Genomic DNA, 57671 nt, shown 5'->3' with positions numbered 1-57671 from the left:
TGCACGAATTGCTGATACACAGTTTGATATTGAATGCAGTAAAGCGCTATTAACGGCGCAGTTTGCCAAGGAGAGTGTGTGATAAAAGTCATTGTTAGCGTGCTGTTATTAGCATTGCTATGTTGTGGTATTGGCTATCAACAGCTTCAATCAGCATTAAAAATGCCGTTAAAAGTTGAAAACAGTACTTTATTTAAAGTAGAACGTGGCACCGGTTTTAATCAACTTTGCCAAGCATGGCAAACAAAGCAGTGGGTTGATAGCTGTTTTAAATTTCAGGTACTTGCTAAATTAGATCCTACGCTTACCGATTTAAAAGCGGGTCTTTATGAACTGGATACAAGCGCTGTTATTGATAATATTCGCCGTATTAATCAAGGTGCACAAGTAAGCTTTAGCTTCACTATTATTGAAGGTCAGCCACTTCGAGACGTTGTTGCTAATATTCAAAAGCAAGCGCATTTAACTCAAGATTTAGATACAGAAAATTTAGCGTCGCAGATAAGTAACACGCAAGAGAATTTAGAAGGCTGGTTGTTCCCTGACACCTATCACTACCATAGCGAAGATAGTGCCAGCGGCTTATTAAAACGTGCATACAATAAAATGCAGCAGGAATTAGACGCTGCATGGCAAACTAGAGCGCCGGATTTAGTATTAAGCTCACCGTATGAAGCGTTAATACTGGCATCAATTATTGAAAAAGAAACGGGCCTCGCTTCTGAGCGACCATTAATTTCTGCGGTATTTACCAATCGTTTAAAAACCAATATGCGCTTACAAACCGATCCAACGGTTATTTATGGCATTGGTGCTGATTTTGATGGCGATATAAAACGAAAAGATTTAACAACCTATACACCGTATAACACGTATAAGATAAAAGGCTTGCCGCCAACACCCATAGCCATGCCTTCGCAAGCGGCGATTTTGGCCGCGGTTAATCCACCTGAGTCTGAATATGTGTATTTTGTTGCGAAAGGGGATGGCAGCCATCAATTTTCGAAAACATTGCAAGAACATAATCGTGCGGTAAAGCAGTACCAATTAAACTAACAACCAGAATTGAGTCATATGACAGCGAAATTTATAGTGATTGAAGGCCTAGAAGGGGCCGGAAAATCAACGGCCATTGCCGTATGCCAAGCTTATTTAGAAAACAAGCAAGTCGATTTTATTAATGTACGTGAGCCTGGCGGTACAGCTATGGCTGAAGAGCTGCGTAATATCGTCAAACAGGCTCACCAAGAAAAAGTGACGGGTGAAACAGAGCTGTTAATCATGTACGCAGCACGCTCGCAATTAGTTGCTAATGTTATTAATCCGGCACTTGAAAATGGCACTTGGGTTTTAGGTGATCGCCATGATCTTTCATCACAAGCATATCAAGGTGGTGGTCGTGGTATTGAACAGACTAAACTCTCTTTTTTAGCTGATATGGTGCTAAATGGTTTAAAACCTGATTTAACCATTTATTTAGATATTGACCCTGCAGTTGGGCTTGCTCGTGCAAAAGGCCGTGGTGAACTTGATCGTATCGAACAAGAAGCATTAGGGTTTTTTGAGCGCACTCGCGCACGCTACCTTGAAATAGCTAAAACTGATAGCAGTATCAAAACAGTGGATGCAAACCAAACAATGCCAGAAGTACATGCGGCAATCACAACCGTGCTTGATAACTTTTTTGCAGGTTTAAATTAATATGCCTTTGCCATGGCTTGAAGGGCTTTATCAGCAACTAGCGCAAAGTTATGCACAGCAACGCTTTCATCATGCTCAGCTATTTAACGGTGATAAAGGTGTTGGCAAACAACGTTTAGTCGATTCGCTCGCTGATGGCTTACTTTGCGCGTCACCTGTAAACTTAAAAGCCTGTGGCAATTGTAAAAGCTGTCAACTTAATCAAGCGGGTACTCACCCTGATAAACGCGTTGTAAAGGTGGAAGGCCAAACAATAGGCGTTGATGAAATTCGTGAGATCAGTGATTTTATCAACCATTCAGCGGCGCAAAATGGTAACAAAGTTGTGGTACTTGAACAGTGTCATAAAATGACCACTGCTGCGGCTAATGCTTTATTAAAAACCCTTGAAGAGCCAAGTTTGCGCCGTTATTTATTGTTAACGTGCGAGCAAACAGCATTATTACCTGCAACAATTTTAAGTCGCTGTGCGGTACACGAAATAAAAGTTAACCCTGAATATACGAAAAAATGGTTAGCATCATTAAGTGTTGCTAATTATTCATGGTTAGAGTTGTTCGCTAGGCAGCCACTTCTTGTTCAGCAGTGGCAAAATGACAACCAACTTGAAGCTGTCGATTCCCTTTATAAATTTGCAACTGAGATAAAAGACAGCCATAATTTCAGTGCGTTAGTCGACATATTAAATAAAGATCATAGCTTGGTTAATGTATTTGCTTTGTTTTTAACAGAGCATCTTAAAACGCAATTGGTTTTAGGAATGGACTTTTTCAATTATCAGAAAGCACAATCTGCAATTTCAGAGTTTCTTTATAACAGTTCACATGTGCTTGGTTTAAACTTGGAACTAGCCATTTCACAATTAGCGTTTACTTTACGTGAAAGCCAAAATTAGGAAGTATCGTGCAAGAATTATTAGTAGATATTGAAGACTTAGAAGAATTATATCGCTGTTATATGCCTTATCTAAAAAATGGTGGTTTGTTTGTTCGCACTAATATGCGCTTTGAAATGGGTCATTCATTGGCTTTAAAGGTCACATTACCAGATGCACTAGAAGACGATGTAGTAACGGGTAAAGTTGCTTGGATAACACCGCAAGGTGCGCAAAGCTCAAACCCGCCAGGCATTGGTGTTAATTTTATCGATGATAAAACCAATTTGAATGCGAAAATCGAAAAACTACTCGGTACTATGTTAAACTCAGGCAATCCGACCTATACCATGTAATAAAAGTAGTACCATGATTGTAGATTCTCATTGTCATTTAGACCGCCTTGATTTCGATAAGCTTGACCTAAACTTAGACCAAGTACTAGATAATGCTCGCACTAAAAAGGTTGAACACTTTTTATGTGTAAGTGTAACTTTAGATCAATTCCCAAGTATGCTGGATAAAATTAAGAACTATCCAGATGTTTCTGCATCTTGTGGTGTGCATCCACTCGATCAAAAAGACGCACTCGATAAGCAAAAGCTTATTTCACTTGCAAGCCACGACAAAGTGGTAGCTATTGGCGAAACGGGTCTTGATTACTATTACTCAAAAGACACCCATATTGTTCAGCAAGAGAGTTTCGTTGGTCATATCGACGTTGCCAATGAGCTAAATAAGCCGCTTATTATTCATACACGAGATGCAAGAGAAGACACCATTAACTTAATGCGCGCTCACAATGCCGAGAATTGTGGTGGTGTATTGCATTGCTTTACAGAAAACTGGGAAATGGCTAAAAAAGCCATTGATATGGGTTTTTATATTTCGATTTCGGGCATTGTTACGTTTAAAAATGCCGTTGAGTTAAAAGACGTTGTAAAGCAAATTCCGCTAGATCGCTTACTAATCGAAACAGACTCACCGTATTTAGCGCCTGTGCCATATCGTGGTAAAACAAATCAACCAGCCTATGTTGAAGATGTCGCCTATTACATCGCTGAGTTAAAAGGGCTTACTTTTAACGAGTTAGCTGAAGCAACAACCAACAACTTTTATTCGTTGTTCAATCAAGCTAAAAGGGCGTAATAGTGCACGGCGTATCGAATTTACCTCAGTTAGTAATGGGGCCAATGGTACGCCGAGCAGATGCAGGGCGAGTGTGCTTTCAATTTGTTACAACTAGGCCTTGCCAATACCGAATTGAGTTTAAAGGTGTCGAGACATACTCGAACTTAGAGTCAATCCAATTAGGGCAACACCTTTACTTAAATTTCATTAATGTCATGCCAGTCAGTGGCCAGTTTGCAGTTGATTCACTGATCTATTATTCATTACATGATGAAAGTAAAAGCCTTGATTTGTCGTCTTATTGCTATGAACGTGCCGAATCTCCGGCATTTGTGATCCCAAATCGGCTCGATAGAATTCTTCATGGCTCGTGTCGTAATCCTCATCACCCAGCAAAAGATAGCCTTGTGGCTGCAGATAATTGGCAAAATGATCAGCGCCAATCGCTTAATGCAGGTGCTGACCTATTATTGTTATCTGGCGACCAAATATATGCTGATGATGTCGCAGGGCCTATGCTGCTCGCAATTGAAAAAGTGATTAGCCTATTTGGTGTGTTTCAAGAGCCAGCGCTTGATTTAGATTTGCCAGAAGAGTTTGAGCAGCAACTTTATCAGCGCCATTTACACTTACCCAAAGTGCCTTGGCAGAAACGAAGCAAATTTGGTGTTGGTTATTGGCTTAAAAAAGATGAGCCACACTTCTCAAGCTTAAAAGCTGAAAACCATTTAATTCATTTTCAAGAATTTATAGCGCTTTATTTATTAAACTTCAGCGCGGTTACTTGGCAGCTGATTGATTTTGAATCAATTGAATGCCCAGCATTAGCCCCTAAATACGCTAACCTATTTAAACTTGAAAAGGACGCACTGCTTGGCTTTGCAAAGGGTCTTCAAAGCGTTGAAAGGTTATTCGCCAATGTGTCGACATTAATGATGTTCGACGATCATGATGTCACCGATGATTGGAACCTAACCGCAGGGTGGGAGCAAGCTATTTATCAGCACCCAGCTAGCCGTCGTATTGTAAATAATGGCCTGATTAGTTATTGGTTAATGCAGGGGATTGGTAATGATGCAGGTGATAACTCGCTGTCTTTATTAGCCAGCTTTAAACAAAGCCTGCAGCAACAGAGCTGGCATTTTAAAGACTTTGATAAGTTAATACTCAATTTTAACTATTGGCATTACGAGCTTAATACCATCCCAAAGGTTGTGGTACTTGATACCCGAACTCACCGCTGGCGCAATGAACAAAACTTCAATGAACCATCTGGTTTACTTGATTGGGAAAGGCTCACCGAATTAGAAGAAAGTTTATTGTCTCACGATAAAGTGATTATTGTATCTCCAGCACCGGTGTTTGGTGTTAAATCGATTGAAGCAATCCAAGCGATTTTTAATTTTTGCGGACAACCCTTGTTAGTTGATGTTGAAAACTGGATGGCCCATGAAGGTTCTGCTAAAAAGCTGCTAGATACTTTTCGCCGTGAAGATACACCAAAAGAAACTTTGATCCTCTCTGGAGATGTTCATTATTCATTTTGTTTTTCAGTGCAAAAGCGCTTTGGTAAACATAAAAACCGAATTTGGCAATTGACTGCCAGTGGCATTAAAAATGAGTTCCCACGCAAACTTATTAATGTTCTCGATAAACTCGACTCAATTTTATATGCGCCAAAAAGCCCACTTAATTTTTTCACTAAGCGTTGGCAAATGGAAGTTGATAAACACCAAACCATAGGCGAAGGACAAAAGTATTTGGTCAGTAATGCGGCTATCAGCTTAATTGAGCTCAATGACGGTTTGCTTGCTAAATATGAACTTATTCACGCTGATAACCAAATAACTGAATTCGATTTAAACGATAATTAATCGAATACTTTGCGATTCGCCTCAACGTAGTCAGCAACATTACTTACAGTATTTAACCAAAAACCATTTTTAGGATCTTGTAGATAAACTATGAGCTGTTCTAGGGCTTCGCTGCCGGTAGTGTACTGATCTCGTTTGCCAATATCGTGGCCTGCCAGAATGATCCAACTATTGTTAGTTCGGTGCTGTTCTATGGCTTTTTTGATCTCTTCGAAAGTAAGCCCATCGATGGGTAAGCTAGTTAACTGAGAAAAGTCTGTAAAGTTGGGGTCATACCAATCCGCAATAATACTTAATCATTTTGAGGGATTAAACCTGTCGCTACCTGCGTTAAAAATTTCTGATTTAGAACAACTAAATAACGAAATTTTTGCCTTGTTATCAACGAGGTTTTATTGCCTCAAAATAGACCACTTAATTAAGCGAATTGGTATTATTCGCCGTTTCGTCGAGCCAAGTTCTACCTGTTTTAAAGTGCTTGGCTATTAACGGTACATAACTTTTAGTATTTGCACCACGGCCAACAAAGGTGTTACCGCAAGGGTAGGCAAAAGCGGTTGGTGTCACGTTGAGTGTGGCTTTTATATAGTCTTGCCCCTTTAAGATATCTTGCTCTATTTCTTTTAACGTAAATTGTTCAAGCGACACCCCAAGTTCACGAAGCCATTCAAAGTTGCCGGTACACAAGTGGCTTTCCGTATGATTAGCAATTTCGTGACCTGTTTTTACAGCCATTTGCCACTTTTCAACACGTTCTTTTACGTTAAAAGGGGATACATAAAATGTCGCTTTTATTTGGTATTTGTTTAAAAGCGCTAAACCGGTATCAACTTGGCTATGTCTTGCATCATCAAAAGTGATACTGACAGCATTTTTAGCCTTATTAGGGTAGTCAAAGCCTAGGTAGTCACTGCTTTTTGCCTGAGTTTGGCTGCTGATTAAAAGTGGTAGTACGACGCACAAGGGTTTAAGCATAATCAATCCTTTATCATTGTTTTTACAATGAAATCAAAAAGGCTAATGCTTTGCTATGCGACTTTTGAATAAAAAAACGCCCAGAACGAATCCGCATTGTTCTGGGCTTAGGGGGTGGCTCGTGTGAGCCTGCGCTAACTATAAAAAAACACCTTCTAAATTCAGTAGGGAGAAGTAGAAAGTACTTTTAAGTGTAGTTAATCAGCAGGAAATTGCACGGTAAATGTACAAATTTTATACTAGTTTAAAATCAGTCTGTTACAGCTTTTTACCTAAATTAGCGCCTTATTTATACAGTCTTTATGCGCAACTTATACCCAAGTTATCAACTGGGCATTTTGGACCAAATCACGAGGTAATGAGTTCTTAATTTTATTCTTTTGCCACTTACCTAGGCCTACCGGGCAACCACATAACATTAAAACTACTTCACCATTATCTTGCGTTGGTTTTTCGAGCCTAATATCTTTACCGTTAAAGTAATCGTTTGCTTGGCAAGCAGACATCTCAAAGGTATTTTTATCGCAATCTTGGCCAAAGACGGTGGCAAACTCATGCGCCAAGCGAACACCGCCTTTGTGGATCACACCAAGTTGAATACCTAAACGTGAGTATTTAATTTTATCTTGCAGTTCATCAAAGCCATCTGGAAACAACCAAAGCTCTTTATCACGCTGCATTAACGTGCCTTTGAGTGATTTTAGACCGAACTGTTTTTTAATTGTTTGCATAAACGCTTGGCTTTGCTTTTTATCAAACTCTGCAAACGGAAATGCGCCTTTTTTAACTTTTTGATTAGGGTTATCGCTTGACGCTATTTTTTTAAATTTAGCTATGAAGAAACCTTCACTGTCGTAAGTTTGCGGCCAAACATGCAAATAACCTTCGCTGGTTGTCGCTTTGTCTGCGCCATCAAACAGGGTATCGAGCGATTGTACTTCAATGCAATCAGGGAACTCTGCTAATAGATACTCACACACTTGTTGGTTCTCAAGCGGTGTTAAAGTACAGGTCGAATAAACTAATATACCACCTGGTTTTAGGGCATAAAAGGCACTTTTGATAAGGGCTTTTTGCACAGCAGCAATATCAATATTAGATTCGATTGACCAATTCTTTAGGGCGTCTGCATCTTTACGAACCGTGCCTTCACCTGAACACGGGGCGTCTAGCAAAATACTGTCGAAGCACTCATACATATAATCCCCGAATATCACACCGTCAAAATGTGATAATGCGCAATTACCTACGCCCATACGTTTGAGGGTTGCTGCTAATACTTTTAAGCGTGACGAAGACAACTCATTGGCAACTAACACGCCATTATTATTCATCATGGCGGCGATTTGTGATGTTTTTGAACCAGGTGCCGATGCCATATCAAGCACTGCGTCGCTTTGCTTAACTTCGGCTCTCAGTGCTACCGGCGGTAACATTGAGCTGGCTTCTTGCACATACATAGCGCCACTTAAATGTAAATCGGTATTACCGATTGCAAGGGCCGCTTCTTCGTCGCTTGGTCGTGTTAGCCAGAATCCTTCTTCGCACCATGGAATTGCTGTTAACTCCCATCCTTTTTTGGCGCATTGACGCTGAAATTCAGCGACTGACATTTTTAAAGTATTTACGCGAACAGATCGTCTTAGTGGGCGTCGACAGGCTGCTATAAAGTCGTCTAATAATAAATGTTCAGGAAGGTAGCTTTTTACATCATCAATAAATGAGTCAGGAATATATGTATTAGCGTCCACTAAATGGCTCTCACATCACGTAGTAATAGCCGGATCATACCATTTATAGCGCTATCAGGGGATATTTTTAGCTTTTTAACGGTGAGATTAAAGTGTCGACAAATTGCCAATATAAATGTTCTTTATAGCCATTATTTTTGATAAATATCAATTTATGTCGACATTTTGTTGGTTTTTTAGCCTGTTTTTCCGAACTCAAGGTTGACAGTTTCAATGATAGGGCGCATAGTGAACTCACAAATTGTCGACAATCTTAATTTAGTACTTTGATAGACCTATTATGACAGAGCAAAAAGCAAACGATAACTACAACGATATCACGATAACAACAGCATCAGACCAAGTGTTTGTCGACATGCGCCGTGAAATCGTCCAGGGCACCATCGAGCAGGGTAGCAAAATTTCTGAGCCAGAACTTGCTAAACGCTATGGTGTAAGCCGTGCCACCTTACGTGAGGCGCTAAATCGTTTAGAAAGCTGTTATTTGGTAGAGCGTAAAGCCAATGTTGGTTGCCGTGTAGTTGCACTGACCGCTGAGCGTTTAATCGAAGTCTATCAGGTGCGTAGTGCCCTAGAAGGGCTGGCTTGTCGGTTAGCTGCGGACAACATGGAACCTGAAGAAGTGCAGGGTTTAAAGCAGTTATTGAATCAGCACTTACAAACACAGCGTGTAAAAGAAGGTGAATCATACTACCAAGAAGCGGGCGACCTTGATTTTCATTATCGCATTATTAAAGGGTCGAAAAACGCACACTTAATTCATCTTTTATGTAATGAGTTGTACCAGTTAATTCGTATGTACCGTGTCCAAATGGGTATGGTTGGGCCGCGTGTATCAAAAGCGTTTGATGAACACTTGGCTATTATTAATGCCATTGAAAACCATGACGGTGAATTAGCCGAAATGCTTATGAAACGCCATATTAGTGCGTCTCAGGCAAATATTCAGACTAAGTTTGACTTACTCGCAGCAAAAAATCAGTAGCGCCTTAGTTAAACAGTCACAATTTAGATTTAAAAAATAGAGTCAGCCAAAGAGCTGAAACCGTTCAAAGATAGGAGTTATCCAATGTCAGCAGGATTAAAATTCAAACAGGCAATCGCCAACAACAAGCCATTGCAAGTGGTTGGCACCGTCAACGCGTACTGCGCAATGATGGCAGAAAAAACCGGTCACCAAGCACTTTACCTCTCAGGTGCGGGTGTTGCTAACGCGTCATACGGCATGCCAGATTTAGGTATGACTAGCCTAGATAACGTACTTGAAGATATTCGTCGAATCACCAGCGCTACCGACTTACCGCTTCTTGTTGATGCTGACACAGGGTGGGGCGGTGCATTTAATATTGCTCGTACCGTTAAAGAAATGACCAAGGCAGGCGCAGCGGGCTTCCATATTGAAGACCAAGTAGCACAAAAACGTTGTGGTCACCGTCCTAATAAAGAGATCGTGTCTAAAGATGAAATGGTTGACCGTATTAAAGCTGCGGTTGATGCCAAAACAGACAGTGATTTTTATATTATGGCGCGTACTGATGCATTCCAAAAAGAAGGCTTAAATGCCGCGATTGACCGCGCAGCAGCGTGTGTTGAAGCTGGTGCAGACGCTATTTTTGCAGAAGCTGTACATGATTTAGCAGATTACCAAGCATTTGCAAAGGCGTTAAATGTACCAATTCTTGCGAATATCACTGAGTTTGGTCAAACACCGCTCTATACAAAAGAGCAATTAAGCGAAGTGGGTGTTGAGATTGTACTTTATCCACTTAGTGCATTTAGAGCGATGAATAAAGCCGCACTTAATGTTTATTCGTCTATTCTTAGCGAAGGCTCGCAACAAAGCCAAGTAGACAATATGCAAACACGTGCGGAATTATATGAGTTTTTAGATTATCACTCATATGAAAACACACTCGATAACCTTTTCTCAGCTAAAAAATCATAACGACAACATATAAGGAGAACACTCATGGTAGATAAAGCATTAGGCGGCGCAGGTTTACGTGGTCAAGTAGCAGGTGAAACAGCACTGTGTACAGTAGGTCAATCAGGTTCAGGTTTAACTTATTGTGGTTATGATATTAGTGAATTAGCAGATAAAGCGCAGTTTGAAGAAGTGTCTTTTTTACTGTCGCGCGGTGAATTACCAACAGAGTCTGAGCTAACTGAATATAAAGCAAAGCTAAAATCACTACGTGGCTTACCAGATGCACTAAAAACAGTGCTTGAGAACATTCCTAAAGACGCGCATCCAATGGATGTAATGCGTACGGGTTGTTCAATGCTAGGTAACCTAGAAATGGAGCAAGATTTCTCACAAGCGAATGATGCGATTGACCGCCTAGTTGCCGTATTCCCAAGCATTATTTGTTACTGGTATCGTTTTAGCCATGACGGCGTTCGTATTGAAACTGAAACAGATGATGATTCGGTAGGTGCACACTTCTTACGTTTATTACATGACGAAGCACCATCAGCACTGTTTGAGCAAGTAATGAATGTGTCTTTAATTCTTTATGCAGAGCATGAGTTTAATGCATCAACATTTACTGCGCGTGTGTGTGCATCAACATTGTCTGATATTCACTCTTGTGTAACGGGTGCTATCGGTAGTTTACGTGGTCCATTACATGGTGGTGCGAACGAAGCGGCTATGGATATGATTGAAGGCTTTACAAGTGCAGACCAAGCTGAAGATGCGCTGATGGGTATGCTTGAGCGTAAAGACAAGATCATGGGCTTTGGTCACGCCATTTACCGTGAATCAGATCCACGTAACGTTATCATCAAAAAATGGTCAGAAAAACTGGCTGCAGAAGTGGGTGACGATGTTTTATATCCTGTGTCTGTTCGCTGTGAAGAAGTAATGTGGCGTGAAAAGAAATTATTCTGTAATGCTGATTTCTTCCATGCATCTGCGTATCACTTCATGGGTATCCCAACTAAGTTATTCACGCCAATTTTCGTGATGAGCCGTGTAACAGGTTGGACAGCGCACGTGAAAGAGCAACGTGCTAATAACCGTATTATTCGCCCAAGTGCAGATTATACGGGCCCAGAAGCGCGTAGCTACACGCCAATTTCTGAGCGTTAATCGTAATTAAATCAGTGATAGGGGTAGCTTGGCTGCCCCTTTATGAAGGGGCGAAATAAATACAAAAACAATCAGCCCACCTTTGTTCTCCGTCACCAAGTACAAGTAGAATCATCATGAATACAAATTTTAGAAAACCATTAGCAGGCACCGGAGTCGATTACTTTGATACTCGCGCTGCTGTTGATGCAATTAAACCGGGCAGCTATGCCACACTTCCTTACACATCGCGAGTACTTGCCGAAAACTTAGTTCGTCGCTGTGAACCTGAAATGCTAAATGATGCACTGTCGCAGTTAATTGACCGCAAGCGTGATTTAGATTTTCCATGGTTTCCTGCGCGTGTTGTTTGTCACGATATCTTAGGTCAAACAGCGTTAGTTGATTTAGCAGGTCTGCGTGATGCTATTGCTGCAAAAGGCGGCGATCCTGCAAAAGTAAACCCTGTGGTACCTACACAGTTAATTGTTGACCACTCATTAGCGGTTGAACACGCAGGTTTTGAACCTGACGCATTTGAAAAAAACCGTGCTATTGAAGACCGTCGTAACGATGACCGTTTCCACTTTATCAATTGGACAAAAACAGCATTCAAAAATATAGATGTGATCCCGCCGGGTAACGGCATTATGCATCAGATTAATTTAGAGAAAATGTCGCCGGTGATCCAAAAACGTGATGGCGTGGCATTCCCAGATACATTAGTTGGTACAGATAGCCACACACCTATGGTCGATGCGTTAGGGGTAATTGCCGTCGGTGTAGGTGGTCTTGAAGCTGAAAGCGTGATGCTTGGCCGTGCATCTTACATGCGTTTACCTGACATTGTGGGTGTTGAACTAAAAGGCAAGCCACAACCGGGTATTACTGCAACCGATATCGTATTAGCGATCACCGAATTTTTACGTAATGAAAGAGTTGTGTCGACCTACCTTGAATTTTATGGTGAAGGTGCCGATGCACTTACCCTAGGTGATAGAGCAACTATTTCTAATATGACGCCAGAGTTTGGCGCAACAGCTGCGATGTTCTACATCGATGACAACACACTTGACTATCTACGTTTAACAGGCCGTGAAGAAGAGCAAGTTAAACTAGTTGAAACTTATGCAAAAGAAACTGGCCTTTGGAGTGATAGCCTTAAAACGGCCGAATATGAGCGTGTGTTAACCTTTGATCTATCATCAGTTGGTCGCAATATTGCGGGCCCTTCGAATCCACATCGCCGTGTTGCAACAAGCGAACTTGATAAAGCGGGTATCACTGGCGTTGTTGAGAATGAAGAAGGCTTAATGCCAGATGGTGCCTGTATCATTGCTGCAATCACAAGTTGTACGAATACAAGTAACCCACGCAACGTTATTGCTGCAGGTTTACTTGCGCGTAATGCCAACGCTAAAGGGTTAACTCGTAAGCCATGGGTTAAAACATCACTGGCACCGGGTTCTAAAGCGGTTAAGTCTTACTTAGAAGAAGCCAATTTATTACCTGAGCTTGAACAACTTGGCTTTGGTATTGTTGCCTTTGCTTGTACAACCTGTAACGGCATGAGTGGTGCGCTTGATCCTAAAATTCAACAAGAAGTGATTGACCGTGATTTATACGCAACGGCTGTATTGTCGGGTAACCGTAACTTCGATGGTCGTATTCACCCTTATGCTAAACAAGCATTCTTAGCTTCACCACCACTGGTTGTTGCTTATGCTATTGCCGGTACTATTCGTTTTGATATCGAAAAAGATGTATTAGGGCATGATCAACAAGGCAACGAAATTCGCCTTATGGATTTATGGCCATCAGACGAAGAAATTGATGCAGTGATCAAACAAAGTGTTAAACCTGAGCAGTTTAAAAAGGTTTACGAGCCAATGTTCGACTTAAGTGTAGATTACGGTGAAGACAACGATCCACTTTACCAATGGCGCCCACAAAGTACTTATATTCGCCGCCCACCTTATTGGGAAGGCGCATTAGCGGGTGAGCGTTCTCTTAGTGATATGCGTGCATTAGCCGTACTGGGTGACAACATCACTACTGATCACTTATCGCCTTCGAATGCGATTTTAGCGTCAAGTGCCGCTGGTGAGTACCTAGCTAAAATGGGTCTGCCGGAAGAAGATTTTAACTCGTATGCTACTCACCGAGGCGACCATTTAACTGCACAACGTGCAACATTCGCTAACCCTAAGTTATTGAATGAAATGGTTAAAGAAAATGGTGAAGTGAAGCAAGGTTCATACGCTCGTATTGAACCAGAAGGCAAAGTGACACGTATGTGGGAAGCTATTGAAACCTACATGCAGCGCAAGCAGCCGCTTATTATTGTGGCAGGTGCCGATTATGGTCAAGGTTCATCACGTGACTGGGCTGCAAAAGGTGTACGCTTAGCTGGTGTTCAAGTGATTGCAGCCGAGGGCTTTGAGCGTATTCACCGTACCAACTTAATTGGTATGGGCGTATTACCGCTTGAGTTTAAAGCAGGCACGACACGAACTACGCTAGGTATTGATGGTAGTGAAAGTTTTAGTGTCAAAGGTGAGCCAACACCAGGCGCAACACTGACACTAGTGATTACCCGTGCCAATGGTGAAATCGTTGAAGTACCAATGACGTGTCGTTTAGATACTGCTGAAGAAGTGTCAATTTATTCAGCGGGTGGTGTACTGCAACGTTTCGCGCAAGATTTCTTAGAATCTGAGGAGCACTAAGCGATGGCGTTTAAACCACAAATTAAGGTGCCCGCGACCTATATGCGTGGCGGCACCAGTAAAGGGGTGTTTTTTAACTTAACTGACTTACCTGAGCCTGCCCAAGTGGCAGGTGAGGCGCGTGATAATCTGTTATTACGTGTGATTGGCAGCCCCGATCCTTACCAAAAACAAACTGACGGTATGGGCGGTGCAACCTCAAGCACCAGTAAAACCGTGATTTTATCGAAAAGCGCTAAAGCTGATCACGATGTTGATTATCTGTTCGGTCAAGTAGCTATCGATAAAGCGTTTGTTGATTGGAGTGGCAACTGCGGAAATTTAACTTCAGCAGTCGGAGCCTTTGCTGTGTCGAACGGACTTGTTGATGCCAGCAAAATACCAGACAACGGCGTTGTCGAAGTTAAAGTTTGGCAAGTAAACATAAGTAAAACCATCATAGTACATGTGCCAATTACTAACGGTGAAGTGCAAGAAACTGGTGATTTTGAGCTTGATGGCGTGACCTTTCCAGCCGCTGAAGTAAAACTTGAATTTATGGACCCTGCAGATGGAGAAGGGGCCTTATTTCCAACAGGTAACTTAGTCGATGAACTAGAAGTACCGGGTATTGGTATGTTGTCTGCAACGATGATCAATGCGGGTATTCCTACAGTTTTCATTAACGCCAGTGAAGTTGGCTACGATGGTACAGAGCTGCAAGAAGCCATTAACGGTGATGCATCGGCACTAGAAAAATTAGAAACGATTCGTGCCTACGGGGCGTTGAAAATGGGGCTGATTTCTCATATTGATGAAGCAAAAGCACGTCAACATACGCCAAAGGTAGCTTGGGTAGCACCAGCTAAAACTTATCATGCATCAAGCGGTAAAATTGTAAATGAAACCGATATTGATTTAGTAGTACGTGCTATGTCGATGGGTAAATTGCACCATGCCATGATGGGCACGGCTGCGGTTGCAATAGGTACTGCAGCTGCTATTCCTGGTACCTTGGTAAACTTTGCTGCAGGTGGTGGTGAGCGTCAGGAGGTAAACTTTGGTCATCCTTCTGGCACTTTAAAAGTGGGCGCTGCTGCAACACTTGTTGATGGTAATTGGCAAGTCACAAAAGCAAGTATGAGCCGAAGTGCACGTGTATTAATGGAAGGCTGGGTTCGAGTGCCTCAGTAGCAGTACATATAATCAAAATAAAGCGGCGTTTACGCCGCTTTGTCTAATCCGTAGCATTGTTGCTTCATGCCTTCAATAAACTCATCAAACTTGCCGCTTTGTTGCATTAGTTCTATTTCGTCATTTAAGTCTTCTAAAACTTTTTGCCAGTGCGGCGTTGATTTGCTGACAGAAAAATATAGCGGTTTGTATTCAAGTTTAGGTGCCAATGCAACCAGTGATTCTAGTATTTGTCGTTTGCCGCTAATTGATAATTCAGACTTGTAAACGCTTGCTTTTAACACTTCAAGATCTGCCACAATCAGGCTTACGCGGTTACTAAGTAAGAGGTGAATTAGTTGGTACTCATTATTAGCGACGATTGTATCGATTTCTTTATTATCAATCATGGCATCGAGCTCTTTGGTGTTTTTATATGAGCGAACTACACCAATAGGCAAGTCTTTTACAGAGTTTAAATCCCCATTAAATGGAATTTGAGTTCCCTTTAACGCCACGAAAGAAAGATCCCCACCTGGAATGGCATGGCTTAAAGCGAGTAAATCGTTGCGGGTTTTATCAAGGAAGTTATCTGAAATAACATCATCTTCAATGAAATATTCAGGAAAGAGAATATCAGCGCGACCTAATTCAGCTTCTCTTACGGCGCGTGCCCAAGGATAAAAGCTAATGTGCACGCCATAGCCTTTTTCAAGTAAGGAGCTTACAGCAAATTGGTAAAGCCAGCCTTTGTTGCATAAGTTTTCGTCTATATAAGGAGGCCAATCTAAAGTAACGAGCTTTAAAACATGTTTGGCATCTAAGTTATAACCATATCCGCCGTTGAAACGCTCCGCTTCTTCAGTGATGATTTCGCCATTTTTTTCAAAGCTAACAGGCGTAAGGCCCGCAAGAGCTTGATATGAGGCGAATAAAAAAAATACGGTTAGTAGTTTCATAAATTGTTTAAGTTTTTGTTATTTATCTAAAGCTTAGCCTTTTGCTGTAAATATACAACCTAGCAACTGTAACAATATCTAACGGGTGGAGTACATTTTACGATCACTACGAATATTAATAGGCTTGGGTGACAAAAACTTTATATTTGTATTATGATATCACTTAATGCTTTTACAGCTTAAGGATAACAATAATGATAAAACCAAGTCTCTATATATCACTTCTCATAAGCTCTATGCTTGCTCACGCACAATTACCGCTTAGCGTTACAAGCCCAGATGGACAAATAACTGTAAAACTCGAAAAACAACAAAATCAGCTTGTTTATAGCGTAAATTATGGCAACCAAGAGTTTTTGCAGCAATCACAGCTTGGTTTAAATACCAACCTAGGTGATTTTTCACAAAGCCTAAAATATAAAAGCCATACAACAGCTTCAGTCAATGAAAGATATCAGCTGCATAATGCAAAGGTGAGTGAAGTAAACTACACGGCGAATACCTTAAAAGCGCAATTTGAAAACCAAGAGGGCAAAGTACTAGGAGTCGAGTTTAACGTGTCTGATAGCGATGTTGCATTTCGTTATCAGATATCGGGAGCTGAAACAGATACCCGTATTAAGGTGTTAGCTGAATATAGTGCTTTTAATTTACCAGATAATGCAACCACGTTTATAAGCCCTCAAGCCTTACCTGAAACGGGCTGGATGCAAACAAAACCAAGTTACGAAGAGCCTTACACCTTTAACGAAGCCCTTGGAACACCGTCAGCGAACGGCGTGGGCTATACCTTTCCTGCATTATTTAAAAATAGCGATAAAGGTTGGTTACTAATTTCTGAAACCGGTGTTGATAGCCATTATGTTGGCTCAAAATTAAGCGAAGGCACGAAAGACGGTGTATATCGCATTTCATTTCCTCAGGCCGGTGAAAACAATGGTATTGGTGCAACTTATGCGGCTATGGCAATACCTGCAACTACACCTTGGCGTACCATTACGTTAGGAACAAGTTTAAAACCAATTGTTGAATCAACTGTGGCATTTGATTTGGTTAAACCGCTTTATCAAGCAAGCCAAGAATATAAAATGGGTCGTTCAACATGGAGCTGGATTGTTTGGCAAGACCCAAGTATCAACTACGATGATCAAATCAAATTTATTGATTTAGCTGCATCATTAAATTTTGAATATGTATTAATCGATAACTGGTGGGATAAAAACATTGGCCGCGAGAGAATGGCTGAATTGGTTAAATACGCCAATGGTAAGGGCGTTGATGTTATTTTGTGGTACAACTCAAATGGCTGGTGGAATGATGCACCACAGACCCCGCAAAATAGAATGAACAGTGCACCTGCACGTCGAAACGAAATGGCGTGGTTGCAAAGCATTGGTGTTAAAGGGCTTAAAGTAGATTTTTTTGGTGGTGATAAACAAGAAACCATTAAACTGTATGAAGATATTCTTACAGATGCAAATCAGTATGGTTTAGTGATCACCTTTCATGGCAGCACCATACCGCGTGGCTGGGAAAGAATGTATCCTAACTTCGTCACATCTGAAGCGGTACTGGCATCGGAAAACCTTGTTTTTCATCAAAACTCGTTAGACTTACATGCCTATAACGCGACTATTCTACCGTTCACTCGTAATGCTATTGGCGCTATGGATTTTGCCCCAGTGTTTTTAAACAAACGCTTATCTCAAGATCAAACAGTCGGCACTATTCGCAAAACCACAGATACATTTGAACTGGCAACAGGTGTGCTTTATCAATCACCAGTGCAACATTTTGGCCTGACGCCAAATAACCTTGAAGAGCAACCTCAATTTGTTATTGATACTTTAAAGGTGATGCCAACTGTATGGGATGAAACACGCTATATTGCTGGTCAGCCGGGTCAAGATGCAACGATAGCAAGGCGTCATCAGCAAACATGGTGGGTAGCAGCCGTGAATGGTGAAAATAAAGCCAAAACATTCGATATTGATTTACCTATGTTAGCGGGCAAAAAAGTCACCCTGTTGTTTGATAACAAAGATGGTAGCGCTGGTACTAAGAAAGTCACAGTAAGTAGTAGTGGTAAGTTAACCTTAAACTTATTAGCTCAAGGTGGCGCATTGATTATTGGTCGCTAAATGTGAGTTAATAGGCGATAAACAAAACCAAGTAGAGAAAAGCGAGTAGATTGCTCGCTTTTTTGGCTATAGTTGCCTTACTAACTTGGGCGTGCTAAGTTTCGTCGGGTGTGGTGATGTACTGCACCGCTTTAAGGACGACCTTAAAGTTGTAATTTAAATTCGGGGACGACCCCTTAAAGAGGTCGACCATGAATTGGATCCTACTTATTACTGCTGGCTTACTTGAAGTCGCTTGGGCTTATGGCCTAAAACAATCAAACGGTTTTACAAAACCACTCATTTCATTCTTTACAATCTTAACCATGGCTGCGAGCTTTTATTGCTTAAGCGTAGCGCTGAAATCATTACCACTTAGTTTGGCTTATGCGGTTTGGGTAGGTATCGGCGTAATTGGCTCTGCAATTATTGGCATGACGTTATTATCAGAAGGCGTAAACCTATTAAAAATAGCAAGCCTACTGCTGATTGCCCTTGGCATTATTGGTTTGAAACTCGCCAATTAGTTAAATAATACCAATCCGCAATAATACTTAATCATTTTGAAGGATTAAACCTGTCGCTATCTGCGTTAAAAATTTCTGATTTAGAACAACTAAATAACGAAATTTTTGCCTTGCTATCAACGAGGTTTTATTGCTTCAAAATAGATCACTTAATTAAGCGAATTAGTATAAAAATCCGATAGGCTGTTGCTCTATCGGATTTTGGGTCTAGATCAAATGTAATTTGGGATTTATTACTTAGTGTAATTTTTTATAATCAACGACGATTTGCTGTTGTACACCAAGGCCTTCAATGCCTAGAGTGATGGTGTCGCCATCTTTTAGATAAACCGGTGGCGTTTGCCCTAAACCAACACCCGGTGGCGTTCCGGTAGAGATAACATCACCTGGCTGTAAACTCATGAATTGGCTGAGATAACTAACGATATACGCTGGGTCAAACACCATGGTTTTGGTGTTGCCGTTTTGGTATTGGGTATCGTTCACCTTTAACCACATATCTAAATTAAGTGGATCAGAAATTTCATCTTTGGTTACTAACCATGGGCCAAGTGGGCCAAACGTGTCACAGCCTTTACCTTTGTCCCACTGTGAGCCACGTTCTAATTGGAAGTTTCGTTCAGACACATCGTTACATACACAATAACCGGCAATGTAATCATAAGCGTTTTCTACATCGATATAAGAGGCGTGTTTACCAATGACAATGGCAAGTTCAACTTCCCAGTCTAGCTTTTCGCTATTTTTAGGCTTGATTATATTATCGTTAGGGCCACTAATAGAACTGGTGGCCTTGCTAAATACTTCAGGCTCTTTTGGGATTGCCATACCAGATTCTGCGGCATGATCAGCGTAATTTAAGCCAATACAAATAAACTTACCTACATCAGCAATACACGAACCGATACGTACAGGCTCTTCGATAAGCGGTAAAGAACTTAAATCAAGCTGATTAATAGTAAGGAGTGTATCTGCTGACAGGGTGTTGCCGTTAATATCACTTATAACACCACTTAAACAACGAAGTTTGCCTTCGCTGTCTATGATGCCTGGTTTTTCTTGGCCATGTGGGCCATATCTTAGTAGTTTCATGATGATTCTCTTTACTTCTATTAATTATTTAAGGTGACGAAACCGCCATCAATAGGGAAATTGCTGCCGGTAATGAAGGCTGCATCATCTGAGCAGAGGTAATCGACAAGGCCTGCAATTTCTTCTGGTTTACCCATGCGGCCTATAGGCTGACTTTTAGATAGCTTTTCAAACATTTCAGCCTGATTATCTGGGTAACTTTTGGCTAAAAAGTTATCGACAAAAGGGGTGTGCACGCGACCAGGAGCAATACAGTTACACCGTATGCCATCATTTATGTAGTCTTTTGCAACTGAATAGGTCATGGTTAATACCGCACCTTTAGTCATTGAATACGCGAATCTATCGGCAATACCGACTGAAGATGCGACAGAAGCTAGGTTAATAATGACGCCTGTTTTTCTCGATTTCATGCTATTAATGGCACCATGAATACAGTTATAAACGCCTTTAACATTAATGTTATAGAGTCTGTCTAAATCAGCTTCTGTGGTGTTTTCGATATTGCCGATGTGCGCAATACCCGCGTTGTTAACCAAAATATCAATGGGGTAGTGCTTCGTAATCGTATTGAATAAATCATGAACTTGCTGGTGGTTTGCAACATCAACGGCATACGCATCGGCACTGCCTGTTTCGTGAATAATTTCATCTTTCACTAAGTTTGCAGCCTCAAGATTTAAATCAACAACGATGATATGCATGTCACGTTTTGCTAAGCGTAAACAGATGCTGCGCCCGATGCCGCTTCCGCCACCGGTTACTAGGGCAATTTTTTTAGTATTTTGCTGGGTCATAAAATGTCCTTAACTGGGGAAATTAAAATAATCGGTATAGTCTTTTGGCATTATCGGACCAAATCTTTCGTTGCTCAGAGACTGGTAGAACACTTATCAGTACATCGCTGATGTAATGCCAGTCGGTATAACAGCCATTCATGTTAACTACAGGCCAGTCGCTGCCCCATAATATTCGGTTGGCCCCAAATAACTGATAAATGAGCTCGAAGTAGGGCCGATATGTGTCGATGTCTACACAATTTGCTTTAGCTTGTGACATGAGCCCAGAAAACTTAATTGCAACATTGTTTAAGCATGCTAGTTGGTAGAGTGAGTCTTCCCATTGCTCACACTTTGGCTTTGTTAAATCTGGTTTAGCTAAGTGATTAATAACAATGTTTAAATCAGGATGCCGCTTTGCAATAGTAACGATATGCGGCAAATGGCACTCATGAACTAGTGCATCAAAACAAAGGTTATGCGCCGCTAAAAACTGAAAAATTGGCGTAAACTCTGGGTTTAAGATCCAATCAATTTGCTCAATGTCTTGTAGCATTGGGCGTACACCTTTGAATTTAGGATCTGCTGCAAATAAGGTTAACTGCCTTAGAGCGTTTGTATCGGTAAAGTCGACCCAACCAACAACACCAGCAATAAAACTGTATGACTTAGCAAGTTGCAGTAAAAAACGCGTTTCATCATGTGAGTCGGCCGCTTGCACCACTATGGTGTTAGCAATGTCATTAATAGCAAGGGTCGTAGTGAGCCTTTCAGGCAAGTAATCTTGATAAAGCACGGTTAAATCTTCAGTTAACCAGCGATAGTCGCCACGGCTCAATTGCCAAAAATGTTGATGGCTATCTATCTTCTTAATTGGATTGAGTGTGCTGACAGTGCTCATAATGCGTCTCCGCTTTCTGGAGTAGGCGCATGCTGTGCAATAAGCCCAGCTGTTTTTAAATCTTGCCAAAACAGTTTTGGGATAGCTTGATTAAATAACTCGACAGTTTTGTTGACCCGCTTTTCGTTACCAAGCCCTGGTATAACAGAGGCAACAGCAGGATGCGCAAGTGGAAACTGTAAAGCCGCAGCCGCTAAAGTGACATTATGATCAAAACAAATATCTTCAATTTTGGCGACTTTCTCGATGATTTCTTGAGGAGCTGGTTGATAGTTGTAGTACGGGTTTTGAAAGTTGCGAACGCCCGTTGCTAATATACCCGAGTTATAGGGGCCACCTAAGATAATAGACGCACCATGATCTATGCATGCAGGTAAAAAATCATCGAGAGGTTGTTGCTCTAATAACGAATAACGACCGGCTAATAAAAAGCAATCGAACTGGCCAATTGCCATCACTCGTTGGCATACCTCTACTTCATTAACCCCTAAACCGATTGCTTTAATTTGCCCACTCGCTTTGAGCTCTTCTAACGCTCGGTAACCACCTTGCTCAAATTGCATAAAATAAAAAGCATCTTGCTCGGCGTGTGTATCAATCCCTAGGTCATGGACGAGTAAAATATCAATTTCAGCTAAGCCTAAACGTTGTTGGCTATCTTCAAAAGATCGCATAATGCCATCGTAGCTATAGTCATATTGAGCATCAAAAGGCATTGGCGTAGCAAAACCATGACGAAGTTGTGTTACATCAGCATGAGGATCGGGTTTGATCAATCTGCCAACCTTGGTTGATAAGATATACTCTTTTTTATCAAGGCCTCTTAGGGCATCACCAACACGACGTTCACTTAAGCCCGCACCATAGCGAGGAGCGGTATCGAATAATGAAATGCCTACATCAATTGCTGCTGTTAAGGTGTTTTTAGCTTCTTCATCGCTCACTGCTTGATATAGGTTACCCATAGAGGCCGCGCCAAAGCCGAGGGTTGAAACCTCAATGTCGGTTTTTCCAAGCGGGCGCGTTTTAAATGTGTTTTTCATAACATACCTCTTATGTTTTCCTTACTTCACCAAAAATTCAGGCAATTCTGACACTGAGGCGCAGCCTAGCTGATTCATGATCTGTGTAATTTGCATCATCAAGGCATTGATGGTGTGAATGCCGCCTTTATCGCCTAGGGCACCAACGCCATACACAAAGGGCCTGCCTAAAAATGTAAAATCGGCGCCGCTTGCAAGTGCACTCACTATATTTGTTCCGCTACGAAGCCCGCTATCCATAAAAATTTTGATGTCTTTTGAATACTTGGCAGCGACTGTTTGCAGTGGTTTGACTGGAGATTCACCGGCATCTAGCTGACGTGCACCATGGTTTGACATAACAACCCCATCGGCGCCGAGCGCAATGGCTGCTTGTACATCAGACTCATTAATTAACCCTTTGATGATCAAAGGCCCTTGCCATAAATCGCGAATTGGCTTTAAACCTTCCAGATCAACGCGGCCCATGACTGTTTTATTCATAAAGGCTGCCAGCTCATCGGTGGGCATATTTTTTGGCATATAAGGCTTTAGGGTTTCCATTTCTGGCTTGCCAGCAAGGGCGGTTTCATAAAGCCAGCGAGGTCTTGTCAGCATTTGCATAATATTAGACAAGGTCATTTTCGGTGGCATAGCGAGACCATTTCTAATATCTCGCGGCCTGTAGCCAAAGGTAGGCACATCAACGGTTACCACAAGAACAGGGTAGTGGGCTGCTTTGATGCGATTGAGTAAATCAAGCCTAATTTTTTCATCGGTTGGGTTATAAAGCTGAAACCACGCATGGCCTTGTGATACTTCTGCGATTCGCTCAAGGCTAGATGACGAAACGGTGCTTAATACATAAGGAATGTTTTTTTCAGCGGCGGCTTTTGCAAGAATTTCTGGGGCTTTTGGCCACATTAATCCTTGTAAACCAACCGGCGCAATACCAAATGGGGCAGCGTAAGTATGCCCAAATAACTCGACTGTTTGGCTGCTACCTGCAAATGGCTTTAATAGCTCACTGCGTAATTGCACACTATTGATGTCATCTCTATTTCGCTTTACACCATGCTCTTGCATACAGCCGCCTTCAAGGTAATCGAAGGCAAAGCGAGGAATGCGTTGCTTGGCTTTTTTCTTAAGGTCTGCAACGTCAGGGTAAAGGTGGTTAAAGTAATTGCTCATGATGAATTCCTCAGCCTTATTTCAAGCACGCTGGCCCAATGCTGTCGAAGGTTTTATAAGTTAATAAAAACTCTTGATGGCCCATTTGCTCAGATTTGGTTTGTTCACCATTCCCGACTCGAACAATCAAGTCAAAAATCTCATCACCCACTTGCTTAACGGTTTTACTTCCTTCAATGACAGCGCCGGCATTGATATCCATATCATCACTGAGGTTTGCATAGGTTTCTGGATTGGCGCAGATTTTAATAACCGGTGAAATGGCTGAACCAACAACAGAGCCGCGGCCTGTGGTAAATAAGGTGATATGGGCACCTGAGGCTATCATTTCGACAATCTCTTGGTTGTCAGAAATATTCGGAAAACCAAACATTGGTTCGCCATCGGGCACCACATCCATTAAGAACAAGCCTTTTTTATTTGGCTTTTCTCCTGGTTTAATAATGCCGTTTATTTGCGATGCGCCAGACTTGGCATAGGCACCCATTGATTTTTCTTCTTGGGTTGTTAAACCGCCTTCAGCATTGCCTGGGGCAAAACTGCCATAGCCCATTTTAGTGTAGTAATTTTCTGCTTTGACGACACAATTAATGAGCTGCTTGGCTAGTTCAGGACTTTCTGCTCTATGAGCCATAATCTGCTCACAACCGACAAGTTCGCCGGTTTCTTCAAAAATACAGGTTGCATCAGCTTTAATTAATCGGTCAAAACATTTACCAACTGCCGGGTTTGCGCTAATGCCACTGGTGCCGTCTGAGCCGCCGCAAATAGTGCCAATGACTAGTTCATCGACGCTCATGTCTACAACAGGGCATGATGAAATTTGATCTAAGATAGTAGTAGCTTCTTGCACCCCTTTTGCAATTGTATTTTTAGTACCCCCATTATTTTGGATAACAAGCGTGCTTACAGGACGGCCAGACTGACTAATTGCTTCACTTAGTTGCTCTCGGTTAAATCCTTCACAACCTAAAGATACGAGCAAAACACCGCCAACATTAGGGTGGGTACATAGTTGAGTCATCATCGAAAGAGCATAGCTGTTTGGATAACAGCCCGGAAAACCAATAAGCTGAATATCTTGATTGTTCGACTTATTAACTATTGTCCTAGCGACATGGTGAGCACACTCAACCAAATAGGCAACAACTACAGTGTTACGAATACCTTTTTTACCATTACTTCTTAAATAGCCCTGCATATTAATCTCCACTAACTGAGTGCCTAGTGTGGCTTGCTATATAGTCACTCTTCATATTGTGAAGGTGCACATGCTGTCCTTTTTTAATATCGTCAGTGGCAGATCCGATAGGCACACCGTATTTTAAAATTTGTTCACCTTTTTGAATTGCACGGCAGGCAACTTTATGACCAACAGTGACATCTGTATTAAGCGTTAGCTCATCATTTGCAATGGTGATCGCTTCACCATGGTACGCAGCCTGACAACAAACAATAACGTTATCTTGCTCATGCAGTAACACAAATTTTTTTTCAGACATTTCACTCTCTCATTAAAAGTTAGCAGCCAATAAAAGATTAGCAATATAATTTCATGTTTGAATTTAATTTTCATATATAAAATATGTTTAATGAATATCCAAGTCAATACCTTTCCTTACATATTAAGGCGCTAATTTTTTGACCTGATCAGTTTTTTTAAAAAGAGAAATTTTAAACATCTGTTTTTAAAGATTAATTTTAAATTGTTACTTTTCTTATATGAAATTAAATTGCATATATAAATTTTACGTGCAATCTTCTATTGATAGGTAGTACTTAAAAGACCGAATTAAAAACAATTGACAAAGAGCATGACAAACGATGAACACACTTAATTTAAGAACAAGAGAGGGAAAAGTAACAGCACCCCTAATTGCAAAGGACATGCTTATACCTTTTATTTTAGTTGCAGCACTTTTTCCACTTTGGGGGTTTGCAAATGACATTACTAACCCCTTGGTAAAAGCTTTTAAAGATATATTTCTGATCTCAAATGCACAGAGTAGTCTTGTGCAATTTGCATTTTATTTTGGTTATGGGGTAATGGCGATTCCGGCAGCACTATTTATTCGTCATTATTCGTACAAATCTGGAATATTACTTGGATTAGGCCTATATGCTTTTGGTGCATTACTTTTTATACCTGCTAGTTATTATATGGAATTTAACTACTTTTTGGCCGCACTATGTATATTAACCTGTGGGTTAGCATTATTGGAGACAACAGCAAACCCCTATATCTTATCAATGGGGGATGAACAAACTGCAACAAAACGCTTGAATTTAGCGCAAGCATTTAATCCGATAGGATCTTTGGTGGGGATGTTTGTAGCTTCAACTTTGATTCTCGATAAGCTTCAACTCGAACAGTTTAGAGCTGAAGAAAAACTACAGCATCCTGAATATGCGAAGCTCCTTCCAGCCATCGTTGATGGAAAGCTAACAGAGGCACTTCATACGCTCTCTATAGAACAACCATTAAAACATCAAGCAATGCAAGCTGCTGACTTAGTAACTGTACGTGGCCCTTATGTAGTCATCGCGATCATCGTTATTGTGCTATTTTTTATCTATTTATTTTATCGCTTACCAAATACACAGGTTAATAAAGTAACTAAAAGTAACAGTGACTTGAAACAGGTGTTTATCCGACTTTTGAAGAATAAACGGTATATTGAGGGAGTAATAGCACAAGTATTTTATGTGGGCGCACAAATTATGTGTTGGACATTTATTATTCATTATGGAATGACTGAAGTGGGTTTAACTGCATCCCAAGCGCAGAACTTTAATATTGTTGCTATGTGCATTTTTCTGGTAAGTCGTTTTGTCTGTACGTATTTACTTAATTGGTTTAATGCAGCAATTTTGCTCATCGTTTTTGCAATTTGTGCTGCGTGCTTAATGATTGCGGTTATATTTACAGGGGGAATGACAGGACTTTATTGCCTTATTGCTGTTTCGGGTTGTATGTCTTTGATGTTCCCTACTATTTATGGCATCACACTAAGCGGTTTAAAAGATGATGCAAGTATTGCGTCAGCGGGTCTTGTTATGGCAATTGTAGGGGGCGCACTTATGCCACCTTTACAAGGATTTATGATTGATTCTGAGCCGCTGATAAAGTCGTTAAGTTCTGTACAAACGTCATTTGTTCTTCCTTTTATATGTTTTATATTCATAACTGTCTTTGCCTATCGAGTAATCTGTGTACACACTAACGAAGAGGAAAAATAGTATGCAATTTTGCTTAACTTTAGAACTTCAAAATAATAGTGATTTAATTGCAGAATATGAGAAGTATCATGCACCGGGCAATGTATGGCCGGAGGTTGTAGCCGCTATACAAGAGGCTGGTATAACTAATATGGTGATCCATCGATTAGACACGCAATTAATTATGATACTGGAGACATCAGATGGATTTAGCTTTGAAGAAAAAGCAAAACTTGATTCAAAAAATAGTAAAGTTCAGGAGTGGGAAACATTAATGGAAAAGTTTCAAAAGATTGATGAGACAGGTAGTAAACTTGGTAAGTGGCGGCTTGTTAAACGGATTTTTTCTCTTGATGAACAAATAGCAGCTTTTTAAACAGTTACTGCGCTTTTTCTTATAAATGAAACTAAGGTATACTTTAAATCTGAGGAAAATTTATAGCTAGCCAAAGAGTTAGTAAGTAATATTAAGGTCTAAATCAGTGGAAAACGAAAAGGATTCTAAAGCACGGAAAAAAGTGTATTCTGCCCCAGCGCTTGAAAAAGGATTGGATTTACTTGAGTTACTTTCAAGTGAAGTAGACGGTCTCAATATCACGGAAATCACAACGAGACTAGATCGCTCGGTCGGCGAGTTGTTTAGAATGCTGGCGGTATTAGAGCAACGTGGTTATATCGAAACACCTGTGGGTAGCGATAGACATAGAATGACCTTAAAACTTTTTGGTTTAGCGAATCAATTCCCACCTATTAAGCGTTTAACATCATTAGCTAACCCTTTAATGCACAAGTTATCTTATACCATTGAGCAGTCATGTCATTTAGTAATCTACTATGAAGGAAAAGGTCATGTTGTGGTTCAGCAAGACTCGCCTTCAGCCCGTATCTTTAGCGTTAGGCTTGGGGCTGAAGCCCCTTTAGTAAATACTTGCTCAGGGCATTTATTGTTGGCGTTTTCTGAACAAGAAAAGCGTGAATTGATGCTCAGTCGAATTCCTAGTGACCACCCTCAGTCAAATACCGTAGCACTTGAGGATATTATAAGTCGTGTTCAAACTCAGGGGTATGAAAGTGTGATCAGTGCACAAGCTCATGGAGTAAATGATATTGGTTATCCGGTGTTTGATGCAACAGGTCAAATCGCAGCAGCGTTAGTTGTGCCATTTATTGATTTCACTGACGGCTCTCATTCAACTGGTATGAATGTGATCCACGAAAATATGAAAGCAACAGCCTTAGAAATGTCGAAGCTATTAGGGTATGAGTGATCCCAATTATTAAATTAGACAAATTTAGAATTGGTACGACCGAGTGGATTCGAACCACCGACCTTTGGACCGGGCCGTTAAGAGTGGTAGTGCTCTTTCCTTTGTCTATACTATACCTAAATCATGGTACAACCGAGTGGGTTCGAAGCACCGATTTTGGCGTGGGTCATAGAGAGCGGTAGTGCTCTAACCAACTGAGCTAAGGAATATTTTAAATTTGGAAAATTAAGTATTGGTACGACCGAGTGGATTCGAACCACCGACCTCTACCATGTCAAGGTAGCGCTCTAACCAACTGAGCTACGGTCGTACAGGCATTTAATTCTGAAGTAGATTAAATGTTTTGGTACAACCGAGTGGATTCGAACCACCGACCTTTGGACCGGGCCGTTAAGAGTGGTAGTGCTCTTTCCTTTGGTTATACCTAAATCATGGTACAACCGAGTGGATTCGAACCACCGACCCCTACCATGTCAAGGTAGTGCTCTAACCAACTGAGCTACGGTTGTATTTTGATTTTAAACAGTTGTTAGTGTGGCTAAACAACGGAGGCTAATATATAGCGACTGGTTGTGTGAATCAAGCAGCTTTAGCTATTTTTATGCTAAGTGCTGTTTTTTTATTCATAACGGACTAATTTCGCACCTTCTATAAAAACCTTGCCACCAAGTGACATGGCTTTTAGCAGAGCGCTTAAGACTTTGTAAAATTGCGTCATTACTTTCGCTATTTACAAACTGGGCCAATTCGGTGTCATGCCATATTTGCTGGTAAAGGGGTTGTAGGGTTTCTAATCGACCCACTAAGAATGATTGATAGGGCTGTAATTGCTCTAAATAAAACTTTTTAAACACATTACTTAGCGTTTGTGCCTTTTGTTTATTCTTGTTAGCAGGGCAGAGCTCATCTTTTGAGTACTGCATGAGCAGCGCTGTTATTTGTTGATTGTAATGTGTTTGTAACCTTGCCGCCGAAATTAACAGCTTGTTGTATTTAAAGCGGTTTAATACTTCGAGTTGGTTGATGATTAGCTCAGGCTCTATAGCGTTTATTCTGCCGGTATTAATTTGGCTGTTTAATTTAGCAATCTGCTCCATCGCGCTCACGGTTTCGCTAAAACCTGCGGTGTTTTCATCAATGTGTGTCGAGCTTATATGCCAGCTTTGCTTGAATTCGCTTTCGTTGAGCAGCATAGCTTTAAAGTAGTTAGGGAGACTTGCTTGCTTTTGCTCTGCGGTGAGTTTTATTTTTTCAAATAACTCTTCTTGCTCACCCAAGCTTTCTAAGCACTCATTTGCGCTTTGTATAAACTTAATTTGATAACTAAGAACATTAGCTGGTGTTGCAGTTTTGCCAAGCTGGTTATTGTGCTCAGCAATAAGGGTTGCGAGTTTACACTTACGCAACTGGGCAAGCTCAAGCATACCAATGGTTGCTTTATCTTCAATACCGTGAGTGAAATGCTTAACAGTTAATGTGCTCGGTTTAGATAGCTTAAAGCTTTCGGTTTTAAGCACGTTTTCTAATCTTTGCGCGTAGGTTTTATTTACATCACCGGATGAGGGCGTGCAGGCAATAAGTGCAACACACGCTGTTGCGAGGAAAGAGTTTAAAAGGCTATTGGTATTGCAAAAAAGGTGCATGTTTAAATCGCCTATGAACAGTGAGCATCAACATAATTGCTGCGGCACTCAACCCCACAATAATGCCTATCCAAAAGCCATGAGGGCCCATTGCTGGAACAATTAAATCTGTACGAGCAAGTACGAAGCCAAGCGCAAAGCCGATCAACCAATAGGATACAAAGGTGATATAACCAATTGGTGCCGTGTATTTTAATCCCCTCAAAATACCATTGGCAGAAACTTGCAGGGCATCTGGTAACTGGTAGATACAAGCCAGTACCATGATTGAAGAAGCTAGGGCCAATACTTCAGGGTTGTCAGAATACAATTGGCTTATAATATCACGGGCAAAAAAGGTCACACTTGCCAGCAGAAAAGCAATAATTGCCGCGAGAATATAACTCGTTTTAACGGCATTTTTTAACTGCTGATAATGTTGTTGGCCAAATAAATTACCTATTCGTATGCTAATGGCAATTGAGAGGCTCAACGGCATCATAAACAATAATGTCGTCACACTGGCCGCAATTTGGTGACCCGCAACAGCAACTGCACCTAAGTGCGCTATAAACAAAGGAATACAAGCAAATAGCGTTACTTCAAAAAAAGTAGCTAATGAAATTGGAATACCCACTTTGGTGATAGTCCATAAAGTAGCGGGCTTTGGCGCTCTGAAATTTGCTAATAATGCTTTAGCATCAATCTTTTTACTAAATTGGCAATAAATAACCTGAGTTAACGCCATTGCTGTAAATACTAGCGCCGTGGCAATACCGCAGCCTGCGCCACCATAGGCTTGAAAACCTAATTTACCGTGTATAAATACGTAATTGGCCGGAATATTGACCGCTAAGCCAATTAAGCTAATGTAAAAAGCAGGTTTGGTCATTCCCATACCTTCAGTGATATTGCGATACACACTGAAAAGTAAAAAGCCAAAAATACCCCATTTAACAAAATGAATGTATTGCTCAGCTAAATGGGTAATAGACTGTGAAGTATCTAATTGACTAAGCACCGAATCAGCAAGGCTTGCCAGCCCTAAACCGATTATGGCAAGTACTAACGCCAGATACAGACCTTGTTGAAAATAGTGGCTAATACCTTGTTTATCGTTTGAACCAGCAAACTGCGCAATGATACCCGTTAACGCCAATAATATGCCTTGCAATGCAAGCATTAACGGATTCCAAATACCTGTTGCAATAGAAAGTGCCGCCAAGTCTATTGCACTTACTTGGCCTGCCATCACGGTATCTACAACCGTCATTAAAATAAGGGTTACCTGTGCCAAAAAAACAGGAATGGCTAACGAAATTAACCTTTTGGCTTCCCAACTACAAAAAGACATAAATTACACGACTAAATAAACAGACAGCCATTGTAATCTATTCATAGATCAATAAAAATCGCAGTTATCTATTTAATGAATAAAAGAGAAAGCGATGTTCACTGGAATTGTGCAAACGCAAGCCGTTGTGGTTGATGCTACTAACCAAGGCGGTGTACTAAGGCTAGCTTTACAAGTAGAGCAGCAATATGCTGAAAACCTGAATATCGGCGCGAGCATAGCCATTAATGGTTGTTGTTTAACCGTGGTGAAGTTTGCATCAGACACTAAAGGGTACTGTGTTATAAATTTTGATGTGATTGATGAAACATTAAAGTTAACCAACCTAGGTATGCTGGCTGTCAATGAAACGGTGAATTTTGAACGTTCAGTGACTTTTGGTACTGAATTAGGCGGGCATATCGTGTCGGGTCACATTCATTGTATGGCCGAGATACTTTCAATTAACCACTATCAAGACAACTGTAAAATGCAATTAGCATTAGCAAAAGAGTGGCAAAAATACGTGCTTTATAAGGGTTTTGTAAGCGTTAACGGGGCAAGCCTCACTGTAGGTGAAGTTGATGAGCAGGGCTTTTGGCTACACTTGATCCCAGAAACACTCTCTATCACTAACCTAGATAACTACCGCGAAGGCGATAAGTTAAATATCGAAGTCGATCAGCAAACTTATACCATTATTAACACAGTCGAAAATTATCTCTCGCAACAAGCAAAATAAATACATCAAACGAGCTAAATAAATATATAAAACGAGCAAATTAAAAAATTTGCTCGTCGTCACTATCGACATGTAATTCAAGTTTGTTGTGTGCGTAATCGATATGCATATTCAAATGGATGGGATTGCAACATGCTGCGCAATCTTCATAGTAATCTTGGTCACCGTCACTTGCATCAAGTGCTACATGAATGTGGTGGCCACAGTGAGGGCATGAAATCCGTTGTGTGTATTGGTCTTTCATCAGCTTTTACCTTAATCAGGCATGCCTGAGTTCGTTAAATTGCAATCTTCATTAAACCCTAACTCATCAAAAATGAATCTAGATTTAATTAGATTGATATAACTCACTAACCGAATTGATATAAGCATTGATATAAACGTGGTGCTACCAATTCGGTTAGCATCTTCATTAATACGCTTTATAAGTTAAATATAGCTGTGTTTAGCTGTTTGTGACATTCCTTTTACAGTGATTTCGCGCTTATTTCAGTAGCTGATCAATTTGTTGTTTTGCTTCAGTAAGATAGTGCCCAGCAAATATATTGGCATTATTGAGCATAGGGTATAGTTGATAGATGGCTCTACGTTGCTCGTAACCAACCTGCAGTGGGTAGATATTGTTGTAGGCATCATAAAAGCTATCAGGCAGTGGAGCATAAAGCTCACTCATTGCTATATCGCATTCCCGATCACCATAATAACAAGCAGGGTCAAACACGCTGGGTACATTATTATAAAAGCCCATATTTCGACGCCAAAAATCACCGTGTAATAACGAAGGTTGTACAACATGGCTATGCAGTGCGTCTTTAACAAAAGCGATGAAGGTGTCTTGGTTGACCAGTTCAATGCCTTTTTCTTGTAATAACTGCAATTGCCAGCCAATACGTTCTTCAGCAAAAAATACATCCCATTTTTTGTGCCAGCGATTTGGTTGTAGAGTAGGACCAAGAAAATTATCGTTATCTAAGCCGAACATAGCTTGAGTATGCTTTTGGTGTAAATGGGCAAGGTGCTCACCCATTTCATGCCAATTGGTATGGGGCTGTTTATCAAGCTCTAACCATTCAAGCACGATAAATGAAAACTCGATATTGCAACCTGTGGTGATGCAATCTGGGATCATAAATAGGCTTTCTTGGGTTAATAGCTCTAGATTAAAGGCTTCGCACTCTAAGCGCTCCAGATCACTCAAGTGAGCGACTTTCACAAAGAAGTGGTGTAGATCATCACCAATTTGGAAGTATTTGTCGTTATTGGGTGATTGTAATTGGCGCTTAAAGGTATGCTTAAATTCAAAGTGCATCGCTTGGCTAATCTGTTCATTCACCGAATTCCACATAATTTTGTTCACCTTTTAACCATATAATTAAACTATGGCAAAAAGACGATGAATTAACAAACCCATAGCGTTAATATTGTTAAAGTTTATCGAAGTATTTATGAGGGGTCAGATGAATAAAAGTCTTATTACTAATTTAGTGGCGCTTGCCTTAGTATTAGTCGGATTTTTATTTGAACAAGCAATTGTGCTTTCTGTTGGTTTATTTGCGTTATCGGGCGCAGTAACTAACTGGCTTGCTATTCACATGCTATTCGAAAAAGTACCATTTTTATACGGCTCAGGGGTTATAACTTTAAAGTTTGCGTCTTTTAAAGTGGCTATTCGTAACTTGGTAATGACCGAGTTCTTCGCCGAAGAGAAAATCGATCAGGTCATGGCGTTAGCTAAGCCTAATATTGATTTAGAGCCTGTGATCAGTGAAGTTAATTTAAGTCCGGCTTATGACTCTTTGATTGAGGTTATCGAAAACTCACAATTTGGTGGCATGTTGTCGATGTTTGGCGGCCGTGATGCGCTTGAGCCAATGCGTGAACCTTTCATTGAAAAAATGAAAGCAGCGGTGATTGATATTTCAAAGAGCGACGAATTTAAAACCATTCTTGATGAAAAGCTATTTGCTAACTCTCATCTTGGTGGATCATTGCACAGTACTGTTGAGCGTTTAGTTGATGAGCGTTTAAATGAGCTTACGCCAACCATGGTGAAAGATATTATTCAAACCATGATCAAAGAACATTTAGGTTGGTTAGTGATTTGGGGTGGGGTGTTTGGCGGTTTATTTGGCCTGATCGCTGCGCTAGTCTAATGAATAAGAAATTTGTAGCAGGCCTTTAAAGACCTGCTACAGTGAATTCATCATTATTTAGAACCAGCAATTACAATCACTGTGTCATCAGATACGTTAGCAATATCTTGGATACTGGTTTTTGTTGCTGTTTCAAAATTTAAGTATTTTGCAGAGTTATGAAAACCATAAGTGCTTGCAAACTTATCGGTCGTCATATCATTACAAAGTAGTTTTTCTGTCATTACGCGTTTGCTCAAGCGTAGGTCGCGCATTGTGCTCGATACGTTTAATGGTTTGTTAGAGGCAATGGCCATGCAAGCCTGCGTGCCAGGCGAGTTATCTGCTGCGACAAATTGTGCTGCACTTGCATCAGTTGCTGCTAGTGAAGAACCTAAAATTAATGCTGTACCTAGTGCTGTAGTTAACGTATTCATCTTTCTCTCCAGTTGTTGTCCGTATTACGTTTAGTATGTGCGACCTCGCTTTTATGGATACTTCACACTTCCTGTTTGCTGGGCACATTTAAAGTATTACGCTAAACAAGAACAATTGCTGTTAATGAAAATCGACAAGATGTAAGTAAGTATGTAGATGTGAACAAGCAAAACTAACCGCTTGATAAGTGCTATTTTAAAGTGTGAATTTTGACACATATAGGCTGAAATTTTTTTCATTTATTTTTTTAAAACGTGTTTTAGCTCGTATTAAAGGCTTGATTTTTACGTAGCTGTTACATTTAAGTATTAACTCTAGCTTTTCTTAAAAAGGCTAATCAAAGTATAAGGAGCATGAGTGACCACAAAATTAGCAGGCTATTATCAACAAGCCTATGCATCTGAATCAAAACACTTTAATCAATGTTTTTATTGTGGTTGTGAAGCAACTGAGCGAGATTTTTGTCCGCCACTGCATATGCTGCAAAGCATTATAGATTTAGGCGAAGAGGCTGAATTTATATCAATTCCAGCTTGTTATGAGTGCTTTGCATTACTGCATAACGAACGAGTGCTGACGATTAATGGGCGAGTTACAAAGCTTAAAAAGAAACTTTCAACAAAATATGCAAAAGCGCTGAGAATTTATCACATGTGGCATGAGAGTGAACTTCACGATATGAGTGATGAGTTTGTGCACAGTATTAAAGCCGGCATGAAGTTAGGTGCAGAGGCGGCAGAGCGAGTAGCATTTCAAGGTTATAGCTATGCAACTGAAGATGCCAGCGTCACTATTCGTGAGAAGCGTGCCGAATTTGATGTGCAAGGCAAAGTCTTTTATGACTTTAAAGACGCGCTTAATTACTGCATTAATGATTTACAAGTCGACAGAACAGAGTTCTATAAGCTTGTGGTAGAAGATTATAACGGTGATTTTAACCGTGCATTGAGTCAATATCGCCATCGAAACGAAAAAGTAACCGCAGCTAACGATGCTGATTCACTGATTAAAAGTTTTGCAAAGCAGCATAAGCAAAATTCAGACTTTGTAACTCGAACTGTGAAACATTTTATCAACAAAGATCCGAGCTTAACTACCGAAGGTGCGCTAGAGCAGCTATATAACAACTACATAAAGAAATAGTGCTCTGTGAGGCTGGTTGTTCGTCTTGAATATTGGTGACTGGCCTCGTTTACTCGCATTAGAATTAACAATTAGTTAAAGTAATTAAATAATAAAAAAGAGGAACGTAAGAATGCAAAAATTTGCACCATCCTTGTTGGTTATGGCGCTTGGTGTCGCGTTAGCGGGTTGCCAAGACAATGGCCCACAAGATCCAAAAGTCTCAATTAACAAAAACCCATACCCAAGCACTTATCAGCCACTTGCATCACAAAGTACGTTAATCACTAATGCCACTGTTTTAACTGGCACTGGTGAACGTTTAGATGACGCAGATGTATTCTTTGTTGATGGCAAAGTACAACAAGTAGGTAAAGACCTTGCTGTTCAAGCTGATAAAACAATTGATGCACAAGGTAAGTGGGTAACACCGGGTATTATTGACGTGCATTCACATTTAGGTGCATACCCAACTCCATCAGTGGCATCTCACCAAGATGGTAATGAAATGACCAGCCCTGTGACTGCAGAAGTATGGGTTGAGCATTCAGTATGGCCACAAGATCCAGGCTTTAACCGTGCTCGTGAAGGCGGTATTACGTCATTACAAATTCTACCTGGTTCAGCAAATTTAATTGGTGGCCGCGGTGTAACACTTAAAAACATTCCTTCGCACACAATGCAAGGTATGAAATTTCCTGAAGCACCGTATGGTTTAAAAATGGCATGTGGTGAAAACCCGAAACGTGTTTATGGCCGCAAAGGTGTTTTACCATCAACGCGTATGGGTAACATGGCGGGCTATCGCACTGCGTGGATTGACGCTACAGAGTACAAACGCGAATGGGATAAATACGAAAGTGACTATGCTGCGGGTAAAAACCCTGCTGCACCTCATCGCGACATTAAGCTAGATACTTTAGCAGGTGTGTTAGAAGGTGACATTTTAATCCATAACCACTGTTATAAAGCAGAAGAAATGGCCATGATGATCGACCTTGGTAAAGAGTTTGGTTATCACTCAGGTACTTTCCATCACGGCGTTGAAGCATACAAAATTGCTGACTTACTTGCCCAGAACGGTAACTGTGCGGCACTTTGGCCAGATTGGTGGGGCTTTAAAATGGAAGCCTACGACATGGTTCAAGAGAACGTAGCAATTGTAGATGCTGTTAAAAATTCATGTGCCGTTGTTCACTCTGATTCAGATACAACTATCCAACGCTTAAACCAAGAGGCTGGTAAAGTGATGTATCGCGCGAATGATGTGGGTTATGACATCTCTGAGCAACACGCAATTAAGTGGATCACCTCAAACGCGGCTAAATCACTTGGTATTGATGATAAGACAGGTTCACTTGAAGCAGGTAAGCAAGCTGATGTGGTTATTTGGAACCAAAACCCATTCAGTGTTTATGCCAAAGCTGAACAAGTATTTATCGATGGTGCCAAAGTTTATGATCGTAATGATGATAAATACCAAGCACAAAGTGATTTCATGCTAGGTCAAAAATAGGAGTAACATTGATGACAAAATTAACTAAATCATTAAAGCTGTCACTTGTTGCTGCTGGCTTATTTTCTGCGACAGCAAGTGCTGCATCGGTAGCGATTGTAAATGCAACACTACACACTTCAACAAAGCAAGGCGTACTTGAAGGCGCAAGCGTTGTTATTGAAGATGGCAAAATTGTTGCTATAAACCCAGCGTCTATCGACGCGGATACAACCATTGATGCAAAAGGCCAAATCGTGACTGCTGGCTTTATTGGTACTATGAACCAATTAGGCTTAGTCGAAGTGGGTGCTGTTGCAGGGTCACGCGATGGTGGTGACGACAAAGCGGGCATTGATTTTGATCCAAGCCTTGCGTTCAACCCACGCAGTAGCTTAATTCCTTATGCACGCAAAGGCGGCATTACTCAAGACGTGATTGTACCAAACGGCGGTGACAGTATCTTTGCGGGTCTTGCATCTGTAGTTGATCTATCAGGCAGCTTTGAAAGCGTAAATAAAAAGCAAGTTGCGCTTGTTGTTCACTTAGGTGAAAAGAGTAAAGGCTCACGTGCTATGTCGATGAAAACACTTATCGACAAGCTTGAAGGCGAAAAGTCAGCTAAAAAAGATGATAAAAAAGAGCCATCAACAGAGCAAAAAGTGCTAGCTGCTGTGCTTTCGGGAGATATGCCACTGATTGCGAGTGTTCAACGCGCATCAGACATCTATGAGCTTGTTAAGTTAAAAGAAGCCTATGGCATCAATTTAGTGATTCATGGTGCTGATGATGCTGTTGTGGTTGCGGATGCTCTAGCTAAAGCGGATGTACCTGTGATCATCAGTTCTATGGCTAACTTACCGGGTAGCTTTGATTCATTACATGCAAACCTTGCTAACGCAGGTAAGCTTGAAAAAGCTGGTGTAAAAGTCATTATTGGTGTTGCTGGTGACTCAAGCCACAATGTATACCAATTACGTTTTGATGCAGGTAATGCTGTGTCATACGGTATGAGCCAACAAGGTGCACTTAGCGCAGTAACCAGCAATATTGCTGATGTTTTTGGTTTAAACTCAGGCGCAATAGCCAAAGGTAAACGCGCAAACCTAGTTATGTGGTCTGCAGATCCATTTGAGCTTAACTCACACGTAAGCAAAATGTGGATTAACGGTGAAGAAGTTTCAACCGAAGCGCGTCAAGATAAACTGCGCGATCGTTATACAACTGATTCAGCGATGCCACGCGCTTATACTAAATAAGCGTTTAAGCATACGGAAAGGCCGCAAATTTGCGGCCTTTTTTAATGCTTTTTTCAAATTAAAAACTAAAAAATAAGATTGCTTAGTTTATAAAGGCTAAGGCCAAATATAAGCAGTATTACTGGCACAATCACAAGGTTAAGTAAAAGCGAATTAGTGTAGCCTTTCATCACCGATTTTTGATTCACTAACCATACAAGGTAACAGGTTACAATTGGAAGTAATAAACCATTGGCAGCTTGCGCAAAGATGATAACCGCAACTGGATCAAGTCCAAGCGATGCGACCAGTGCACCAAAAACAAGGATAGTAATAGCAACCAGTTTAAAGCGTGTATCACTCATTTGTGTTGACCAACCAAGCATGCCGCATACAGCATAAGCACCCGCAAGCGGTGCGGTGATTGCGCTAGTAAGCCCAGCTGCACATAAACCGATAGCAAAGAAATAATGAGCCATACCACCTAGAAGGGGCTCAAGTTGCACAGCCATATTGGCCGCTGATATTTTACCTGCATCAGTACCATAAAATGCCACAGAGGCTGTCGATAAAATTGCTAACGTGATTATGCCACCTAAAGTAATCGAAATACCTGTATCAAGGTTTGTTTCTTTGATTACTTTGTCGATGTTTTTTGAACTATCGTGTTTTTCAGCAAGTACCCCAGAGTGTAAAAACAGGTTGTAGGGCACAATTGTTGTGCCAATCAAGGCAAGTACCGTGGTGATTGAATTATCTGGTAAGCTAGGTATAAACCCTTTTAGCACTTCACCAAGTGGCGGAGCCGCCATCACTAGCGTTGAAATAAACACTAAACTCATCAACACCACTAAAACAATTAACGCACCCTCAATGACTTTATGTTTGCCAGTGTACAAAAGAACTGCACTTAAAATTGCAATAAGGGGAGTCCAGAGTATTGGGCTTACAGCAGGTAGTATTTCTTGCAGTCCTAAACTTGCACCAGTCAGATTGCCTGCTTCATAAGCTGCACTGCCAATGCCAATCGCACTTATTACTAATATTACAGCCAGGGCTTTAAATACCGGTGTTTGAATGGTTGTTCTAAGTGCTGAGGCTAAATCTAGCCCTGTAGCCACGCCAAGACGAGCTGCCATAGATTGCAACAAAATAGTCGCTACAACAGAGAACAATAAAGTCCAAATAAGAGCAAAGCCAAAATTAGCACCAGCAACACTTGCCGTGGTGATGGTACCTGGGCCAATAAAAGCAGCGGTGACCAGAAGTCCGGGACCTAAACGCATAAAAAACCTTTATTATTAGAGTTTTAGTATTTTTGTGGTGAAATATTATTCATACCACAAAATGATCAATAGGTAAGGGTAAAGGCTCTTAAGGCTGCGGTAAAGTAGAAATAGCAACAAGGCTAACCTGAATCGAAATTTAAGAAAATTTAATAATGCTAATTGCAAGTAAGTCTTATTTAAGATACTTTGTTGTATATGCAACTAAATGTGGTGAACGCTTTTGGAAAATATTAAACATCAAGCAGAAGTGCCTTTAACAGTCTCTATAGGACATTTAACAGGTTTAGCGAGTCGTTTATTTAATCGGCTTTTAACTTCCCGGTTTAAGCAGGCAGGTATCAATATCACAGCTGAACAATGGGGAGTGATCTTAACTCTAAAGCAATATGGCTCCATATCACAAAGCCAAATCTGTGACATTTTGTATCTTGAAAAATCAAGTGTAAGCCGCTCAGTTGAAGTATTGGAGAAAAATGGCTGGGTTATGCGAGTTAAGTCAGAAACCGATAGCCGTACAAAATTGGTTAATCTGACAGAGCAGTCACTCGATGTTGTGAATGAATGCACAAAAATTGCTCAGAGTGTTTTAGATGATTCTCAAAATCATATTGATCTTAAAGGTTTAAATGAATCGCAAGAGCTATTACTTAAGGTTGTCTCAAATCTTCGAGCTTTGCTCAAATCATAAATTTTATTTTTTATTAATAAGGAATTAGTATGTCTAAAAGAAATGCATTAATTACAGGTGGTGCGCGCGGTATTGGTGCAGCTTGCGCAAAGGCATTGGCCGCTGAAGGTTACCGAGTATTTATTAATTATGTAAATAGTTCAGAAGTTGCTAACAAGCTTGCTGATGAAATAACTGCAAATGGTGGAGAAGCCTTTGCTGTTAAAGCAGATGTCCGTGATCAGCTTCAAGTTGAAGAAATGATAAATAATATCAGCCAGCACGGCGGAGTTGATGCACTTATCTCAAATGCGAATATGAATTTTACTTCGAAGCCTTTTCTTGAGCAGACTTGGCAGGAATTTTCTCAAAAATTAAATGATGAAATGTTTGCAGCTTACAACACCGCTCAACTTGCAGCTAAAGTAATGAAAGAAAAGCAGTTTGGTCGATTAATATTTATCTCAAGCACGTTATCAGAAATGCCAGCACCTGCTTTTATTGCTCACGGTACTGCAAAAGGCGCGCTTGATAGTTTTAATAAATATTTGGCTCAAGAGCTTGGTCCTTATGGGATCACTTCAAATATCGTTGCGCCTGGTCTTGTAGAAACAGATGCAACAAAAGAAGCGCCAGAAGAGTTCAAAGAAATGATTAGACAACACACTCCGACGCAAAAAATTGCTCAACCGGAAGATGTTGCGAACACAGTGCGCTATTTAGCAAGCGAGAAAAGTGGCCATATTACGGGCACTTACAACCCGGTTTGTGGTGGGGCTTATATTCAATAGTTTGAATAAATGTACAGTAAAATTAACGGTGCTTTTTTAAGCACCGTTTTAGTTTAGCGACCGGTTAAAAATAAATTTAGTTTTCTTAAGCTTCAAATAATACTCACATCTATTCTTACTTCATAATTTGCTCATCAACGCTGTAAAATTTATACACTCTGCGAACAATTGTTACAGCAATAACTAAATCATATAAATAACAACCTATAAATCAGTGCTTTAAATTGGTTGGTTTTTTGCAGGGGATAGGCATTCATGTTGTTATACAAAAGGAAATGAAAATGCCTGAACTTACTTTTTCAGCTTATGCAGCTGTGTATGTTTTTCTAATTATGCTAACTATTCAGTGGATAGTTGCAGCTGTCACTAAAGCCAAACAACCCAATGCGGTGCCTGGTAAACTCGATAATTCATTAAGTCATGACAGCTTTGTGTTTCGTTCGCATCGCACATTTATGAATACCTTAGAAAATAGCCCGTTATTTTTAGGTACCGTATTTCTTGGGTTCTTTTTAAACTTGAACAGCAGCGCATTTGCACTGTGTATATGGGTGTATGTGATTGCAAGGATCATTCATATGCTGCTGTATTATGGTGTGGCTACTGAGAAGAATCCAAGCCCACGCAGCTATTTCTTTTTAATCGCTGCTTTGGCAAATATTGTGATGCTCGTTCTGATTGGTTTACGTTTGATTTAAACAGCATTGCTAACATATAAAAAAGGCATTGAAAGAATACTCATTCAATGCCTTTTTTAATAGTGAAAACCTAGCTACTCAACGCCGATAAAGCCACCGGTTTGATGTGACCACAGGGCAGCATAGATGCCACCTTGTGCGATTAATTGCTCATGAGAGCCTTGTTCAACCACGCCACCTTCATCAAGCACAATGAGCCTATCCATTTGCGCAATAGTTGATAAACGGTGTGCAATGGCAATCACTGTTTTGCCAGTCATTAAATCGTCTAGGCTAGTTTGAATCGCGGCTTCTACTTCAGAATCAAGAGCACTGGTTGCCTCATCTAATATAAGAATTGGCGCGTCTTTTAGAAGGACTCGTGCAATAGCAATACGTTGACGTTGACCACCAGAAAGCTTCACACCGCGCTCACCAACTTGTGCGGCAAAGCCTTTATTGCCTTTGCTGTCTTCAAGGTCTTCGATGAACTCAATTGCTTCTGCTTGCTTTGCGGCCGCAAGCATTTCATCTTCAGTTGCATCGGGTCTACCATAAAGAATGTTATCTTTCACTGAGCGGTGTAACAGTGAGGTATCTTGCGTCACCATCGCAATGTGCTTACGTAAGCTTTCTTGGCTTACCTCAGCGATGTTTTGACCATCAATACGAATTGTGCCCGAGTCAACATCATAAAAACGCAGTAATAAATTCACTAAGGTAGATTTACCTGCGCCAGAGCGACCCACTAAACCTATTTTTTCACCCGGTTTGATGTCTAGATTTAAACCATTGATAACAGGGCCGCGATGGGTTTCGTTGGCAGCTTTACCATAGTTAAATTGCACATTCTCAAAGCTTATCGACCCTTCATTAACTGCAAGGGTACTCGCATTTTCTTTATCATCCACTTCAATTGGTGTTGATAGGGTTTTCATACCATCAGCAACAGTACCAATGTTTTCAAATAGGCTACTTATCTCCCACATGATCCACTGTGCCATACCGTTTAATCTCAGTGATAAACTCACCGCAATGGCGATAGCACCAACACTGATGGCGCTAATTGACCATAGATACAAAGAGAGGGCAGCAATACTAAATACCAATAAGTAATTTAGTGTGTTGATAGAGAAGTTTAGGCTAGTAACTAAGCGCATTTGCTTATATACCGGTTGTAAAAACACATCCATGCTATCTTTTGCATATTGTTCTTCTCGCTGTGTGTAGGAGAACAATTTGATAGTCGAAATGTTAGTGTAGCTATCAACTACACGTCCGGTCATTTCTGAGCGCGCATCAGCCTGCGAGCTGGCTACTTTCTTGAGCTTTGGTACAAAATACATTTGAATAGCTGCATAAAGAACTAACCAAACTAATAATGGCAACATTAAACGCCAGTCAGATTCTGCGACCAAAAACACCATAGCGCCAAAGTAGACCACGATATACATTAGAACATCGAGCAATTTCATCACTGATTCACGAACAGCTAATGAGGTTTGCATTACTTTTGTCGCAATACGGCCGGCAAATTCGTTTTGATAAAAACTAACACTCTGACGAAGCAAATAACGGTGTGCTAACCAACGGATAGACATAGGATAGTTGCCAAGCAGCGCTTGATGTAACACCGCTGAGTGAAAGAACACGACAATAGGCAACACCACCAGCAACATAATTGCCATTTTTGTAAGCTCAGCCTGCTGTTCAACAAACAAGGTATCTGGGGTGTATTCGCCAAGCCAATCGACAAGCTGGCCCATGTAACTAAATAGCGATACTTCTAAAATAGCGAGTGCTGCGGCGCTTAACGACATTAGCAGCAATGAAAGCTCCATGCCACGGGTATAATGACGGCAAAAAGCAAATAAGCTATTAGGTGGCTGAGAGGGTTGCTCTTTAGGAAACGGATTAGTCATCCGCTCAAATAAACGATACATAGACGACGCTTTTTAAAAAATCAAAGTGGCCTTACTATATCATTTGAGTGGTTTTTTAGCAGTTCATTTAATTTAAAAACTAAGATTAAAATCTATCAACTATTCAGTTATTTACATCTAGTGTGAGAAATGAAAATATAATAAGAAAAAGGAATTAATGATGAAAAAGTTGCTTTGTACGCTGTCCCTCGTTTTTAGCTTACCGCTTTGTGCCTACCAAACCGACACCCACATATTTAAGGGCAAAAAAACCGCCATCGAGAAACCTGTAACGGTGACATTACCTGATGGCTATCAGGACTCAAAAAAGTACAATGTTATCTATGTATTACATGGCTACAGTGGAAATCACAGCGATTGGACTAAGCTGACAAACATTGAAAAACTGGCAGACCAATATGATGTCATCATTGTTAACCCAGATGGCAACTTCGGTTCGTGGTATCTCGATTCTGATATCGACAAAAGCTCGCAATACGAAACCTACATCGCAGACGATTTACTAAATTATATCGACTCTAAATATTCGACTAATCGGTCTAAAAGTGGCCGTGGTATAACAGGCTTATCAATGGGGGGCTTTGGTGCCTTGCACATTGCAATAAATCACCCAGCCCAGTTTGCAGCAGTTTCAGGGATGTCTGCAGGTGTCGATGTTAGGCCCTTTAGTGCAGAGTTTGACCTTGCAAAAGTACTTGGCAGTTACGCTGAGAACAAAGGTAAATGGGATAGCATTGCCATTATTAACAATCTTCATAAAATTGCAGCAGGTAATACGGCATGGAAAAAGGGCGGAGATACCTTATCGATTATGCTTGATATTGGTGTTGATGACTTTTTTATTGATCAAAACCGAGCGCTGCATCAAGCGATGTTAAAAATGCGCATTCGCCATGACTATGTTGAACGTCCGGGCATTCATGACTGGCACTATTGGAATAAAGTGATTGCCTATCAATTTTTATTTTTAACCTCACATATGGCGCCATAAAAGATGTTTCAACGTATCCTTGTGTTAATTGCCATCAGCTTTTTTGGTTTTATTGGTTGGGTTATTTATCTTGCCAATACTGGGCAAAAGTCGGTGTTTTTCGAACTCGTTGCGGCAATTCCTTTCGGTGATAAGTTGGGCCATTTTTGCTTATTTGGACTACTTACGCTTTTCATCAACCTAGCCTTTAAGTTTAAAACAATGAACGTTGCTGGGCGGCCTATTTATTTAGCTGTGTTGATTGTTAGTACATTTGTGATTTTAGAAGAGCTAAGCCAGAATTTTGTCGAATCTCGAACGCTAGACTTTGTCGATTTAATTGCTGACTTTACGGGTATTGCGGTATTTAGCGCTATTTCAGCTTGGCTTTGCAAAAAGTTATATCCAACTAAGGTCTAAACTTTCAGTGACTTGTTAGGTTTCGTCTATACTCAGTGTAGACCTAGCTTAAAAGTTGCGTATGAACAAAGATACCTCGGATTATTTGTCAGACATTATTGAGCTTCTACTCGATGCAGTATGCGTAGTTGATGCCAAAGGCACGTTACTTTTTACTAATCCAGCCTTTGAAACAATTTTCGGATACGCGCCAGAAGAAGCCATCAATAGAAACATGCTCGACTTTGTCTATCCAGAAGACAGAGCCAAAACCATCAATGCCATTAATCAAATAGTGGTTAATAATCAGCACCCACGATTTGAAAACCGTTGGGTTAGAAAAGATGGCAGAGTAGTGCATGTTTTGTGGTCGGTTTATTGGTCAAAAGAAAAGCAAGTTAGAGTGGCTATTGCTTATGACATTACAGAGCAAAAAAACCTCGAACAAAAACTGATTTATATGGCAGGGCATGACCCTTTAACTGATCTCCCCAACCGCAGTTTCTTAACCACCCAGCTTGAAGAATCATTGTCGATTGCGAACACCATTTCAACCGTGATTGCAGTACTGTTTATCGATATTGATGGCTTTAAGCAAGTTAATGATATTCATGGCCATGGCGCTGGCGACAAACTCTTAAAAACCATTGCCATGCGTATTCGTCATATATTAAAAAAAGAAGACAGTGTAGGGCGCTTAGGGGGCGATGAATTTGTGGTGATCCTCAATAGCATTAAACACAAACAAGACGTCATCGAAATCGTTGATGAATTGATAGCTGAGATTTGCCAACCCTTAATTTATAACGATGCAGAGCTTATTTACTCGCCAAGTATTGGTGCCGTATTGTTCCCCGAGCATTATGGTGACGCAGAATTTCTCATTCAGTGTGCCGATAAAGCCATGTACAAAGCAAAGTATGAAGGGGGTAATCGTATGATGTTTTATAATGACGGAATAAAGTTACCCGGCGCTAAAAATACAGGGTAATTTATCTAAGATAATGCTGGTATATGGTTTCAACCTAATAATCTGTTTTCTAACTCATAACTATTGCGCGAAAAGAAATATAAGTTAGCCTTGAATGATTCATTGAAGGAGTGAAACTATGTTTAAGCGTAAAATAACAACAACGGGTGCTTTGTTTAGCTCATCGCTGTTATTGGTCTCGGCAGTTCATGCCACAACACCTCAATATAAAGATCAACAAGCTTTGCATGATATTGCAAATGCTGTTTCTAAAACACGTATAGAGCAAGACATTCAAACGCTGGTTGATTTTGGCACTCGCCATACTCTCTCTGAGACGAAATCGGATACGCGCGGTATTGGTGCTGCAAGACGTTGGATCAAGTCTGAGTTTGAGGCAATTTCTAAAGCCTGCGGTAACTGCCTAGAAATTATTGAAGTAAAAGACACCATTTCCGGTGAAAAGCGTATTCCAAACCCGGTTGAAGTTGTCAATATTGTGGCTATTCAGCGCGGTCAAGTTGATGCGAATCGTATGGTTATGATGTCGGGTGATATTGATTCGAGAGTGTCTGATGTAATGGACTATACCTCAGATGCGCCAGGGGCTAACGATAATGCATCTGGTGTGGCTGGCGTGCTGGAATCGGCGCGTGTTTTATCAAAGTATAAATTTAATGGCTCAATTGTTTATGCAGCATTATCTGGTGAAGAGCAAGGCTTGTTTGGCGGTAAAATTTTAGCTAAGTATGCACAAGAGCATAACTGGCGTGTTCATGGTGTTTTAAACAACGACATGATCGGTAATTCAACCGGTATTAATGGGGTAACAGATAACACAACTGCACGTATCTTCTCTGAAGGCACTCGCGTTATAGAAACCAAAGAGCAAGCCCATAAACGCCGTTTTACCGGTGGTGAGGTTGACTCTGCAAGTCGAAACCTAGCGCGTTACATAGATACAATTGCAAATCGCTACATTGAAAATCTGGATACTATGTTGGTATATCGACTCGATCGTTTTGGTCGAGGAGGGCATCATCGTCCATTTAACGATGTTGGCTTTGCAGCTGTGCGTATAATGGAAACCAACGAAAACTATAATCAACAGCATCAAGACTTGCGTACTGAAAATGGTATTACCTACGGTGACACCATTGACAATGTAGATTTTGCCTATGCGGCGAAGTTAACCTCACTTAATGCAGTGACGATGGCTTCAATGGCGTGGGCTCCTGCGCCACCAACAGGTGTTAGTATTTCAGGTGCTGTAAAGCCAAGTACAACATTAGCGTGGCATAAAAGCGATGATCCAACGGTGGTCAGTTATAAAATCTATTGGCGTTATACCAGTGAGCCACAATGGCAATTTAGCCGCGATGTTGGCAAAGTAACCGAAGCTACACTGAAAAACGTTGTTATCGATAACTACTATTTTGGTGTTGCCGCTGTAAACAAAGACGGTATTGAATCACCGGTTGTATTTCCTGGTGATGTTGGCGCGTTTGAATGGCCAGACAAATCAACTAAATAGGGATCGTTAAATCATAGCGGACACCACCCAGTTGGCTATGAACTGCTGTAATACGCCAGTTATGGGCTTCGACAATTTGTTTTACTATCGCAAGCCCAATTCCTGAACCTGATTGTTTCACTGTTTTTAGGTCTGGCACTCTATAAAGATGGTCAAAAATCTTTGCTAAACTCTCGTCGCTGACGCCTGGGGCTGAATCTTCATAGCAGATTAAGAGCTGTGTTTGGCTTTGGCTAATCCTCAAATTAATCTTACCAGGGTGATTTGTATACTTAAGCGAATTACTGATCAAGTTTGCAAATAACTGTGAAAGCCGTGTTGCATCGCACTCAAAGTTTAATTCATCAGCAACATTTTGTGTGAACTCCACTTGAAACTTATCAAGCTGGATTGCCATATCTGCGTGTAAGCTCTGGAAATACTCAGCCGCATTAATTGTTGTTACGTTGAGCTGAAAGCTGCTTTGTTCTAAAAGTGAAATTTTATTTAAATCAGTCACTAAAGTTGCCATATCGGTGATTTTTTGGTTGAGCTTTTCGTATGTAAGCTCATTAAATTGCGTTAAGCCTGCTTGAAGAGTTTCTAGGTGTAAGCGTAACCCGGTTAATGGACCACTTAGTTCGTGAGCAACTTGTGATAATAACTTACTACGTTGGCTGATTTGTTTATCTAGGTAATTTCGGCGCTGTTCAATAAGCTGTTTTCTTTGCCTCACTCTTAATAAAGAAATGCCCATTACAGCTAAAAGCAGGCTAAATAATAAAATGCTGTATAAGATAGTTTGTCGCTGTGAGGCAATTGCTTGGCTTTTTTCACTGTCTTGTAGTTTTAAATCTTGAATGGCCAAATCACGGTCGCGCATAGCAATAGAGTTTTGTAGCTCAGCTAAACGTTGATTGTAGTTATTGCGGGCAAAGCCTTTTTCAAGCTCTGTAATAGTCCGTTGGTATGAAAGTGCTTGTTTATAATCAGCTTGTTGTTCTGCCACAGTGATCAAATGTTCTAGGGCTGTGATTTGCTTTTGCAGCTTATTTTTTTGGTTACTTAACTGGTAGGCTTGCTCAGCATAATGTTTAGCTTGTTCGTGCTCAGTAGAGCCAATGTATAGCTTTGCTAATGTGAGTAATACATCAATATATAAGTGATCGTCTTGCTTTAGTTCAGTGATCACTTGTTTTTCAATGGTTAATGCTTGGTCAGGTTTATCTATTTCGAGCAAATTGATCGCAATATTATGATTTGCCCAGGCAGTATTTCTCGTGCTGTTATAACTTGCGAACACCTGTTGAGCCTCTAGTGCGTATTCAAGTGCTGCAGGGTAGTTTTTTAGCCCATATTCGCATTGGGAAAGCTTAACTAAACTATGTCCGATATCAGAAAGTGAACCTGTTTGCCTATCAAAACTAAGAGCTATAATAAACTCGTTCTTTGCTTTTTCGTATTGTTCTAAATCTAAATAACTCTGAGCAATTGAATAACTTATGCCAGCTTGTAACGAGATAGACGGCGACATCTGTTGAATAACTTCACGGCGTTTTAGCTTATATTCGAGTGCAAGCGTTAAGCGGTCTAACTGTTCAAGATTACGCGAATAACCATGATAGAGCATTTCTTTTTGCTTTAAGGTTAATTCGCGATTGTTGTCGTGAATATAAACTTCAAGCAAGTTTAAGGCTGCTTGATATTCGCCAGCATTATGATAAGCACTGACAAGACTCGCCACGGCATCAATTTCATAATGGGTAAGTTGTAAGCGCTGAAATAGGGCGACATTTTGTTGCGATAAATAAATTGCGGTTTCTAAGTCACTTTTTCTATATGCCAACCGCGCTTTCGCTAGATACAACTCGCTGTATATGGGGGAGTCTTTTTTGTATTTTGAGCCCGCTTCAAGTTCATCAATGATAGTTTGCGCTTGTTGAAATTGGCCGAGGTGTATGTGAACGTGAATTAATCTAACGTTATAACTTACTTGTTCTGCAAGGCTGGCAGACTCAATAAGCTTTTTATCGATGGCTTTTAAATAGTCATATCGTTTTTGGTAGTCACTGATTATTCTGGCTTCATCAATGTTTTGTTGCAGTGTTGATGCAAAAGCACTGTTAATTGATAAGGCAAAGTACAGAATAACAGGGGCTTTAATTTTCATAGTAGGGTTTATTATTATTTTTATACCTAACTAGTCTAGCATGTCATTCTTTTAAGTGGGAATGATTTGCTTTTATAGCTAAAAAGAATTGCATTATGCAATTATGCCTCTTGCATCTTGCAAATACTCAGTCTGATTTTTAATAACCGTTTGTTATAGATAGAGTTATATTTTGGAATGGTTACTGCTTTGAGTAATGACACATCCACAGGAGAGTGTAATTATGAAAAGTAATATACCCGCTTACCTAATAACAGCACTTGCAACAGGCTTTGTAAGTGCAGAACCATTTGAACAGTGCCCAAGTAAAGCATTTTTGATTCAAGGTTCGCCTGCGCAAATGTATGGCGTTGACTTGGTGTCTGCAAAAGCCACAGTGCTTGCTGCATCAATGAATTTTACAACAGAAGCTAATAACGACAGTGTTAATGCGGTTGGCTTTAATTATCAAGACCAATATATGTATGGCTTTAGTAAACAAGCCCCGAGAAGTGTTGTACGTATTGGTGACGATTATATTTTACAACGTTTGAATGTAAATGGTCTGCCAGATACCAATTTTTATGTTGGTGATATTCATGTAAATAGTGAAACTAATCGGGCGGTTTACTATTTATATCACCCTAAATTTGGTTTGTATGGCATTGATTTAACTGAAGAGGCCGACGAGTATCAGGCGCAATTAGTTGCAGGCTCAGCGAACTGGAATTTAGCTATTTATGATTTTGCTTTTCATCCACATAGCAATCTTTTGTATGCGGTTGAGTCAAATGGCGACCTGTACGAAATCAATTTAGATAATCAGACACCCACTTTTATAGCAAACCTCGACATAGCCGGGGATACTGGCGCTAACGGTGCTGGCTATTTTGATGTGCAAGGGCAATTTTATTTTAGTAATAACCGCAGCGGTAAAATCCATAAAGTAGATTTGAGTACCAGTCCTATCGTTGGTTATACACCCACCGCAGCAGTGTTCACCTTAGGGCCAACATCTAATCAAAATGATGGCGCTCGCTGTGCTATTGCAGAAGTAAAAGTAACTGATAACTCAATCGACTTTGGCGATGCACCTATGCCATATAAAACAGCGCTTGCTGATAGTGGTGCTCGCCATTTGTTTGACCCTAATGAAGATCAATCAAATTTAGTCTATCTAGGGGCCGTTGTTGATGGTGAAAATATTAACACTGCGGCAGATTTACAGGCTTCACCCGTCGATAGCTCAGATGATGGGGTTAAGTTTGTCACTGATTTTGTTGCAGGTTCTACCAGCCAAGTAATAGTGACCGCACCTAATGATAACGGCTATTTATATGCCTGGTTCGATTGGGATCAAAATTTCCAGTTTGATCCAGACGAAATCACAGTGAGCAAATACCGCTTAAATCAAGGTGATAACAGTGTGTTGGTTGATGTACCGAGTGATGCTTCGATGGGAGCAACATGGGCACGCTTTCGTGTAACCGATGGCAGTGAAGCTAACCCAATTACGGCAAGTGGTGGGGTAACAGGCGGTGAAGTCGAGGATTACCCGGTAACCACTTATGGCAGTTTGGTATACCCAAGTGAGAATGGTTGGGTAACCCTTGCGTATGAGGACCAATGGCCTTTCGCTGGTGATTATGACTTTAATGATTTAGTTGTTAATTATCGTACAAAGTTAATAGAGGAAGATGGCCAAGCACTTGGTTATAAAATTGAAGGTGAATTAGTTGGTATAGGCGCAAGTTACCATAACGGCTTTGCTGTTAGATTGGCTCAGAATTCAGGTGACAACATCAAAAGAGTTTTACGAAGCCAAGTAAATGAAAGCGAGATAAGTTTAATCATTAATAATGAAATACAGACGCATACCGTTTTAGAGGAAGGTGTTAATGAAGCTATTCTAGTTATAATGCCTGATACTTGGTCATATGTAACTAATCAAAGCGGATGTAGTTTCTTTAGAACTGAAAATGGTTGCTATGCCAGTGACAAAGTGAGTTTCACTTTAAGCGTTTCTTTAAATGCAGGTTTATCTTTAGTCAATGCACCAAAATACACGTTAGATCCTTTTATATTCGGAGCGTCTGGGTATAGCCATGGTCAATTTTTAAGTGGCAAAGACCCAAGAAGTTGGGAAGTTCATTTAAAAAATCAAGCACCAACAGAAAAGTTCGATCAAAGCTTATTTAATTACCCTGGCAGTGACGATGCATCAAATAATCTATTTGGGTATTACTTCCAATCTCCTACCGGTTTACCTTGGGCTATAGAGGTTGGGTCACAGTGGGCTCACCCAAAAGAAAAAGTCGATATTACCAATGCTTATAGCGAATTTAAAACATTTGCTGAGTCATCTGGGCGTGAAAGTACACTTTGGTTTAATAGTGCAAAACTTTCGAATGTTATTTTACGAGGAGAATAATCATGAAGCATTATACTATATTAATCATGAGCTTAATTTTATCTGCGTGTGGTGGCGGTGGCGAAGGTAGCACTTCAACCAAGGCGGAAAGTACAACTGTTGCGCAGACACCCACCACAAACACGCCCCCCCCGGAAACAACACCACCTGATACGAGTGTGGAAACAGAGACGATGGCTGAGCTAACGATTGCTCCTGAATTTGATTTAAGTAGCAAGATGGAACTCAACATAGATGTTGATTTAAACATGGGTGATAGCAGAGCTTATTTAAATATCTGCTTGAAAGGCGATGATAATAAGGCTGATTACAATCAATGCTTATTGCGGGCACCTTTAAAGCAAAGCAAATTAACGTCGACTGTGATGCTGGCAAATAGTGCCTTAGAGCTGGTGGCAGAAGTTTGGTTTTATGATGCTCAAAGTGAACCTCTTCGTTTTGAGTGGCAATATGATGGGGAGCAATCTGCGGTGTTCACTATTCGTTAAACTTGAGTGATCGATATTATGTTCTGTTCAGTTTAATTCTAATAGACTGAATATTTTCAACGGCTTGAAAGAGGATTTTGTAATGCAATATATCGAAGAGGTACTGCAATCAGTAAAAAAGTCTAACCCAAATGAACCTGAGTTTTATCAAGCTGTTGAAGAAGTGCTTTCATCAATAAATCAGGTAGTAGAAGGGAATAATGAATATCAACAGCAGGCAATTCTAGAGCGGTTAGTTGAGCCTGAAAGGCAAGCAATATTCAGGGTTCCTTGGCTTGATGATAACGGCAAAGTGCAAGTTAACCGTGGTTTTAGAATCGAATTTAGCTCAACTCTAGGCCCATATAAGGGAGGCTTGAGATTCCATCCGAGTGTCAATCAAAGTGTGGTGAAGTTTTTAGGCTTTGAGCAAGTTTTGAAGAATGCACTCACAGGGTTGCCATTAGGAGGCGCTAAAGGCGGTGCTGACTTTAACTCTAAAGGAAAAAGTGACAATGAAATTATGCGATTTTGTCAGTCATATATGACTGAACTCTATCGTCACATAGGTGCTAACACAGATGTTCCTGCTGGTGATATTGGCGTTGGAGCGAGAGAAATTGGTTATTTATTTGGTCAACATAAACGGATCACTAATCAATTTGAAGGGGTGTTAACAGGCAAGCCTGAGGTTATGGCGGGTTCTTCACTGAGAACCGAAGCTACTGGCTATGGTGTTGCATATTTTTTAAGTGCCATGCTAGATGCTAAAGGCGATTCTTTAAGATGTAAGCGATGCCTAGTTTCTGGTGCTGGTAACGTCGCATTGTATTTGATGGAAAAGCTTGACCAATACGATGCTGTTATTCTTAGCTGTAGTGATTCAAAAGGGACCTTATATTGTAAAGATGGGCTTGATGTGGCTCTTGTAAAACACTTAAAAACTGAGCAAGGTGCAGAGCTAAGAGATTACTTAAACGAGCATAAAGGTGCTGAATTTACGTCAGTAAATCAATATCCAAGCGACGGACATCAAGTGTGGCGGTATGATGCAGATATTGCACTTCCTTGTGCAACCCAAAATGAAATTACTGAAAAAGATGCTGAAGCTTTGGTTGAAAATGGCTGCTCTGTTGTATGCGAGGGTGCAAACATGCCGACCACCGCTGATGCGTTAAAAGTTTTTAAAGAGCATGATGTATTTTTAGGGCCAAGTAAGGCTGCAAATGCTGGTGGAGTTGCAACGAGTCAATTTGAAATGGCTCAAAATGCCAGTATGCAAAAGTGGCGAGCTGAGCAAGTTGATGAAAAACTTCAACAAGTTATGAAGTCTATTTTCGATACAATTTCAGCTACCGCCAAACAGTACTCTAATGAACACGATTTGGTGCTTGGTGCGAATATAGCGGGGTTTGAACGAGTTGCAGATGCTATGTTAAAACAAGGAGTTGTGTAATGTTTCGTAATTAAAGTGACATCCATTTTTTATAAAAAGACACCCACTTTAAGTTTTTAAAAACTTGATAGTCACAGCTTTTGATTGAGCGAATTTTGTATATAAACGATGTTTAGTTCTTTTATGTTATTTGGATTTAAGGGTTGGTCATTTAGTTTTAGCTAAAGTTATTTTCAGAACGTAGACATTTACTATTTATAAAAAATTGAAGAATAAAAGTAGTCGTTGAAAGTTTTAAGAATTTAACAAAATAAAGCTTGGCTATTAGCTATAGAGCTTCTTCGTTTTCGTTTCATTTGATGTGTATAAGCAGAGATAGATTGCTCTTTACCCGCTGTATTTTTAAATGAGCGGGTAAAGGAAGTGGTGAGTGTGAGCCAGTTTTCTGTACAAATATTTAATCTTTCAAGTATTGGTAATGCCTCTTCTGGTATTTTCCCAGGCTTATCATCTCGTATTGAGCGGCCCGTCCAATCTACAAGTTGTAGATATGTTTTGAGCTCAAATGGTAGCCCTCTAGGCATATGTTTACGTGGTTTACCTGCAAAGCGCATAAGTGATTTTGGTTGCTTATTATTTTGAGCTGCATTAATTCTAGATTTAATACTGGTGTAGTCAGACTCTTCTGGTAAATCAGCCGCTTTTGCTCTTACTGGGTTTAAATCAACATAAGCAAGGCATGCAGCAAGTGCAGCTTCATCCAGCAAGGCTTGTGACTTAAAACGACCTTCCCAAAACCGACCTTTACATTCATCCTCTTGATTCGCTTTTCGTGCAATACCCTCATTAAGAACACGCATGAACCAACTGATGCTACTGAGCCGTTCTCGATATAAATTTACTCTGATATTTACCGCAGCGAGTTCAGCTTGTGTTAGCAATTCGCCATTTAAGAATCGTTGGCAAAGGAATGTACTTTTGAATAATTTGTGCCACCTAATAAGAATCGCTTTATTATTTAGACGCTTAGCTTTTGCTATATCGATGTGCAGGACTAGATGAGTGTGGTTGCTCATAACCGCGTAGGCACAAATATCAATACAAAATATCCTGCCAAGTTGAAGTAGTTTCTTTTCAACCCAATCGCGCCGGTGTTCATATGAACGACCCGTTAGAGGGTCTTGCCCACACAAATAAGCGCGACGAACGCAGCGTGAAATACAATGGTAGTAAGGCGTGTTTGAAACGCTAATTAAGTTTCTACGTGGGGTTGCCATGCTCTTCTCCTCCATGAGTTGAACAATATAAGTCTAGTCATAATTTTGAGAAGTGAGAAATATTAAGTTGGGTGTCTGAATTATTATCTCTTCATAATATGGGTGTCTAATTTATTTATATTTAAAAGTGGGTGTCTTAATAAATTAAAAAAGCTCAGCGGTGCTGAGCTTTTTTAATTTGAGGGTATTTTGCAAGAAAATGATTACGAAAAGGCTTTTTCGCTTAGGAGCTCTTGCATTTGTTCGCGCATTTTAAATTTTTGAAGTTTGCCTGTCACTGTCATTGGGTATTCTTCAACAAAGCGTATGTGCTTTGGTACTTTGAAATAGGCAAGTTTGTCTTTTAAGAAATCACGAATGGCACTTTCATCAAGTACTGCATCATCTTTAGGTTGGATCCAAGCGCACACTTCTTCGCCGTATTTTTCATCACTAATACCAAATATGGCCGCATCTTGAATACCAGGGTAGGTGTAGAGAACTTCTTCTATTTCTCTTGGGTAGATGTTTTCACCACCGCGGATGATCATGTCTTTTATTCGGCCAACGATAGCAACAAAGCCATCTTCGTCCATCACACCTAAGTCACCAGAATGTAACCAACCGTCTTGATCAATTGTTGCTTTCGTTTTCTCTTCATCATTCCAATAGCAGCGCATAATTCCAGCACCACGACTACATACTTCACCCGGTATGCCAACTTTTTGAATATCACCCAGCTCGTCGATAATTTTCACTTCAGTATGGGCTAATGCACGGCCCACTGTGGTAACTTGTTTTTCGAGAGGCGAGTCTGTTTCGGTCACGTTATTGATAGGGCTACACTCAGTTTGGCCATAACCAATTACAACTTCTTTCATATGCATTAATGAGTGAACTTTACGCATAACTTGCTCAGGGCAGGTTGAGCCGGCCATTACGCCTGTTCGTAGGCTAGATAAGTCATAGTTTGCAAAATCTTTAAGCTCTAACTCGGCGATAAACATCGTTGGAACACCATGCAGGCCTGTACAGCGCTCCTTTTCAACAACTTCTAGGGTTGTTTTAGGGTCGAATGAATCACCCGGAAAAACTGCGGTGGCGCCTTTACTTATACATACTAAATTGCCAAGCACCATACCAAAGCAGTGATATAGCGGTACAGGAATACAGAGTTTATCCTCATGTGTCAGCTTCATCGCTTGGGCCATCAAAAATCCGTTATTGAGAATGTTTTTATGAGATAAGGTCGCTCCTTTTGGATTACCCGTAGTACCAGAAGTAAATTGAATATTGATATCTTGGTCACAGCTTAAAGTGGCAGAAATTGCATCAAGCTCGAGCTTATGGGCATCTGTTGCGCGCTGCATGATATCGGTAAAGCTAAACATGCCAGCAGCAGGCTCATCTCCAATACGAATTATATTTTTTAGGTGTGGCAGAGCGTTTAAATTTAATTTACCTGCTTGTGAATCTTTAAGTTCCGGTGCGAGCTCATTGAGCATGTTTATATAATTACTGGCTTTAAATTCACTTGCTGTGATAAGTGTTGAACACTCAACACTATTGAGTGCGTATTTTAATTCGCTTGGTCGGTATGCAGGGTTGATGCACACCATAATTGCACCAATCTTGGCTGTAGCAAATTGGGTTAAGCACCATTCAATATTGTTAGGAGACCAAATACCAACCCGGTCGCCAGGTTTTACGCCAAGTGATAATAATCCCATTGCTAACTGGTTAATCTGCTGCTGGTATTGTCTATAGGTTAATCGGATCTGTTGATGATGAACCACAATTGCGGGGTGATCAGGGTAATTGTCGACAATATTATCAAGGTACTGTCCAATTGTTTGTTCTATCAATGGAATGTCTGTACGGCCTTGATAATAGCTTTGAGAAAGTGGAAGCGCATTAATGTGTGTGTTCTTTGTCTGCATTGTATTCTCCGTGTCCGGTTAATTTGTTGTCATGGACTTGATGCAAAAGAATTGAAACAATCAATTAGGATGATTTCAAAACATGCGTACCTGATTAACTAAACATAGATTGTCGACAAAGAAAAGCTTTATAAGACTAATGTACAGAGTGTAATTTTAATAAAGCAGAGTAAAGGATGGGTTTTGAGGTATAAAAAAACGTGCCGTAGCACGTTTTTTTGGGAATAAGCAGCAATTAAGCTTTTGGCTCATCTTGCTTATAAGTTTTACGCATGATGTACACGTAAGCACTAATGAATGCGTTTTCTTGGAATTTTTTCAGGCCTGTGTCTTCAAAATCGATAGGCACTGGG

At 40.5% G+C, this 57671-nt stretch carries 53 protein-coding genes and 2 tRNA genes (2 of these 55 only partly in view); 32 read left to right on the top strand and 23 right to left on the bottom strand.

Annotated elements, in window-relative coordinates:
* The 7 genes in view from pabC to KQP93_RS09520 are tightly spaced (at most 35 nt apart) and all read left to right on the top strand, a layout consistent with a single transcriptional unit that may run on beyond the window.
* Window positions 1-82, top strand: partial view of an aminodeoxychorismate lyase gene (gene pabC, locus KQP93_RS09550; RefSeq protein WP_217874184.1) — the end only. The gene continues 731 nt to the left of window position 1, outside the view; the window shows 82 of its 813 coding nt (coding positions 732-813); its start codon lies off the left edge, out of view; it ends in the stop codon at window positions 80-82.
* Complete coding sequence (gene mltG, locus KQP93_RS09545) at window positions 79-1056, top strand: endolytic transglycosylase MltG (RefSeq protein WP_217874183.1); 978 nt, start codon at window positions 79-81, stop codon at window positions 1054-1056. The genes pabC and mltG overlap by 4 nt, the downstream gene beginning before the upstream one ends.
* 18 nt (window positions 1057-1074) lie before the next feature.
* A complete protein-coding gene (tmk, locus tag KQP93_RS09540) occupies window positions 1075-1701 on the top strand; it encodes a dTMP kinase (RefSeq protein ID WP_217874182.1) in 627 nt (208 codons plus the stop codon).
* 1 nt (window position 1702) lies between these two features.
* Window positions 1703-2596, top strand: coding sequence for a DNA polymerase III subunit (locus KQP93_RS09535; RefSeq protein ID WP_217874181.1), 894 nt, complete (start codon window positions 1703-1705; stop codon window positions 2594-2596).
* 8 nt (window positions 2597-2604) lie between these two features.
* Window positions 2605-2931: a PilZ domain-containing protein gene (locus KQP93_RS09530; protein ID WP_054554720.1), complete on the top strand. Its 327-nt coding sequence runs from the start codon at window positions 2605-2607 to the stop codon at window positions 2929-2931.
* 13 nt (window positions 2932-2944) lie between these two features.
* Window positions 2945-3724: a TatD family hydrolase gene (locus KQP93_RS09525; protein ID WP_217874180.1), complete on the top strand. Its 780-nt coding sequence runs from the start codon at window positions 2945-2947 to the stop codon at window positions 3722-3724.
* Window positions 3725-3759: 35 nt separating this feature from the next.
* Window positions 3760-5580, top strand: a complete 1821-nt coding sequence (locus KQP93_RS09520) for an alkaline phosphatase D family protein (RefSeq protein ID WP_217876771.1) — start codon at window positions 3760-3762, stop codon at window positions 5578-5580.
* Between the two features lie 414 nt (window positions 5581-5994).
* On the opposite strand, the gene KQP93_RS09515 is transcribed toward KQP93_RS09520, so the two are convergent.
* Both KQP93_RS09515 and rsmF read right to left on the bottom strand, forming a co-directional pair.
* Entirely contained in the window at window positions 5995-6555 is a 561-nt protein-coding gene (locus tag KQP93_RS09515; protein ID WP_217874179.1) for a polysaccharide deacetylase family protein, read from the bottom strand.
* Between the two features lie 311 nt (window positions 6556-6866).
* Window positions 6867-8306 carry a 16S rRNA (cytosine(1407)-C(5))-methyltransferase RsmF gene (rsmF, locus tag KQP93_RS09510; protein ID WP_217874178.1) on the bottom strand — a complete coding sequence of 480 codons (1440 nt, stop codon included), beginning with the start codon at window positions 8304-8306 and terminating at the stop codon, window positions 6867-6869.
* 280 nt (window positions 8307-8586) lie between these two features.
* Between rsmF and KQP93_RS09505 the strand changes: the two genes are divergently transcribed.
* The 5 genes from KQP93_RS09505 to prpF all read left to right on the top strand — a co-directional run bounded on the left by KQP93_RS09505 (window position 8587) and on the right by prpF (window position 15281).
* The gene (locus KQP93_RS09505; protein ID WP_054554723.1) at window positions 8587-9291 is read left to right on the top strand and encodes a GntR family transcriptional regulator; all 705 of its coding nucleotides are present in this window, start codon (window positions 8587-8589) and stop codon (window positions 9289-9291) included.
* Between the two features lie 84 nt (window positions 9292-9375).
* The gene (gene prpB, locus KQP93_RS09500) at window positions 9376-10251 is read left to right on the top strand and encodes a methylisocitrate lyase (protein ID WP_054561375.1); all 876 of its coding nucleotides are present in this window, start codon (window positions 9376-9378) and stop codon (window positions 10249-10251) included.
* A 24-nt stretch (window positions 10252-10275) separates the two neighbouring features.
* Window positions 10276-11400, top strand: a complete 1125-nt coding sequence (prpC, locus tag KQP93_RS09495) for a bifunctional 2-methylcitrate synthase/citrate synthase (protein WP_217874177.1) — start codon at window positions 10276-10278, stop codon at window positions 11398-11400.
* Window positions 11401-11516: 116 nt separating this feature from the next.
* Entirely contained in the window at window positions 11517-14108 is a 2592-nt protein-coding gene (gene acnD / locus KQP93_RS09490) for a Fe/S-dependent 2-methylisocitrate dehydratase AcnD (RefSeq protein WP_217874176.1), read from the top strand.
* 3 nt (window positions 14109-14111) lie between these two features.
* Window positions 14112-15281, top strand: coding sequence for a 2-methylaconitate cis-trans isomerase PrpF (gene prpF, locus KQP93_RS09485; protein ID WP_217874175.1), 1170 nt, complete (start codon window positions 14112-14114; stop codon window positions 15279-15281).
* 29 nt (window positions 15282-15310) lie between these two features.
* Here prpF and KQP93_RS09480 read toward each other — a convergent pair whose 3' ends face one another.
* Complete coding sequence (locus KQP93_RS09480; RefSeq protein ID WP_217874174.1) at window positions 15311-16219, bottom strand: substrate-binding periplasmic protein; 909 nt, start codon at window positions 16217-16219, stop codon at window positions 15311-15313.
* Between the two features lie 194 nt (window positions 16220-16413).
* Here KQP93_RS09480 and KQP93_RS09475 point away from each other — a divergent pair, with 194 nt between their 5' ends.
* A complete protein-coding gene (locus tag KQP93_RS09475; protein WP_217874173.1) occupies window positions 16414-18360 on the top strand; it encodes a glycoside hydrolase family 97 protein in 1947 nt (648 codons plus the stop codon).
* Between the two features lie 191 nt (window positions 18361-18551).
* Window positions 18552-18866, top strand: coding sequence for a DMT family transporter (locus tag KQP93_RS09470; protein ID WP_217874172.1), 315 nt, complete (start codon window positions 18552-18554; stop codon window positions 18864-18866).
* Window positions 18867-19103: 237 nt separating this feature from the next.
* On the opposite strand, the gene KQP93_RS09465 is transcribed toward KQP93_RS09470, so the two are convergent.
* From KQP93_RS09465 to KQP93_RS09435, 7 genes are read right to left on the bottom strand one after another with little or no spacing between them, the layout of a single operon-like run.
* Window positions 19104-19958, bottom strand: a complete 855-nt coding sequence (locus KQP93_RS09465) for a fumarylacetoacetate hydrolase family protein (RefSeq protein ID WP_217874171.1) — start codon at window positions 19956-19958, stop codon at window positions 19104-19106.
* 20 nt (window positions 19959-19978) lie between these two features.
* Window positions 19979-20755 carry an SDR family NAD(P)-dependent oxidoreductase gene (locus KQP93_RS09460; RefSeq protein WP_217874170.1) on the bottom strand — a complete coding sequence of 259 codons (777 nt, stop codon included), beginning with the start codon at window positions 20753-20755 and terminating at the stop codon, window positions 19979-19981.
* Window positions 20756-20777: 22 nt separating this feature from the next.
* Window positions 20778-21638: an amidohydrolase family protein gene (locus KQP93_RS09455; protein ID WP_217874169.1), complete on the bottom strand. Its 861-nt coding sequence runs from the start codon at window positions 21636-21638 to the stop codon at window positions 20778-20780.
* A complete protein-coding gene (locus KQP93_RS09450) occupies window positions 21635-22681 on the bottom strand; it encodes an aldo/keto reductase (RefSeq protein ID WP_217874168.1) in 1047 nt (348 codons plus the stop codon). The genes KQP93_RS09455 and KQP93_RS09450 overlap by 4 nt, the downstream gene beginning before the upstream one ends.
* A 21-nt stretch (window positions 22682-22702) precedes the next feature.
* A complete protein-coding gene (locus KQP93_RS09445) occupies window positions 22703-23851 on the bottom strand; it encodes an alpha-hydroxy acid oxidase (RefSeq protein ID WP_217874167.1) in 1149 nt (382 codons plus the stop codon).
* Between the two features lie 16 nt (window positions 23852-23867).
* Entirely contained in the window at window positions 23868-25052 is a 1185-nt protein-coding gene (locus KQP93_RS09440; protein WP_217874166.1) for a UxaA family hydrolase, read from the bottom strand.
* Window position 25053: 1 nt separating this feature from the next.
* A complete protein-coding gene (locus KQP93_RS09435) occupies window positions 25054-25353 on the bottom strand; it encodes a UxaA family hydrolase (RefSeq protein ID WP_217874165.1) in 300 nt (99 codons plus the stop codon).
* Between the two features lie 322 nt (window positions 25354-25675).
* Here KQP93_RS09435 and fucP point away from each other — a divergent pair, with 322 nt between their 5' ends.
* The 3 genes from fucP (at window position 25676) to KQP93_RS09420 (ending at window position 28338) form a co-directional block, all read left to right on the top strand.
* Entirely contained in the window at window positions 25676-27091 is a 1416-nt protein-coding gene (fucP, locus tag KQP93_RS09430) for an L-fucose:H+ symporter permease (RefSeq protein WP_217874164.1), read from the top strand.
* A gap of 1 nt (window position 27092) precedes the next feature.
* Window positions 27093-27446, top strand: a complete 354-nt coding sequence (locus KQP93_RS09425) for an L-rhamnose mutarotase (protein WP_217874163.1) — start codon at window positions 27093-27095, stop codon at window positions 27444-27446.
* Window positions 27447-27552: 106 nt separating this feature from the next.
* Window positions 27553-28338: an IclR family transcriptional regulator gene (locus tag KQP93_RS09420; protein WP_254907658.1), complete on the top strand. Its 786-nt coding sequence runs from the start codon at window positions 27553-27555 to the stop codon at window positions 28336-28338.
* 233 nt (window positions 28339-28571) lie between these two features.
* Here KQP93_RS09420 and KQP93_RS09415 read toward each other — a convergent pair.
* The 4 genes from KQP93_RS09415 to KQP93_RS09400 form a co-directional block, all read right to left on the bottom strand.
* Window positions 28572-28648 (bottom strand) — tRNA-Val (locus KQP93_RS09415).
* Window positions 28649-28770: 122 nt separating this feature from the next.
* Window positions 28771-28847 (bottom strand) — tRNA-Val (locus tag KQP93_RS09410).
* A 114-nt stretch (window positions 28848-28961) separates the two neighbouring features.
* Window positions 28962-29981 carry a DUF3080 family protein gene (locus KQP93_RS09405; protein WP_217874162.1) on the bottom strand — a complete coding sequence of 340 codons (1020 nt, stop codon included), beginning with the start codon at window positions 29979-29981 and terminating at the stop codon, window positions 28962-28964.
* Window positions 29956-31314 (bottom strand): MATE family efflux transporter, encoded by a 1359-nt coding sequence (locus KQP93_RS09400; protein ID WP_217874161.1) that lies wholly within the window; start codon window positions 31312-31314, stop codon window positions 29956-29958. The genes KQP93_RS09405 and KQP93_RS09400 overlap by 26 nt, the downstream gene beginning before the upstream one ends.
* Window positions 31315-31408: 94 nt before the next feature.
* Here KQP93_RS09400 and KQP93_RS09395 point away from each other — a divergent pair, with 94 nt between their 5' ends.
* Entirely contained in the window at window positions 31409-32035 is a 627-nt protein-coding gene (locus KQP93_RS09395; protein WP_217874160.1) for a riboflavin synthase subunit alpha, read from the top strand.
* A 40-nt stretch (window positions 32036-32075) separates the two neighbouring features.
* Here KQP93_RS09395 and KQP93_RS09390 read toward each other — a convergent pair whose 3' ends face one another.
* Both KQP93_RS09390 and KQP93_RS09385 read right to left on the bottom strand, forming a co-directional pair.
* Entirely contained in the window at window positions 32076-32279 is a 204-nt protein-coding gene (locus KQP93_RS09390) for a CPXCG motif-containing cysteine-rich protein (protein ID WP_054561385.1), read from the bottom strand.
* 240 nt (window positions 32280-32519) lie between these two features.
* Window positions 32520-33380 (bottom strand): fructosamine kinase family protein, encoded by an 861-nt coding sequence (locus tag KQP93_RS09385; RefSeq protein WP_217874159.1) that lies wholly within the window; start codon window positions 33378-33380, stop codon window positions 32520-32522.
* 112 nt (window positions 33381-33492) lie between these two features.
* Between KQP93_RS09385 and KQP93_RS09380 the strand changes: the two genes are divergently transcribed.
* Window positions 33493-34188, top strand: a complete 696-nt coding sequence (locus tag KQP93_RS09380; protein WP_054561387.1) for a hypothetical protein — start codon at window positions 33493-33495, stop codon at window positions 34186-34188.
* Window positions 34189-34241: 53 nt separating this feature from the next.
* On the opposite strand, the gene KQP93_RS09375 is transcribed toward KQP93_RS09380, so the two are convergent.
* Window positions 34242-34604, bottom strand: a complete 363-nt coding sequence (locus KQP93_RS09375) for a DUF3718 domain-containing protein (protein WP_217874158.1) — start codon at window positions 34602-34604, stop codon at window positions 34242-34244.
* A 358-nt stretch (window positions 34605-34962) separates the two neighbouring features.
* Here KQP93_RS09375 and KQP93_RS09370 point away from each other — a divergent pair, with 358 nt between their 5' ends.
* The 3 genes from KQP93_RS09370 (at window position 34963) to KQP93_RS09360 (ending at window position 38481) form a co-directional block, all read left to right on the top strand.
* Window positions 34963-35748 (top strand): hypothetical protein, encoded by a 786-nt coding sequence (locus KQP93_RS09370; protein ID WP_217874157.1) that lies wholly within the window; start codon window positions 34963-34965, stop codon window positions 35746-35748.
* A 112-nt stretch (window positions 35749-35860) separates the two neighbouring features.
* A complete protein-coding gene (locus KQP93_RS09365; protein WP_217874156.1) occupies window positions 35861-37243 on the top strand; it encodes an amidohydrolase in 1383 nt (460 codons plus the stop codon).
* Between the two features lie 11 nt (window positions 37244-37254).
* Window positions 37255-38481: an amidohydrolase family protein gene (locus KQP93_RS09360; RefSeq protein WP_217874155.1), complete on the top strand. Its 1227-nt coding sequence runs from the start codon at window positions 37255-37257 to the stop codon at window positions 38479-38481.
* A 65-nt stretch (window positions 38482-38546) separates the two neighbouring features.
* Here KQP93_RS09360 and KQP93_RS09355 read toward each other — a convergent pair whose 3' ends face one another.
* A complete protein-coding gene (locus KQP93_RS09355) occupies window positions 38547-39746 on the bottom strand; it encodes an Nramp family divalent metal transporter (RefSeq protein ID WP_217874154.1) in 1200 nt (399 codons plus the stop codon).
* Between the two features lie 223 nt (window positions 39747-39969).
* Here KQP93_RS09355 and KQP93_RS09350 point away from each other — a divergent pair, with 223 nt between their 5' ends.
* From KQP93_RS09350 to KQP93_RS09340, 3 genes are all read left to right on the top strand, one after another.
* Window positions 39970-40437: a MarR family winged helix-turn-helix transcriptional regulator gene (locus KQP93_RS09350; protein WP_217874153.1), complete on the top strand. Its 468-nt coding sequence runs from the start codon at window positions 39970-39972 to the stop codon at window positions 40435-40437.
* A gap of 29 nt (window positions 40438-40466) precedes the next feature.
* On the top strand, window positions 40467-41207 hold the full coding sequence (locus tag KQP93_RS09345) for an SDR family oxidoreductase (RefSeq protein ID WP_217874152.1): 741 nt from the start codon (window positions 40467-40469) through the stop codon (window positions 41205-41207).
* A gap of 281 nt (window positions 41208-41488) precedes the next feature.
* A complete protein-coding gene (locus KQP93_RS09340) occupies window positions 41489-41905 on the top strand; it encodes an MAPEG family protein (RefSeq protein ID WP_217874151.1) in 417 nt (138 codons plus the stop codon).
* 74 nt (window positions 41906-41979) lie between these two features.
* Here KQP93_RS09340 and KQP93_RS09335 read toward each other — a convergent pair whose 3' ends face one another.
* Window positions 41980-43827, bottom strand: a complete 1848-nt coding sequence (locus KQP93_RS09335) for an ABC transporter ATP-binding protein (RefSeq protein WP_217874150.1) — start codon at window positions 43825-43827, stop codon at window positions 41980-41982.
* Window positions 43828-43987: 160 nt separating this feature from the next.
* On the opposite strand from KQP93_RS09335, the gene KQP93_RS09330 reads away from it, so the two are divergent.
* From KQP93_RS09330 to KQP93_RS09315, 4 genes are all read left to right on the top strand, one after another.
* Window positions 43988-44818, top strand: coding sequence for an alpha/beta hydrolase (locus tag KQP93_RS09330; RefSeq protein ID WP_217874149.1), 831 nt, complete (start codon window positions 43988-43990; stop codon window positions 44816-44818).
* A gap of 3 nt (window positions 44819-44821) precedes the next feature.
* Window positions 44822-45217 carry a VanZ family protein gene (locus KQP93_RS09325; protein ID WP_217874148.1) on the top strand — a complete coding sequence of 132 codons (396 nt, stop codon included), beginning with the start codon at window positions 44822-44824 and terminating at the stop codon, window positions 45215-45217.
* 61 nt (window positions 45218-45278) lie between these two features.
* Window positions 45279-46187 carry a sensor domain-containing diguanylate cyclase gene (locus KQP93_RS09320; RefSeq protein ID WP_217874147.1) on the top strand — a complete coding sequence of 303 codons (909 nt, stop codon included), beginning with the start codon at window positions 45279-45281 and terminating at the stop codon, window positions 46185-46187.
* A gap of 118 nt (window positions 46188-46305) precedes the next feature.
* Window positions 46306-47700 carry a M28 family metallopeptidase gene (locus KQP93_RS09315; protein ID WP_217874146.1) on the top strand — a complete coding sequence of 465 codons (1395 nt, stop codon included), beginning with the start codon at window positions 46306-46308 and terminating at the stop codon, window positions 47698-47700.
* On the opposite strand, the gene KQP93_RS09310 is transcribed toward KQP93_RS09315, so the two are convergent.
* On the bottom strand, window positions 47693-49849 hold the full coding sequence (locus KQP93_RS09310) for an ATP-binding protein (RefSeq protein ID WP_217874145.1): 2157 nt from the start codon (window positions 49847-49849) through the stop codon (window positions 47693-47695). The genes KQP93_RS09315 and KQP93_RS09310 overlap by 8 nt on opposite strands.
* Window positions 49850-50072: 223 nt before the next feature.
* Between KQP93_RS09310 and KQP93_RS09305 the strand changes: the two genes are divergently transcribed.
* The 3 genes from KQP93_RS09305 (at window position 50073) to gdhA (ending at window position 54182) form a co-directional block, all read left to right on the top strand.
* Window positions 50073-52259 (top strand): LruC domain-containing protein, encoded by a 2187-nt coding sequence (locus KQP93_RS09305; RefSeq protein WP_217874144.1) that lies wholly within the window; start codon window positions 50073-50075, stop codon window positions 52257-52259.
* 2 nt (window positions 52260-52261) lie between these two features.
* Window positions 52262-52747 (top strand): hypothetical protein, encoded by a 486-nt coding sequence (locus tag KQP93_RS09300; RefSeq protein WP_217874143.1) that lies wholly within the window; start codon window positions 52262-52264, stop codon window positions 52745-52747.
* A gap of 82 nt (window positions 52748-52829) precedes the next feature.
* Window positions 52830-54182, top strand: a complete 1353-nt coding sequence (gene gdhA / locus KQP93_RS09295) for an NADP-specific glutamate dehydrogenase (protein ID WP_217874142.1) — start codon at window positions 52830-52832, stop codon at window positions 54180-54182.
* A gap of 242 nt (window positions 54183-54424) precedes the next feature.
* Here the strand turns inward: gdhA and KQP93_RS09290 are convergent, their stop codons facing one another.
* From KQP93_RS09290 to KQP93_RS09280, 3 genes are all read right to left on the bottom strand, one after another.
* Complete coding sequence (locus tag KQP93_RS09290; RefSeq protein ID WP_217874141.1) at window positions 54425-55399, bottom strand: transposase; 975 nt, start codon at window positions 55397-55399, stop codon at window positions 54425-54427.
* A 203-nt stretch (window positions 55400-55602) separates the two neighbouring features.
* On the bottom strand, window positions 55603-57318 hold the full coding sequence (locus tag KQP93_RS09285) for an AMP-binding protein (protein WP_217874140.1): 1716 nt from the start codon (window positions 57316-57318) through the stop codon (window positions 55603-55605).
* Between the two features lie 235 nt (window positions 57319-57553).
* Window positions 57554-57671, bottom strand: partial view of a DUF3010 family protein gene (locus tag KQP93_RS09280; protein WP_054561405.1) — the end only. 335 nt of this gene lie beyond the right edge of the window; only the last 118 of its 453 coding nucleotides appear in the window; the start codon falls outside the window, past its right edge — the gene reads right to left on this strand; its stop codon occupies window positions 57554-57556.

The organism is Pseudoalteromonas shioyasakiensis, from assembly GCF_019134595.1.
GTDB classification, from domain to species: domain Bacteria; phylum Pseudomonadota; class Gammaproteobacteria; order Enterobacterales; family Alteromonadaceae; genus Pseudoalteromonas; species Pseudoalteromonas shioyasakiensis_A.
This window is presented reverse-complemented; position numbering and strand designations above follow the sequence as displayed.

Excerpts from the sequence above, each read along its gene's own strand:
- KQP93_RS09405 (WP_217874162.1), bottom strand. The coding sequence starts at position 29,981 with ATGCACCTTTTTTGCAATACCAATAGCCTTTTAAACTCTTTCCTCGCA.
- KQP93_RS09445 (WP_217874167.1), bottom strand. The coding sequence starts at position 23,851 with ATGAGCAATTACTTTAACCACCTTTACCCTGACGTTGCAGACCTTAAG.
- fucP (WP_217874164.1), top strand. The coding sequence starts at position 25,676 with ATGAACACACTTAATTTAAGAACAAGAGAGGGAAAAGTAACAGCACCC.
- KQP93_RS09345 (WP_217874152.1), top strand. The coding sequence starts at position 40,467 with ATGTCTAAAAGAAATGCATTAATTACAGGTGGTGCGCGCGGTATTGGT.
- KQP93_RS09285 (WP_217874140.1), bottom strand. The coding sequence starts at position 57,318 with ATGCAGACAAAGAACACACACATTAATGCGCTTCCACTTTCTCAAAGC.
- KQP93_RS09455 (WP_217874169.1), bottom strand. The coding sequence starts at position 21,638 with ATGAGCACTGTCAGCACACTCAATCCAATTAAGAAGATAGATAGCCAT.
- prpF (WP_217874175.1), top strand. The coding sequence starts at position 14,112 with ATGGCGTTTAAACCACAAATTAAGGTGCCCGCGACCTATATGCGTGGC.
- KQP93_RS09355 (WP_217874154.1), bottom strand. The coding sequence starts at position 39,746 with ATGCGTTTAGGTCCCGGACTTCTGGTCACCGCTGCTTTTATTGGCCCA.
- prpB (WP_054561375.1), top strand. The coding sequence starts at position 9,376 with ATGTCAGCAGGATTAAAATTCAAACAGGCAATCGCCAACAACAAGCCA.
- KQP93_RS09460 (WP_217874170.1), bottom strand. The coding sequence starts at position 20,755 with ATGACCCAGCAAAATACTAAAAAAATTGCCCTAGTAACCGGTGGCGGA.
- KQP93_RS09365 (WP_217874156.1), top strand. The coding sequence starts at position 35,861 with ATGCAAAAATTTGCACCATCCTTGTTGGTTATGGCGCTTGGTGTCGCG.
- KQP93_RS09300 (WP_217874143.1), top strand. The coding sequence starts at position 52,262 with ATGAAGCATTATACTATATTAATCATGAGCTTAATTTTATCTGCGTGT.
- KQP93_RS09320 (WP_217874147.1), top strand. The coding sequence starts at position 45,279 with ATGAACAAAGATACCTCGGATTATTTGTCAGACATTATTGAGCTTCTA.
- KQP93_RS09310 (WP_217874145.1), bottom strand. The coding sequence starts at position 49,849 with ATGAAAATTAAAGCCCCTGTTATTCTGTACTTTGCCTTATCAATTAAC.
- KQP93_RS09315 (WP_217874146.1), top strand. The coding sequence starts at position 46,306 with ATGTTTAAGCGTAAAATAACAACAACGGGTGCTTTGTTTAGCTCATCG.
- KQP93_RS09390 (WP_054561385.1), bottom strand. The coding sequence starts at position 32,279 with ATGAAAGACCAATACACACAACGGATTTCATGCCCTCACTGTGGCCAC.
- KQP93_RS09450 (WP_217874168.1), bottom strand. The coding sequence starts at position 22,681 with ATGAAAAACACATTTAAAACGCGCCCGCTTGGAAAAACCGACATTGAG.
- KQP93_RS09330 (WP_217874149.1), top strand. The coding sequence starts at position 43,988 with ATGAAAAAGTTGCTTTGTACGCTGTCCCTCGTTTTTAGCTTACCGCTT.
- gdhA (WP_217874142.1), top strand. The coding sequence starts at position 52,830 with ATGCAATATATCGAAGAGGTACTGCAATCAGTAAAAAAGTCTAACCCA.
- KQP93_RS09305 (WP_217874144.1), top strand. The coding sequence starts at position 50,073 with ATGAAAAGTAATATACCCGCTTACCTAATAACAGCACTTGCAACAGGC.
- KQP93_RS09340 (WP_217874151.1), top strand. The coding sequence starts at position 41,489 with ATGCCTGAACTTACTTTTTCAGCTTATGCAGCTGTGTATGTTTTTCTA.
- KQP93_RS09385 (WP_217874159.1), bottom strand. The coding sequence starts at position 33,380 with ATGTGGAATTCGGTGAATGAACAGATTAGCCAAGCGATGCACTTTGAA.
- KQP93_RS09535 (WP_217874181.1), top strand. The coding sequence starts at position 1,703 with ATGCCTTTGCCATGGCTTGAAGGGCTTTATCAGCAACTAGCGCAAAGT.
- tmk (WP_217874182.1), top strand. The coding sequence starts at position 1,075 with ATGACAGCGAAATTTATAGTGATTGAAGGCCTAGAAGGGGCCGGAAAA.
- KQP93_RS09525 (WP_217874180.1), top strand. The coding sequence starts at position 2,945 with ATGATTGTAGATTCTCATTGTCATTTAGACCGCCTTGATTTCGATAAG.
- KQP93_RS09325 (WP_217874148.1), top strand. The coding sequence starts at position 44,822 with ATGTTTCAACGTATCCTTGTGTTAATTGCCATCAGCTTTTTTGGTTTT.
- KQP93_RS09440 (WP_217874166.1), bottom strand. The coding sequence starts at position 25,052 with ATGCAGGGCTATTTAAGAAGTAATGGTAAAAAAGGTATTCGTAACACT.
- KQP93_RS09335 (WP_217874150.1), bottom strand. The coding sequence starts at position 43,827 with ATGTATCGTTTATTTGAGCGGATGACTAATCCGTTTCCTAAAGAGCAA.
- KQP93_RS09375 (WP_217874158.1), bottom strand. The coding sequence starts at position 34,604 with ATGAATACGTTAACTACAGCACTAGGTACAGCATTAATTTTAGGTTCT.
- prpC (WP_217874177.1), top strand. The coding sequence starts at position 10,276 with ATGGTAGATAAAGCATTAGGCGGCGCAGGTTTACGTGGTCAAGTAGCA.
- KQP93_RS09515 (WP_217874179.1), bottom strand. The coding sequence starts at position 6,555 with ATGCTTAAACCCTTGTGCGTCGTACTACCACTTTTAATCAGCAGCCAA.
- KQP93_RS09505 (WP_054554723.1), top strand. The coding sequence starts at position 8,587 with ATGACAGAGCAAAAAGCAAACGATAACTACAACGATATCACGATAACA.
- KQP93_RS09435 (WP_217874165.1), bottom strand. The coding sequence starts at position 25,353 with ATGTCTGAAAAAAAATTTGTGTTACTGCATGAGCAAGATAACGTTATT.
- acnD (WP_217874176.1), top strand. The coding sequence starts at position 11,517 with ATGAATACAAATTTTAGAAAACCATTAGCAGGCACCGGAGTCGATTAC.
- KQP93_RS09465 (WP_217874171.1), bottom strand. The coding sequence starts at position 19,958 with ATGAAACTACTAAGATATGGCCCACATGGCCAAGAAAAACCAGGCATC.
- KQP93_RS09520 (WP_217876771.1), top strand. The coding sequence starts at position 3,760 with ATGGGGCCAATGGTACGCCGAGCAGATGCAGGGCGAGTGTGCTTTCAA.
- KQP93_RS09360 (WP_217874155.1), top strand. The coding sequence starts at position 37,255 with ATGACAAAATTAACTAAATCATTAAAGCTGTCACTTGTTGCTGCTGGC.
- KQP93_RS09470 (WP_217874172.1), top strand. The coding sequence starts at position 18,552 with ATGAATTGGATCCTACTTATTACTGCTGGCTTACTTGAAGTCGCTTGG.
- KQP93_RS09400 (WP_217874161.1), bottom strand. The coding sequence starts at position 31,314 with ATGTCTTTTTGTAGTTGGGAAGCCAAAAGGTTAATTTCGTTAGCCATT.
- KQP93_RS09395 (WP_217874160.1), top strand. The coding sequence starts at position 31,409 with ATGTTCACTGGAATTGTGCAAACGCAAGCCGTTGTGGTTGATGCTACT.
- KQP93_RS09425 (WP_217874163.1), top strand. The coding sequence starts at position 27,093 with ATGCAATTTTGCTTAACTTTAGAACTTCAAAATAATAGTGATTTAATT.
- KQP93_RS09290 (WP_217874141.1), bottom strand. The coding sequence starts at position 55,399 with ATGGCAACCCCACGTAGAAACTTAATTAGCGTTTCAAACACGCCTTAC.
- KQP93_RS09480 (WP_217874174.1), bottom strand. The coding sequence starts at position 16,219 with ATGAAACTACTAACCGTATTTTTTTTATTCGCCTCATATCAAGCTCTT.
- KQP93_RS09380 (WP_054561387.1), top strand. The coding sequence starts at position 33,493 with ATGAATAAAAGTCTTATTACTAATTTAGTGGCGCTTGCCTTAGTATTA.
- KQP93_RS09475 (WP_217874173.1), top strand. The coding sequence starts at position 16,414 with ATGATAAAACCAAGTCTCTATATATCACTTCTCATAAGCTCTATGCTT.